Source organism: Actinocrispum sp. NPDC049592 (assembly GCF_040675465.1).
Taxonomy (GTDB): domain Bacteria; phylum Actinomycetota; class Actinomycetes; order Mycobacteriales; family Pseudonocardiaceae; genus Kibdelosporangium.
The window spans coordinates 1-57,478 of record NZ_JBFAPA010000016.1 but is presented as its reverse complement, the minus strand read 5'-3'; the positions used below and the strand labels follow the sequence as shown (position 1 = coordinate 57,478).

General features: G+C 68.4%; 53 protein-coding genes and 1 riboswitch (1 of these 54 cut by a window edge). Of the genes, 37 read left to right on the top strand and 16 right to left on the bottom strand.

Translation table 11 applies throughout. The annotated features are described in order from the left end of the window. The 13 genes from AB0J95_RS33780 to AB0J95_RS33720 all read left to right on the top strand — a co-directional run. Positions 1-126 carry the 3' portion of a sugar ABC transporter ATP-binding protein gene (locus AB0J95_RS33780; protein WP_364767792.1) on the top strand. It extends 1,359 nt beyond the left edge of the window, so 126 of the gene's 1,485 nt are visible here — the last part of the coding sequence; its start codon lies off the left edge, out of view; the stop codon is at positions 124-126. A 71-nt stretch (positions 127-197) separates the two neighbouring features. Further along, entirely contained in the window at positions 198-1,136 is a 939-nt protein-coding gene (locus AB0J95_RS33775; RefSeq protein WP_364767789.1) for an ABC transporter permease, read from the top strand. A 17-nt stretch (positions 1,137-1,153) separates the two neighbouring features. Beyond that, positions 1,154-2,218 carry a substrate-binding domain-containing protein gene (locus AB0J95_RS33770; RefSeq protein WP_364767133.1) on the top strand — a complete coding sequence of 355 codons (1,065 nt, stop codon included), beginning with the start codon at positions 1,154-1,156 and terminating at the stop codon, positions 2,216-2,218. A 46-nt stretch (positions 2,219-2,264) separates the two neighbouring features. Further along, positions 2,265-3,425, top strand: coding sequence for a Gfo/Idh/MocA family oxidoreductase (locus AB0J95_RS33765; protein WP_364767130.1), 1,161 nt, complete (start codon positions 2,265-2,267; stop codon positions 3,423-3,425). Between the two features lie 192 nt (positions 3,426-3,617). Then, positions 3,618-8,099 carry a ThuA domain-containing protein gene (locus AB0J95_RS33760; RefSeq protein ID WP_364767786.1) on the top strand — a complete coding sequence of 1,494 codons (4,482 nt, stop codon included), beginning with the start codon at positions 3,618-3,620 and terminating at the stop codon, positions 8,097-8,099. A gap of 63 nt (positions 8,100-8,162) precedes the next feature. Continuing rightward, entirely contained in the window at positions 8,163-9,326 is a 1,164-nt protein-coding gene (locus AB0J95_RS33755) for an inositol-3-phosphate synthase (RefSeq protein WP_364767127.1), read from the top strand. A gap of 161 nt (positions 9,327-9,487) precedes the next feature. Continuing rightward, a complete protein-coding gene (locus tag AB0J95_RS33750; RefSeq protein WP_364767783.1) occupies positions 9,488-10,327 on the top strand; it encodes an SCO3242 family prenyltransferase in 840 nt (279 codons plus the stop codon). Continuing rightward, positions 10,324-11,775, top strand: a complete 1,452-nt coding sequence (locus tag AB0J95_RS33745) for an EboA domain-containing protein (RefSeq protein ID WP_364767124.1) — start codon at positions 10,324-10,326, stop codon at positions 11,773-11,775. The genes AB0J95_RS33750 and AB0J95_RS33745 overlap by 4 nt, the downstream gene beginning before the upstream one ends. Next, the gene (locus tag AB0J95_RS33740) at positions 11,775-12,638 is read left to right on the top strand and encodes a TatD family hydrolase (protein WP_364767121.1); all 864 of its coding nucleotides are present in this window, start codon (positions 11,775-11,777) and stop codon (positions 12,636-12,638) included. Before AB0J95_RS33745 ends, AB0J95_RS33740 begins: the two co-directional genes overlap by 1 nt. Beyond that, positions 12,635-13,762, top strand: a complete 1,128-nt coding sequence (gene eboE, locus AB0J95_RS33735) for a metabolite traffic protein EboE (RefSeq protein ID WP_364767118.1) — start codon at positions 12,635-12,637, stop codon at positions 13,760-13,762. The genes AB0J95_RS33740 and eboE overlap by 4 nt, the downstream gene beginning before the upstream one ends. Then, complete coding sequence (locus tag AB0J95_RS33730; RefSeq protein WP_364767115.1) at positions 13,759-15,135, top strand: nucleotide pyrophosphatase/phosphodiesterase family protein; 1,377 nt, start codon at positions 13,759-13,761, stop codon at positions 15,133-15,135. The genes eboE and AB0J95_RS33730 overlap by 4 nt, the downstream gene beginning before the upstream one ends. 13 nt (positions 15,136-15,148) lie before the next feature. Then, positions 15,149-16,156, top strand: coding sequence for a sugar phosphate isomerase/epimerase family protein (locus tag AB0J95_RS33725; protein WP_364767112.1), 1,008 nt, complete (start codon positions 15,149-15,151; stop codon positions 16,154-16,156). Positions 16,157-16,175: 19 nt separating this feature from the next. Then, the gene (locus tag AB0J95_RS33720) at positions 16,176-17,003 is read left to right on the top strand and encodes a sugar phosphate isomerase/epimerase (RefSeq protein ID WP_364767109.1); all 828 of its coding nucleotides are present in this window, start codon (positions 16,176-16,178) and stop codon (positions 17,001-17,003) included. Between the two features lie 183 nt (positions 17,004-17,186). Here the strand turns inward: AB0J95_RS33720 and AB0J95_RS33715 are convergent, their stop codons facing one another. After that, positions 17,187-17,774, bottom strand: coding sequence for a response regulator transcription factor (locus AB0J95_RS33715; RefSeq protein WP_364767106.1), 588 nt, complete (start codon positions 17,772-17,774; stop codon positions 17,187-17,189). A 26-nt stretch (positions 17,775-17,800) separates the two neighbouring features. Here AB0J95_RS33715 and AB0J95_RS33710 point away from each other — a divergent pair, with 26 nt between their 5' ends. Beyond that, positions 17,801-18,835: a histidine kinase gene (locus tag AB0J95_RS33710; RefSeq protein ID WP_364767103.1), complete on the top strand. Its 1,035-nt coding sequence runs from the start codon at positions 17,801-17,803 to the stop codon at positions 18,833-18,835. On the opposite strand, the gene AB0J95_RS33705 is transcribed toward AB0J95_RS33710, so the two are convergent. The 5 genes from AB0J95_RS33705 to AB0J95_RS33685 form a co-directional block, all read right to left on the bottom strand. Beyond that, a complete protein-coding gene (locus tag AB0J95_RS33705) occupies positions 18,787-19,530 on the bottom strand; it encodes a polysaccharide deacetylase family protein (protein WP_364767100.1) in 744 nt (247 codons plus the stop codon). The genes AB0J95_RS33710 and AB0J95_RS33705 overlap by 49 nt on opposite strands. A 63-nt stretch (positions 19,531-19,593) precedes the next feature. Continuing rightward, complete coding sequence (locus AB0J95_RS33700; RefSeq protein ID WP_364767097.1) at positions 19,594-23,430, bottom strand: patatin-like protein; 3,837 nt, start codon at positions 23,428-23,430, stop codon at positions 19,594-19,596. A 48-nt stretch (positions 23,431-23,478) separates the two neighbouring features. Continuing rightward, positions 23,479-24,270 (bottom strand): ferric iron reductase, encoded by a 792-nt coding sequence (locus tag AB0J95_RS33695; RefSeq protein WP_364767094.1) that lies wholly within the window; start codon positions 24,268-24,270, stop codon positions 23,479-23,481. A gap of 98 nt (positions 24,271-24,368) precedes the next feature. Continuing rightward, positions 24,369-24,728 (bottom strand): hypothetical protein, encoded by a 360-nt coding sequence (locus AB0J95_RS33690; RefSeq protein WP_364767091.1) that lies wholly within the window; start codon positions 24,726-24,728, stop codon positions 24,369-24,371. A 57-nt stretch (positions 24,729-24,785) separates the two neighbouring features. Next, positions 24,786-24,959 (bottom strand): hypothetical protein, encoded by a 174-nt coding sequence (locus tag AB0J95_RS33685; protein ID WP_364767088.1) that lies wholly within the window; start codon positions 24,957-24,959, stop codon positions 24,786-24,788. 212 nt (positions 24,960-25,171) lie between these two features. On the opposite strand from AB0J95_RS33685, the gene AB0J95_RS33680 reads away from it, so the two are divergent. Together AB0J95_RS33680 and AB0J95_RS33675 are read left to right on the top strand one after the other, a co-directional pair. Next, entirely contained in the window at positions 25,172-25,996 is an 825-nt protein-coding gene (locus tag AB0J95_RS33680; RefSeq protein ID WP_364767086.1) for a crotonase/enoyl-CoA hydratase family protein, read from the top strand. Between the two features lie 36 nt (positions 25,997-26,032). Further along, positions 26,033-27,706 carry an AMP-binding protein gene (locus AB0J95_RS33675; protein WP_364767083.1) on the top strand — a complete coding sequence of 558 codons (1,674 nt, stop codon included), beginning with the start codon at positions 26,033-26,035 and terminating at the stop codon, positions 27,704-27,706. A 46-nt stretch (positions 27,707-27,752) separates the two neighbouring features. Here the strand turns inward: AB0J95_RS33675 and AB0J95_RS33670 are convergent, their stop codons facing one another. Then, positions 27,753-28,820, bottom strand: coding sequence for a CU044_5270 family protein (locus AB0J95_RS33670; RefSeq protein WP_364767080.1), 1,068 nt, complete (start codon positions 28,818-28,820; stop codon positions 27,753-27,755). Next, entirely contained in the window at positions 28,817-29,383 is a 567-nt protein-coding gene (locus AB0J95_RS33665) for an RNA polymerase sigma factor (protein WP_364767077.1), read from the bottom strand. The genes AB0J95_RS33670 and AB0J95_RS33665 overlap by 4 nt, the downstream gene beginning before the upstream one ends. Positions 29,384-29,609: 226 nt before the next feature. Between AB0J95_RS33665 and AB0J95_RS33660 the strand changes: the two genes are divergently transcribed. The 8 genes from AB0J95_RS33660 to gcvP all read left to right on the top strand — a co-directional run bounded on the left by AB0J95_RS33660 (position 29,610) and on the right by gcvP (position 38,366). Next, the gene (locus AB0J95_RS33660; RefSeq protein ID WP_364767074.1) at positions 29,610-31,445 is read left to right on the top strand and encodes an MFS transporter; all 1,836 of its coding nucleotides are present in this window, start codon (positions 29,610-29,612) and stop codon (positions 31,443-31,445) included. Positions 31,446-31,594: 149 nt separating this feature from the next. Beyond that, on the top strand, positions 31,595-31,831 hold the full coding sequence (locus AB0J95_RS33655; protein WP_364767072.1) for a hypothetical protein: 237 nt from the start codon (positions 31,595-31,597) through the stop codon (positions 31,829-31,831). Between the two features lie 65 nt (positions 31,832-31,896). Continuing rightward, positions 31,897-32,469, top strand: a complete 573-nt coding sequence (locus tag AB0J95_RS33650; protein WP_364767069.1) for a CDP-alcohol phosphatidyltransferase family protein — start codon at positions 31,897-31,899, stop codon at positions 32,467-32,469. A 49-nt stretch (positions 32,470-32,518) separates the two neighbouring features. Beyond that, positions 32,519-32,902, top strand: coding sequence for a glycine cleavage system protein GcvH (gene gcvH / locus AB0J95_RS33645; protein ID WP_364767066.1), 384 nt, complete (start codon positions 32,519-32,521; stop codon positions 32,900-32,902). A gap of 107 nt (positions 32,903-33,009) precedes the next feature. After that, positions 33,010-33,459 (top strand): glycogen accumulation regulator GarA, encoded by a 450-nt coding sequence (garA, locus tag AB0J95_RS33640; RefSeq protein ID WP_364767064.1) that lies wholly within the window; start codon positions 33,010-33,012, stop codon positions 33,457-33,459. Positions 33,460-33,918: 459 nt separating this feature from the next. Further along, the gene (locus tag AB0J95_RS33635; RefSeq protein WP_037260078.1) at positions 33,919-34,392 is read left to right on the top strand and encodes a bifunctional nuclease family protein; all 474 of its coding nucleotides are present in this window, start codon (positions 33,919-33,921) and stop codon (positions 34,390-34,392) included. Positions 34,393-34,621: 229 nt separating this feature from the next. Continuing rightward, complete coding sequence (locus tag AB0J95_RS33630) at positions 34,622-35,197, top strand: MerR family transcriptional regulator (protein ID WP_364767780.1); 576 nt, start codon at positions 34,622-34,624, stop codon at positions 35,195-35,197. Between the two features lie 54 nt (positions 35,198-35,251). Next, positions 35,252-35,340: riboswitch (glycine riboswitch) on the top strand. A gap of 152 nt (positions 35,341-35,492) precedes the next feature. Next, complete coding sequence (gene gcvP, locus AB0J95_RS33625; RefSeq protein ID WP_364767777.1) at positions 35,493-38,366, top strand: aminomethyl-transferring glycine dehydrogenase; 2,874 nt, start codon at positions 35,493-35,495, stop codon at positions 38,364-38,366. Between the two features lie 44 nt (positions 38,367-38,410). Here gcvP and AB0J95_RS33620 read toward each other — a convergent pair whose 3' ends face one another. From AB0J95_RS33620 to AB0J95_RS33605, 4 genes are read right to left on the bottom strand one after another with little or no spacing between them, the layout of a single operon-like run. Beyond that, complete coding sequence (locus AB0J95_RS33620; protein WP_364767060.1) at positions 38,411-38,827, bottom strand: GNAT family N-acetyltransferase; 417 nt, start codon at positions 38,825-38,827, stop codon at positions 38,411-38,413. Then, positions 38,824-39,642 (bottom strand): aldo/keto reductase, encoded by an 819-nt coding sequence (locus AB0J95_RS33615; protein WP_364767059.1) that lies wholly within the window; start codon positions 39,640-39,642, stop codon positions 38,824-38,826. Before AB0J95_RS33615 ends, AB0J95_RS33620 begins: the two co-directional genes overlap by 4 nt. A 44-nt stretch (positions 39,643-39,686) precedes the next feature. Further along, positions 39,687-39,821, bottom strand: a complete 135-nt coding sequence (locus tag AB0J95_RS33610) for a hypothetical protein (protein WP_364767057.1) — start codon at positions 39,819-39,821, stop codon at positions 39,687-39,689. A gap of 38 nt (positions 39,822-39,859) precedes the next feature. Next, complete coding sequence (locus tag AB0J95_RS33605) at positions 39,860-40,297, bottom strand: nitroreductase family deazaflavin-dependent oxidoreductase (RefSeq protein ID WP_364767055.1); 438 nt, start codon at positions 40,295-40,297, stop codon at positions 39,860-39,862. 174 nt (positions 40,298-40,471) lie between these two features. Between AB0J95_RS33605 and AB0J95_RS33600 the strand changes: the two genes are divergently transcribed. Beyond that, positions 40,472-41,248 carry a nuclear transport factor 2 family protein gene (locus AB0J95_RS33600; RefSeq protein WP_364767053.1) on the top strand — a complete coding sequence of 259 codons (777 nt, stop codon included), beginning with the start codon at positions 40,472-40,474 and terminating at the stop codon, positions 41,246-41,248. Positions 41,249-41,285: 37 nt separating this feature from the next. On the opposite strand, the gene AB0J95_RS33595 is transcribed toward AB0J95_RS33600, so the two are convergent. Further along, on the bottom strand, positions 41,286-41,813 hold the full coding sequence (locus AB0J95_RS33595; RefSeq protein ID WP_364767051.1) for a hypothetical protein: 528 nt from the start codon (positions 41,811-41,813) through the stop codon (positions 41,286-41,288). 144 nt (positions 41,814-41,957) lie between these two features. Here AB0J95_RS33595 and AB0J95_RS33590 point away from each other — a divergent pair, with 144 nt between their 5' ends. The 8 genes from AB0J95_RS33590 to AB0J95_RS33555 all read left to right on the top strand — a co-directional run bounded on the left by AB0J95_RS33590 (position 41,958) and on the right by AB0J95_RS33555 (position 51,178). Beyond that, positions 41,958-43,442, top strand: coding sequence for an amidase family protein (locus tag AB0J95_RS33590; RefSeq protein ID WP_364767050.1), 1,485 nt, complete (start codon positions 41,958-41,960; stop codon positions 43,440-43,442). A gap of 58 nt (positions 43,443-43,500) precedes the next feature. Further along, complete coding sequence (locus AB0J95_RS33585; protein ID WP_364767048.1) at positions 43,501-44,739, top strand: hypothetical protein; 1,239 nt, start codon at positions 43,501-43,503, stop codon at positions 44,737-44,739. A 32-nt stretch (positions 44,740-44,771) separates the two neighbouring features. Next, entirely contained in the window at positions 44,772-45,266 is a 495-nt protein-coding gene (locus AB0J95_RS33580; protein WP_364767046.1) for a helix-turn-helix domain-containing protein, read from the top strand. A gap of 69 nt (positions 45,267-45,335) precedes the next feature. Continuing rightward, entirely contained in the window at positions 45,336-45,875 is a 540-nt protein-coding gene (locus AB0J95_RS33575; protein WP_364767044.1) for an SRPBCC family protein, read from the top strand. Next, complete coding sequence (locus AB0J95_RS33570) at positions 45,875-46,918, top strand: LLM class flavin-dependent oxidoreductase (protein WP_364767042.1); 1,044 nt, start codon at positions 45,875-45,877, stop codon at positions 46,916-46,918. Before AB0J95_RS33575 ends, AB0J95_RS33570 begins: the two co-directional genes overlap by 1 nt. Beyond that, a complete protein-coding gene (locus AB0J95_RS33565; RefSeq protein ID WP_364767039.1) occupies positions 46,915-49,227 on the top strand; it encodes a molybdopterin-dependent oxidoreductase in 2,313 nt (770 codons plus the stop codon). The genes AB0J95_RS33570 and AB0J95_RS33565 overlap by 4 nt, the downstream gene beginning before the upstream one ends. A gap of 38 nt (positions 49,228-49,265) precedes the next feature. After that, a complete protein-coding gene (locus AB0J95_RS33560) occupies positions 49,266-50,714 on the top strand; it encodes an AMP-binding protein (protein ID WP_364767036.1) in 1,449 nt (482 codons plus the stop codon). 11 nt (positions 50,715-50,725) lie between these two features. Further along, on the top strand, positions 50,726-51,178 hold the full coding sequence (locus tag AB0J95_RS33555) for a DUF4231 domain-containing protein (protein ID WP_364767034.1): 453 nt from the start codon (positions 50,726-50,728) through the stop codon (positions 51,176-51,178). Here AB0J95_RS33555 and AB0J95_RS33550 read toward each other — a convergent pair. Together AB0J95_RS33550 and AB0J95_RS33545 are read right to left on the bottom strand one after the other, a co-directional pair. Further along, a complete protein-coding gene (locus AB0J95_RS33550; protein WP_364767031.1) occupies positions 51,163-51,909 on the bottom strand; it encodes a DUF4419 domain-containing protein in 747 nt (248 codons plus the stop codon). The genes AB0J95_RS33555 and AB0J95_RS33550 overlap by 16 nt on opposite strands. Next, positions 51,869-52,297 (bottom strand): DUF4419 domain-containing protein, encoded by a 429-nt coding sequence (locus AB0J95_RS33545; protein ID WP_364767029.1) that lies wholly within the window; start codon positions 52,295-52,297, stop codon positions 51,869-51,871. The genes AB0J95_RS33550 and AB0J95_RS33545 overlap by 41 nt, the downstream gene beginning before the upstream one ends. A gap of 69 nt (positions 52,298-52,366) precedes the next feature. Here AB0J95_RS33545 and AB0J95_RS33540 point away from each other — a divergent pair, with 69 nt between their 5' ends. The 4 genes from AB0J95_RS33540 (at position 52,367) to AB0J95_RS33525 (ending at position 56,222) form a co-directional block, all read left to right on the top strand. Further along, positions 52,367-53,305 (top strand): ankyrin repeat domain-containing protein, encoded by a 939-nt coding sequence (locus tag AB0J95_RS33540; protein WP_364767026.1) that lies wholly within the window; start codon positions 52,367-52,369, stop codon positions 53,303-53,305. 283 nt (positions 53,306-53,588) lie between these two features. Then, on the top strand, positions 53,589-54,566 hold the full coding sequence (locus AB0J95_RS33535) for a hypothetical protein (RefSeq protein WP_364767024.1): 978 nt from the start codon (positions 53,589-53,591) through the stop codon (positions 54,564-54,566). Positions 54,567-54,738: 172 nt separating this feature from the next. Further along, complete coding sequence (gene folP / locus AB0J95_RS33530) at positions 54,739-55,551, top strand: dihydropteroate synthase (protein ID WP_364767774.1); 813 nt, start codon at positions 54,739-54,741, stop codon at positions 55,549-55,551. A 284-nt stretch (positions 55,552-55,835) separates the two neighbouring features. Then, entirely contained in the window at positions 55,836-56,222 is a 387-nt protein-coding gene (locus AB0J95_RS33525; RefSeq protein WP_364767021.1) for a hypothetical protein, read from the top strand. 376 nt (positions 56,223-56,598) lie between these two features. Here the strand turns inward: AB0J95_RS33525 and AB0J95_RS33520 are convergent, their stop codons facing one another. Next, on the bottom strand, positions 56,599-57,180 hold the full coding sequence (locus AB0J95_RS33520; RefSeq protein WP_364767018.1) for an IS5 family transposase: 582 nt from the start codon (positions 57,178-57,180) through the stop codon (positions 56,599-56,601). Positions 57,181-57,478: the final 298 nt, after the last annotated feature.

The window sequence follows — 57,478 nt, the reverse complement described above, 5'->3', positions numbered from 1 at the left end:
GAGGTGCTCGGCCTGGCCGACCGGGTGCTGGTGGTCCGGGAGGGCCGGGTGATCCACGAGGCGCCCGCCGACCAGCTCACCGAGGCGGACGTGTTGGACATGGTGATGGAGGGAAGTGCGGCGTGACGCAGCTCGAACCCGCGACCGGGCGGGACACCGAAGTACCGAAGGCATCGGCGCCGAGGTCGAGCCGCAGCCTGCCGGTCGACCTGCGGCTGGCCCTGCTGTTCGGGGTGCTGGTCGTGATCATCGTGATCGGCTGGGCGACCGCCCCGCAGCAGTTCCTGACCGAGAGCAACCTCTCCACGGTGCTGCGGCTGGCCGCGCCGTCCGGGGTGGTCGCGGTCGGCATGACGTTCGTGATCATCTCCGGCGGCATCGACCTGTCCGTGGGATCGGTGATCGGTTTGGCCAGCGTCTGGCTGACCACCCTCGCGACACAGTCCTATGGGCCGTTCGTCATGGTCCTCTGTGGACTCGGGGTGGGCCTGGCCGCCGGGCTGGTCAACGGCGTGCTGATCGCCTATGGCCGGATGGTGCCGTTCATCGCCACGCTGGCGCTCTACATCGCCGCGAGCGGCCTGGCCGAGCGGATAAGCGGGCGGCAGACGCAGGTCGTGCGCGACGAGGACTTCCTCGACTTCTTCCGCGGTGACTTCCTGAGCATCCCGGTGCTGATCTGGATCTTCGCCGTCGTCGTCGCGATCGGCTGGGTCGTGCTCAACCGCACCACCTTCGGCCGCCGCACCTTCGCGGTCGGCGGCAACGCCGAGGCGACCCGGCTGGCGGGCATCAACGTCAAGCGGCACACCGCTTTGGTGTACGGCGTGGCCGGGCTGTGCGCCGGCCTCGCGGCGATCATGCTGGCCGCCCGGACGACCGCGGGCGCGTCCACCCATGGCCAGTTCTACGAACTGGACGCGATCGCGGCGGTGGTGATCGGCGGGACCCTGCTCACCGGCGGCCGCGGCACGATGATCGGCACCGTCATCGGTGTGCTGATCTTCACCCTGCTCAACAACATCTTCATCCTCAACAACCTGGAGACCGACGTCCAGAAGATCGCCAAGGGCGTCATCATCGTCATCGCCGTGCTGTTGCAGTTCCGCGCCAACCGGGCACGTTCCACCTCTTAGAAACCAGGAGATCAAAGATGACCGACCTGCCGAACCTCGCCCGTCGTGGGTTCCTGCTCGGCGGAGCCGCCGTGGGTGCCGGTGCGTTACTGACCGCCTGCACATCCAACCAGGCACCGGCGAGCAACGCGCCCGCCGGCAACGTGGCCTCGGGCCAGGGCGACAACGCCCAGACCGGCAAGATGGTGACCATCGGTTTCTCGGCGCCCGCCGCCGACCACGGCTGGATCGCGGCGATCACCAAGAACGCCAAGGCACAGGCGGACAAGTTCAAGTCGGACGTGACCTTCAAGGCCACCGAGGGCACCAACGACGTGAGCCAGCAGATCGCCCAGGTGGAGACGCTGATCAACAGCAAGGTGGACGTGCTGGTGATCCTCCCGTTCGACGGCAAGGCGCTCACCTCGGTCGGACAGTCCGCGATGGACAAGGGCATCCCGGTGGTCAACCTGGACCGCATCTTCGACACCGCGCTGGCCTACCGGACCTGGATCGGTGGCGACAACTACCGCATGGGCGTCAACGCGGGCACCTACATCGCCCAGGAGATGAAGAAGAAGAACATCTCCAACCCGGTGATCGGTGAGGTCGCGGGCATCGACTCGCTGCCGCTGACCCAGGAACGCAGCAAGGGCTTCAAGGACGCGCTGGCCAAGGCCGGTTTCCAGGTGGGTCCGCGGGTCGCGGCGGAGTTCACCGTGGAGAGTGGCGAGAAGCAGACCGCGAACCTGCTGCAGGCCGCCGGCAAGCTGGACGCGTTGTGGAACCACGACGACGACCAGGGCATCGGCGTGATGTCGGCGATCAAGACCGCCAACCGCAGCGAGTTCATCATGGTCGGCGGCGCGGGCTCGAAGAACATGATCGACCTGATCAAGGCCGACAGCAGCGTGATCAAGGCGACCGTGCTCTACAGCCCGTCGATGTCCTCCTCGGCCATCGCGCTGGCCAGGCTTCTCGGCCAGGCCAAGGGCATGGGCGACCTGGCCGAGCACGAGATCCCGGCCTCGATCACCACCTACTCCGCGGTGGTGACCAAGGAGAACGCGGCGAACTACGCCGACGTCGCCTTCGACTCGTAGCACTACCTACCGGGGATCTGTTGTCAGACAATAAGAAGGGCGATCGATGAGCAACGCAGGCGAGGGGACGATCGGCGTGGGCATGGTGGGCCATGCCTTCATGGGCAAGGTCCATACGCACGCGTGGCGCTCCGTGCACCACTTCTTCGACGTGCCGCTGGCCCCCCGGCTCGCCGTGCTCGGCGGGCGTGACCTGGACCGGACCAAGGCCGCCGCGGCCAAGCTCGGCTGGGACGCGGTGGAGACGGACTGGCGCGCGCTCATCGCCCGCGACGACGTGCAGATCGTGGACATCTGCACGCCCGGCGACTCGCACAAGGACATCGCGATCGCGGCCCTGGCGGCCGGCAAGCACGTCCTGTGCGAGAAGCCGCTCGCGAACTCGGTTGCCGAGGCGGAGGAAATGGCGGCAGCCGCGGCTGCCGCGGCGGCCAACGGCCAGCGCTCGATGGTGGCGTTCAACTACCGCCGGGTGCCTGCCCTGGCCGTCGCGCGGCAGATGATCGCCGACGGCCGGCTCGGCAAGATCCGGCACGTGCGGTCGCAGTACCTGCAGGACTGGCTGTCCGACCCGAACACGCCGATGGCGTGGCGGCTGCGCAAGGAGCAGGCCGGGTCGGGCGCGCTGGGCGACATCGGTGCGCACATCATCGACGCCACCCAGTTCCTGCTGGGCGAGCACCTGACCGGGGTGTCCGCGCTGATGGAGACGTTCGTCCACAAGCGACCGCTCGACGGTGACCCGAAGGGCAAGCTGGACGATGTCACGGTGGACGACGCCGCGCTGTTCATCGGCCGGTTCGCCTCCGGCGCGCTGGCCACCTACGAGGCGACCCGGTTCGCGCTGGGCCGCAAGAACTCCATGCGGCTGGAGATCAACGGCGAGCACGGCAGCCTCGCGTTCGACTTCGAGTCGATGAACGAGCTGTCGTTCTATGACGGGACCGGTGACGAGCAGAGCGCCGGGTTCCGGCGCATCCTGATCACCGAGCCGACTCACCCGTATGTGGGTGCCTGGTGGCCGCCCGGCCACATCATCGGTTACGAACACACCTTCACCCATGAGGTGTACGACTTCCTGACCGACATCCACAACGGGACCGATCCCGTTCCGGGCTTCGCCGACGGGCTTCAGGTCCAGCGGGTTCTGGCGGCCGTGGAGTCCAGCGCCACCACCGGTTCCGGCTGGGTGGCAGTGTCCTCTTAGTACGAAGACGCCACCGGGGGATGCAGCCCCCGGTGGCGTCGGCGCTCACGGAAAGAGAGGTGAGTCACCTACTCCTCCAGGACGGTCCTGCAACCGCCGCGAGCAAGGGAGAACTTACCAGTGGGACGGACCAGAAGCCCTCTAGTCCACAAACACGTAACTTGGCGCGCTTGCGCCGCGGCCCTCGCGTTCATCACCGGCACCGCCTTAGCCGGGGCTGTTCCCGCACACGCACATCCGGACGATCCGCACGTTCTGGTCTTCTCCAAGACCGCGGGCTTCCGGCACGACTCCATCCCCGACGGCATCGCGGCCATCCAGCAACTCGGCGCGGCCAACGGGTTCGAGGTCGAGGCGACCGAGGACGCCGCTGCCTTCACCGACGCCAACCTCGACCGGTTCGCAGCGGTGGTCTGGCTTTCCACCACCGGGGACGTGCTCAACGACGAACAGCAGGCCGCTTTCGAGCGGTTCGTCAACGACGGTGGCGGCTACGCGGGCGTGCACGCCGCGGCCGACACCGAGTACACCTGGCCCTGGTACGGGCAGCTCGTCGGGGCGTACTTCAAGTCGCACCCGAACATCCAGCAGGCCACCATCGACGTGGAGGACCGCTCGCACCCGGCGACCGCGGACCTGCCGACGCAGTGGACGCGCACCGATGAGTGGTACAACTTCCAGTCCAACCCCCGGCAGAACGTGCATGTGCTGGCGTCCCTGGACGAGCACAGCTACCAGCCAGGGCCGGACGCGATGGGTGATCACCCGTTCTCGTGGTGTCACCCGCAGAGCTCCGGGCGGTCCTGGTACACCGGCGCGGGGCACACCAAGGAGTCCTACGCCGATCCGGTGTTCCTGAAGCACCTGCTGGGCGGGATCGAGTACGCGGCCGGGATGGTCCAGGCCGACTGCACGCCCGGCACCGGAACCCAGCCGGTGGACGGCGACTTCGACCAGATCACCCTGGCCAAGGGCGAGGAGAAGACCGGCGAGCCGATGGCGTTGTCGGTCCTGCCCGACCGCCGCGTGCTGCACACTTCCCGTGACGGCACGGTCTGGCTGACCACCCCGGGCGCGACCACCACGCAGGCCGCCAAGATCCCCGTCTACACGCACGACGAGGACGGCGTGCAGGGCATCGCGATCGACCCGGACTTCGCGACCAACAAGTGGGTCTACATCTATTACGCCCCACCGTTGAACACGCCGATGACGGACGCCCCGGAGACCGGCACACCCGCGGACTTCGCCCCCTTCGACGGTCACAACCAGTTGTCCCGCTTCAAGTTCCTCGACAACGGGACACTGGACCTGGCGTCGGAGCAGAAGATCCTCGAGATCCCGGCCACGCGCGGGCTGTGCTGCCACGTCGGCGGGGAGATCGACTTCGACGCCGCGGGCAACCTGCTGATGAGCACCGGTGACGACTCGAACCCGTTCCAGTCCGACGGGTTCACGCCGATCGACGAGCGCGCGAACCGCAACCCCGGCTTCGACGCGCAGCGCACCTCGGCCAACAGCAACGACCTGCGCGGCAAGTTGTTGCGGTTCAAGGTGAACGCCGACGGCACGTACTCGGTCCCGGCCGGGAACCTGTTCACCCCGGGCACGCCGAAGACGCGTCCGGAGATCTACGCGATGGGTTTCCGCAATCCATACCGGTTCAGTGTGGACCGCAAGACCGGCTGGATCTTCCTGGGTGACTACGGTCCGGACGCCGGTGCGGCCAACCCGGCCCGCGGTCCGGGCGGGACGGTCGAGCAGAACCTGATCAAGGGACCGGGCAACTTCGGCTGGCCGTACTGCGTCGGCAACAACCAGCCCTTTGTGGACTACGACTTCGCCACCGGCCAAAGTGGACAGCCGTTCGACTGTTCGGCGCCGAAGAACGAGAGCCCGCACAACACCGGCATCGTGGACCTGCCGCCGGTGCAGCCCGCGTGGATCCCGTACGACGGCAACTCGGTGCCGGAGTTCGGCAACGGCGGCGAGTCGCCGATGGGTGGCCCGGTCTACCGTTACGACGCGGCCAACCCGTCGCCGACCAAGTTCCCGCGCTACTTCGACGGCAAGAACTTCGCCTACGAGTGGGACCGGGGCTGGATCAAGGAGATCGGCGTCGGCCCGAACGGGGAACGCGGTGACATCAAGCCGTTCTTCGACTCGATGGCGCTGACCCGGCCGATGAACATCGAGTTCGGCCCGGACGGCTCGCTCTACGTGCTGGACTACGGCAGCGGGTACTTCGGTGGCGCACCGGACTCGGCGCTCTACCGGATCGACTACACCAAGGGCAACCGGACGCCGGTCGCGAAACTGGCCGCCGACAAGACCTCCGGACCCGGGCCGCTCACGGTGAGGTTCGATCCCGCCGGCACGAACGATCCCGACGGTCAGCCGGTCACATACGCCTGGGACTTCCAGAGCGACGGCACGGTGGACTCGACCACGGCCGGCCCGGTCACGTTCACCTACACCCAGGAAGGTCAGTACACGGCCAAGTTGTCGGTGACCGACTCGGTAGGGCTGACCGGGGTGGCGAGCGTGATCGTGACCGTGGGCAACACCCAGCCGACGGTCGTGGTCCAGACCCCGGCCAACGGCGGGTTCTTCGGGTTCGGCGACAAGGTGCCCTTCAAGGTCAGCGTGACGGACCCGGAGGACGGCACCATCGACTGTACGAAGGTGACAGTCGAGTACATCCTCGGCCACGACAACCACGGCCACCCGCTGAGCCGGGCGACCGGGTGCGAGGGCGTGATCGAGACCCCGGCCGATGAGGGACACGGCGCGGACGCCAACATCTTCGGCGTCATCAACGCGTCCTACACCGACAACGGCAAGGGATCGGTGCCGCCGCTGAAGGGCGAGGGCCAGAACATCCTGCAGCCCAAGCTCAAGCAGGCCGAGTTCTTCTCGAAGATGAACGGGGTCCAGGTCGTCGACCACGCCGGCGCGAGCGGTGGCAAGCGGGTCGGCTATATCGACGGCGGTGACTGGATCGAGTTCGAGCCGGCGAACCTGGTGGGTCTCACCGGGCTGGGCCTGCGGGTCTCGTCCGGCGGGGCGGGCGGCACCGTCGAGGTCCGGTCCGGGGCTCCGGACGGGCCGGTGCTGCAGTCGTTCGCGGTCGCCAACACGGGCAGCTTCGACAACTACGTCGACCTACCGGCGAAGCCGGTCAACGACCAGGGCACCAAGCCGCTCTACCTGGTGTTCCAGGGCACCGGCAGCGGTGGTCTGTTCGATGTGGACGCTCTGCAGTTCATCGGCACCGGCGTATCGCAGCCGACCTGTCAGCCGAGCGTGCCGGAAGCGGGCTACACCAGCCTGTTCGACGGCACCGCGGCCAGTTTCGTCAAGTGGAAGCACTCCGGGCCGGGCTCGTTCAGCCTGGAGAACGACTGCACGATCCGCACCCACGACGGGCTGGGGCTGCTGACCTACCCGCAGGAGTTCCACGCCTACAGCCTCAAGGTGGACTGGAAGCTCGCCGGGGACGACAACTCGGGCGTCTTCGTCGGCTACCCCGACCCGGGTGACGACCCGTGGGTCGCGGTGAACCAGGGCTACGAGGTCCAGATCGACGCGACCGACGTGCCGGAGAAGACCACCGGGTCGATCTACTCGTTCCAGTCGGCCGACATCGCCAAGCGCGACGCCGCGCTCAAGCCGCCCGGCGAGTGGAACTCCTACGAGATCGTGGTCCGCGGGCAGACCATCCAGGTCCTGCTCAACGGGGTGCTGATCAACGACTTCGTGTCCACGGACCCGAACCGCGATCTCACCCAGGGCTTCGTCGGCCTGCAGAACCACGACCCGGGCGACGACGTCTGGTTCCGCAACGTCCGCATCAAGGAGCTGGAGACCGTGCCGCCGGTCACGGTGGCGAACTTCGCCGACCCGGCGGCCTGGCACCCCGGGCAGGTGCCGGTCGAGCTGTCGGCGACCGACGCGGGCTCGGGTGTGGCCCGGACCGAGTGGAAGCTGGACGGCAGCGCTTGGACCGCCTACACCGGGCCAATCGTTGTCAATGGTGACGGGACCCACACCCTGCTGTACCGGTCAGTGGACAAGGACGGAAACGTCGAACCGGACAAGGCGGCGACCATCCTGATCGATGGATCGAAGCCGACCTTGCTGGTGTCCGGGCTGGCGGACGGGCGAGTGTACGGGGACGCCACCGACGTGGTGGTGAACTGGCACGCCGAGGACGCCACCTCGGGCCTGGCCTCGGTCGTCGGCACCCTGGACGGCGCCCGGGTCGAGTCCGGCCGGGTCACCGCGCTCTACCAGCTGTCTTTGGGTGTGCACACGCTGTCCGTGCTGGCCAAGGACAACGCGGGCAACGCGACCGAGCAGCGGCTGACGTTCGCCACCACGACGTCGCTGCGGGACATCGACCAGCTGACCGACCGCTTCCGCGCGACGAACCGGCTGTCCCTGAGCGCCTATGTGAGCCTTTCGTCGAGTTTGGCGAAAGCACGAAAGGCGGAAGCGAACGGGGACGACGCCAAAGCCGTCAAGCAGTTGCAAAAGTTCGTCCAGGTCGCGAATGATCCGGGGCAGGTCGCCGATTCGGATGTCCGGTCCACGCTGGTCAGGGACGCTCGAGCGGTGATCGGTTCGATCGAGGGCGGCCTGCCACTGCCCCCGGCGAGCTCCGGAAGCTGACCAACGGGTGGGCGCTCTAGACGCGGGGGCGCCCACCCGTTCGCGGGATTGGGGATGAGAACGATGCGGCAACGATGCGGACTGTGGCTCATGGGAGCCCGCGGGTCGGTCGCCACCACGGCGATCACCGGCCTGCTCGCGCTGCGGGCCGGGCTGGTGCGGCCGGTCGGTTGCGTGACCGAGCACCTGGACATGGACCACGAGCTGCTCCCTGCCTGGGACGACCTGGTGGTGGGCGGCCACGACATCGTGTGCACGCCGCTGGACAAGCGGGCCGAGCACCTGGCCGCGACCGGCCTCATCTCGCACACGGTGCTCACCGCCGTGGCCGACGGGCTGCGTGCGGTGGACACCGAGCTGCGGGGCGGGTACCACCCGGTGTCGCACACCGGTTCGCTCGCCTCGGCGGCCGCCCAGCTGGCCGCCGACATCGAGGAGTTCCGCACTCGCAACGACCTCGCCAGGGTCGTGGTGGTCAACGTGACCTCCACCGAGCCCCCGGTGCCCGCCCTGCCCGAACACGAGGACCTCGACCTGCTGGTAGAGGCACTGAACGATCCACAGCGGACAGTCCTGCCGCCCAGCTCGGTCGGGGCTTACGCCGCACTGCGAGCCGGCGCGCCCTACGTGGACTTCACGCCATCGCCGGGGATCAGGCTGCCCGCGTTGCTCGAACTGGCCCGCCGCAAGGGGCTGCCCTACGCTGGCGCCGATGGCAAGACAGGGGAGACGCTGCTGCGCACGGTGCTCGCGCCGATGTTCACCGCCCGCGCACTGGACGTCCGCTCCTGGGCCGGCACCAACCTGCTCGGCGGCGGCGACGGCGCCAACCTCGCCGATCCCGCGCAGGCCAAGGGCAAGCTCGAGTCCAAGGCCCGCGGCCTCGCGCAACTGCTCGGCGAGCACGTGACGGCGCCGCTGCACATCGACAACGTTGCCAACCTCGGTGAGCGCAAGGTCGCCTGGGATCACGTGGCGTTCGAAGGGTTTCTCGGCGCGCAGATGAGCCTCCAGTTCACCTGGGACGGTTACGACTCCGCACTGGCGGCGCCGCTCGTGCTGGACCTCGCCCGGCTGGTGAGCGCCGCGCACGCCGACGGTCAGACCGGTGCACTGTCCGAACTGGCCTTCTTTTTCAAGGACCCGCTGGGCACCGACGAGCACAGGTTCGCCGAACAGACCAGGATGCTGGCCGACTGGGCCGCACGGTTGGGACAGCGCGGATGAAAGCACGAGGGCGTGTATCGAGGTCCCTGTCCGCGATAGCCGGGCCGGATGTGGTCCCTGGCGCCGCCGCCGGGACGGCCAAAGGCAACCAGTATTCGCGCCGCCCCGGCGGCGGCGCCAGAAACCACCCCGATCCCGGCTCTCATCGAACAGGGACCTCGATACACGCCCTGGTCGAGCTGGTCCGGGCGCCCGCGGCGCTGACCGTCCTGGGCGACACCGTCGCCGGTGCGGCGGCCGCCGGGGAACCGTTGCGCGGCAGGCGACTCGCGCTGCCGCTGTCCTCGGTGGCGCTCTACTGGGCCGGTATGGCGCTCAACGACTGGTCGGACCGCCACATCGACGCGACCGAACGGCCCGAGCGCCCGATTCCGTCCGGTCGCGTGAAACCCGGGCAAGCGCTTGCCGTGGCCGGTACATTGACGGTCGCGGGGCTCGGCTTCGCCGCGTATGGTGGTGCCCTGCGTGTAGCTCTTCCTTTGGCTGGTGCGGTGTGGGCGTACGACTTGGTCTTCAAGTCCACTGTGGCCGGCCCAGCGGCGATGGCGGCGTGTCGTGGGCTCGATGTCATGCTGGGTGCGGCCGGTGCGCGCTCGGCGCTGCCCTCAGCTTTGGTGATGGCGGGACACACGTTCGGTCTCACCGTTCTCTCCCGTGGCGAGGTGCATGGCGCGTCGAGCACGACGGCCCGGGCGGCGCTCGTGGGAACCGGCGTTGCGACGGCCGCTGCCGTGCTGGGCGGGGCCAGGTCGTGGCGTCATCGTCTTGGTGCGCTGGCTTTTGGCGGTATGTACGCCGGGAATGTCGGTGCGGCGCAACTCGCCGCGACGCGTGACCCGTCCGCTTCCGTTGTGCGGAAAGCGACTATGGCCGGGATCCACGGCATGGTCCCGCTGCAGGCGGCCCTGGCGGCCCGGCGTGGTTCGCTGATCGGGGCCGGCGCGGTCGCCGGTGCTGGCCCTGTGGTGAAACGCCTGGCCAGGCTGGTGAGCCCGACATGACCTTCCACCTGGGTTATGGCACCAACGGGTTCGCCAACCACCGGCTCGACGACGCCCTGCGGGTGATCGCGGATCTCGGCTACACCTCGGTCGCGCTGACGCTGGACCACAACCACCTCGACCCGTTCGCCGACGACGTTTCCGCTCGGGTCGACCACGTCGGCAACCTGTTGTCATCACTGGGTTTACGGAGTGTGGTCGAGACTGGGGCGCGGTATCTGCTTGACCCGTACCGCAAGCACTACCCGACCCTGGTGTCCGACGACACGGACCTGCGGATCGACTTCCTGTGCCGGGCGATCCGCATCGCGGAAGGCCTCGGCTCGGACTGCGTGTCGTTCTGGTCGGGCATCAAACCATCCGATGTGGACTCGGTCGGCGCCCACGAGCGGATGCTGTCCGGGGTGTCGCGGGTGCTCGTCGAGGCCGACCGGCGGCAGGTCCGGATCGGCATCGAGCCAGAGCCCGGGATGTACGTCCAGCACCTCGCCCAAGCGCTTGCGCTGCGGTGCGACCTGGGCAACCCGGAGCTGCTGGGGATCACTTTGGACGTCGGCCACTGCGTCGCGGTCGAACCCGTGGACGCCGCCGAGTGCGTGCGCCGTGCGGCCGGACTGCTGGTGAACGTCCAGCTGGACGACATGCGGCTCGGTGTGCACGAACACCTCGAGTTCGGCGAGGGGGAACTGGACCTGGCGGCCACACTGGCCGCGCTGGCCGAGGTCGGCTACACCGGGGTCGCCGCAGTGGAGCTGCCCCGGCACAGCCATGCCGCGCCGGACGTCGCCAAGCGCGCGTTCGCCGCTCTGCGGGCCGCGATGCCCAAACCCTCTTCTGGTTCGGACGAGTGGGTGGTAGAGGTGGATCATCCCTGGCTGGTCGACGCCGAACGGAAGGTGCGCGCCGACGCGACGGCCATCCGGTCGATCTTCCCGGCGGTCGGCCGGAAGGTCGGCCGCGACCCGTTGCGGCCGGAGGCCGACCCGCAGGGCCTGATCCATGGCACCGTGGACGACCTGGCGCGCACACGTTTGCTCGCCGTGCTCGCCGAGGTCATGCCGGCCGGGGAGCTGGCGTCCGAAGTGGCCGAGCTGTACCGGTACGGCGACGACGCCGAACGCCGGGGTGTCCTGCGTGGACTGTCCACTTTGCCTGAGACGGTGGTCCCGACCGGTCTGGACCTGGTGAACGACGCCCTGCGGGCCAACGACATCCGGCTGGTCGCGGCGGCGCTGGGCCCGTTCGCCGCCAAGCACCTCGACGCGCACGCCTGGCGGCACGGGGTGCTCAAGTGCATCTTCGTCGGGGTCCCGCTGGCCGCGGTGGCCGACCTGGACCGCCGCACCGACGCCGAACTGCTGCGGATGGTCAGCGACTTCGCCGACGAGCGCCGGGCCGCCGGGCGCGAAGTCCCCGCCGACGCCCAACGACTGCTGGAGGTCAGCTGATGCGTATCTTCGACCCGCACATCCACATGACCTCCCGGACCACCGACGACTACGAGACCATGTTCGAGGTCGGCGTCCGGGCGCTGGTGGAACCGGCGTTCTGGCTCGGCCAGCCGCGCACGAACGTGGGCTCGTTCACCGACTACTTCGACGCGCTGATCGGCTGGGAGAGGTTCCGGGCGGCCCAGTTCGGCATCCGGCACCACTGCACGATCGCGCTGAACCCCAAGGAGGCCAACGATCCACGCTGCACGGCGGTGCTCGACGTGCTGCCGCGCTACCTGGCCAAGGATGGGGTAGTCGCGGTCGGCGAGGTCGGCTACGACTCGATGACGCCCGCTGAGGACGAGGTGTTCGCCCGGCAGATGCAGCTGGCCATCGAGCACGAGCTGCCCGCACTTGTGCACACGCCGCACCGGGACAAGCTCGCCGGTACACATCGGACACTCGCGGTGGTCAACGAATCCGGCATCGCGCCGGAGATGGTGGCGGTCGACCACCTCAACGAGATGACCGTCAAGGTGGTCAAGGACTCCGGGTGCTGGATGGGGTTCTCCATCTACCCGGACACCAAGATGGACGAGATCCGGATGGTGGCCATCCTGCGGGAGTACGGCACCGACAAGGTGCTGGTGAACTCGGCCGCCGACTGGGGCCGCTCGGACCCGTTGAAGACCTACCGCACCGGCCAGCAGATGCTCGCGGCCGGGTTCTCCGAGGCCGATGTGGACAAGGTGCTCTGGCAGAACCCGGTCGACTTCTACGGCCAGAGCGGGCGCCTGGTGCTCGAGGAGCTGCCGGGGTTCGCGGCGTCCACGGAGACGTTCCAGGGCAACTCGGTCCTGCGAGGCGGACGCCAGTGACCCGGCTCTGCTACTGCACGAACGTCCACCCGGCGGAGGACCTGCCCGGGATCCTCGCCCAGCTGGACCGCTACGCCGTGCCGGTCCGCGAGAAGCTGGGCGTGGACCGGCTCGGGCTCGGGTTGTGGCTGGCCGCGTCGGTGGCCGGTCCGCTCGCCGCCGATGCCGAAGCGCGCAAACGCTTACGGGCCGAGCTGGATGCGCGCGGGCTCGACGTGATCACGCTGAACGCGTTCCCGTACGGTGGTTTTCACGATGAGGTCGTGAAGCTCAAGGTGTACGAGCCGAGGTGGACCGATCCCCGGCGCCTGCAGTACACCAAAGACTGCGCCACTGTGCTGGCGGACCTGTTGCCCGATTCTTCCGCCTACGGCAGCATTTCGACGCTTCCGCTGGGCTGGCGGACGCCGTGGACGCCGGCCGACGACGACGCTTCCCTGACCGCCTTGGAGTCGCTGACGTCGTTCTTGAAGTCCTCGCCCCGGGTGATCAAGCTGGCCGTGGAGCCGGAACCTGGCTGCATCCTGGACACCGTGGCCGATACGGTCGCGTGGCTCGCGCCCCGGGTTGATCCGTCGGTGATCGGCCTGTGTCTGGATACGTGCCATTTGGCGGTGTCGTTCGCAGACCCGGTCGCGACCGTCAACTCCATCCGGCGGACTGGGCTGGAAGTCGTCAAAGTGCAGGCCTCGGCCGCGTTGCACGTGGACGCCCCGCTTGACGCCCGGGAGGATTTACGCGAGTTCGCCGAACCGCGCTATCTGCACCAGGTCCGGGAGCTCGCCCCGGACGGGACCGTGCGCAAGGCGGACGACCTGCCCGAGGCGCTGGACAGGCTGCCGGGGGAGGGGCCGTGGCGCGTGCACTTCCACGTACCGCTGCACGCCCAGCCCGCCGCGCCGCTGGCGTCCACAACGGACGTGATCACCGACGTCCTGCGGGTGCTGCCCGCGGACCGGACGATCGAAGTCGAGACATACACCTGGAACGTACTGCCCGCCCGGCACAGTTACCTACCGACCCCGCAAGCGGGCTCCCACCCCCGCCCGGAGCAGGACCTGGTGGACGGGATCGCGGCAGAGCTGGCCTGGGCCGAGGGCCAGTTGTCTTTGGAGGTTTCATGAAGCCGTTGGTCGTGCTCGACATCGTCGGGCTGACACCACGACTGCTCGCGCACATGCCGAATGTGGCGGGGATCGGGAAGACCGGGTGGCAGGCCGATCTCGGGACGGTGCTGCCCGCGGTCACCTGCAGTGCCCAGTCGACCTTCCTGACCGGGAAGATGCCCGCCGAACACGGGATCGTGGGCAATGGCTGGTACTTCCGCGAGCTGGGCGAGGTTTTCCTGTGGCGCCAGCACAACAAGCTCGTCGGGGCGGACAAGGTCTGGGAGACCGCACGGCTTTCGCAGCCCGGGTACAAGGCCGCGAACGTGTGCTGGTGGTACGCGATGGGCGCGTCCACCGACGTGACGGTGACCCCGCGCCCGATCTACTACGCCGACGGCCGCAAGGGACCCGACGCCTACGTGCGCCCGGTCCGGTTGCACGACGAGCTGACCGAGGCTCTCGGCGATTTCCCGTTGTTCCAGTTCTGGGGGCCGACCGCGTCGATCACCTCGTCGAAGTGGATCATCAACGCGGCGCGCAGGATCCTTTCCGGACACAAGCCGGACATGCTTCTGGTCTATGTCCCGCATCTGGACTACGACCTGCAGCGGTTCGGGTCTTCGGGCCCGGAGGCGGCTGCGGCCGCGCGCGAGATCGACGCGGAGCTGGCACCGTTGCTCCGGGATGCCGAGGCCGCGGGCGCCACTGTTGTCGCGCTGAGCGAGTACGGGATCACCGACGCGACCAAACCCGTTGACATCAACCGGGCTTTGCGTGCCGAGGGCCTGCTTGAGGTGTACACCCAGGATGGCATGGAGTACCTTGATCCTTGGGTCTCCCGTGCGTTCGCGGTCGCCGATCACCAGGTCGCGCATGTGTATGTGAACGACAGCGACGACTTGCCGCGGGTCAAGAAGCTCGTCTCAGAACTGTCCGGTGTGGACATGGTGCTGGACCGGGCCGAGCAGGCGCGCTACCAGCTGGACCACCCACGCGCGGGCGAGCTGGTGGCAGTGTCCGAACCGGACGCCTGGTTCACGTACTACTACTGGCTGAACAACGACCGGGCGCCGGACTTCGCCCGGGGCGTGGAGATCCACCGCAAGCCGGGCTACGACCCGGCGGAGCTGTTCTTCGACCCGGCGGACCCGTTGGTGAAGGCCAAGGCGGGCCTCAACCTGGTGAAGAAGATGGTCGGCCTGCGGTACGCGATGAACGTCGTCCCGCTCAACCCCGCGCCGGTCCGCGGCTCGCACGGGCGGCTGCCCGACTCCCGTGAGGACGGTCCGGTGCTGCTCTGCTCGGACCCGGCCGACCCGGGCCGCGACAGGCTCGCGGCCACCGACGTTCACGATCTTTTGCTTGGCTTGCAGGGAATTCGTCGCTAAGGGAGAAGAGAAGATGAGCCGACCGATCACGCTGTTCACCGGGCAGTGGGCCGATCTGCCCTTCGAGGAGGTGTGCCGGCTGGCGGCCGGGTGGGGCTATGACGGGCTGGAGATCGCCTGCGGCGGTGACCACTTCGAGGTGGACCGGGCACTGTCCGAACCGGACTACGTGGCCGGCCGGCACAAGATCCTGGAGCAGTACGGCCTGAAGACCTGGGCGATCTCGAACCACCTTGTCGGACAGGCTGTTTGTGACGACCCGATCGACGAGCGGCACCGCAACATCATCCCCGCGAGGATCTGGGGCGATGGTGACGCCGAGGGTGTGCGGCAGCGCGCGGCCAAGGAGCTGGCCGACACCGCTCGGGCGGCGGCGAAACTCGGGGTGAACACGGTGATCGGGTTCACCGGCTCGAAGATCTGGAAGTACGTGGCCATGTTCCCGCCGGTCTCGCAGGAGGTGATCGAGGACGGCTACCAGGACTTCGCCGACCGGTGGAACCCGATCCTGGACGTCTTCGACGCCGAGGGCGTGCGCTTCGCCCACGAGGTGCACCCCTCCGAGATCGCCTACGACTACTGGACCACGAAGAAAACGCTTGCGGCGGTGGACAACCGGCCGGCGTTCGGGCTGAACTGGGACCCGTCCCACTTCATCTGGCAGGACCTGGACCCGGTCGGGTTCATCCTGGACTTCGCCGACCGGATCTACCACGTCGACTGCAAGGACACCAAGAAGCGTTTCGACGGGCGCAACGGCCGCCTGGGGTCCCACCTCGCGTGGGCCGACCCGCGGCGCGGCTGGGACTTCGTGTCCACCGGGCACGGGGACGTGCCGTGGGAGGAGTCGTTCCGCGCGTTGAACGCCATCAAGTACACCGGGCCGATCTCGGTGGAGTGGGAAGACGCCGGCATGGACCGGCTTCGCGGAGCCGAGGAGGCAGTGAAGTTCGTCAGGGGGCTCGCGTTTGATCCGCCCGCCGCGGCGTTCGACGCGGCGTTCAGCACGAAGAAGTCCTGAAGGGATCCGCCACATGGGAATGTCCAGAAGAGCCATGCTCAGGGGAACGGCCGCCGCTGGTCTGGCGGTCACGGCGTTGCCTGGCACCGCGAACGCCGACCGGGGCCGGCTGCGCATCCCACGAGAGTCCATCAGTGTCCAGCTCTACTCGCTGCGCAACCTCCTGCAGGCCGACGCCCCGGGCACCCTGTCGAAGCTCGCGGACATCGGTTTCCGCAAGGTGGAGCTGGCCGGCACCTACGGCTACAGCGCCACCGAGTTCAAGTCCATTTTGGACCGCAACCACCTCACCGCGTCCTCGAGCCACGTCGGCATCGACGGCGTGGACATCAACAAGGTGATCGACGACGCCAAGATCCTGGGCAACACCCGCATCGTGCACCCCTATTCGAACTTCGGCACGATCGCGGAGTGGAAGTCCTTCGCCGGCCGCCTGGAAACCGCGGGCGCGGCGGTCCGCAAAGCAGGCCTGCACCTCGGCTACCACAACCACGACCAGGAATTCCACACCCTCCAGAACCAGCGCCCCTACGACGTGTTGACCACCAACACAACGGGCCTGAACGTCCACCTCGAAGACGACCTGTTCTGGGTCGTGAACGGCGGGGCGGACCCGGTGCGCGAGGTCTACCGGACCTACGGCCGAGTCCAGCAGTACCACGTCAAGGACCGCAAACTCGACGGCACCATGGTCAACCCCGGCCAGGGCGACATCGACTTCCCCGAGATCTTCCGCCGCACCTGGCACGAAGGCGTCCAGGAATACATCATCGAACACGACCAACCCACGGATGCCCTCGAGTTCGCCCGCGTCGGCTACAACTACCTGGCCAACCTCCAGTTCTAGTTCCGGTTGTCCGGCCGCCCGGCCTCAAGATGCGCTCGCCGCGCCGCAGCGCCACCCAGAGGGGCGAGGGACCGTGCCCTCGCCCTCCGGTGGCACCCAACCCCAGAAAACCCGGCGCAGCCGGGTGAAACCCGGCTCCCTCTTGGCGGCCTGCCCCGCGGCGAGCGACTCTTTAGGGCCCCATCAACTCCGGCCTTGAGCCAGCAAAGCAGCCTGAGTCCGGCTGCGGACACCGAGCTTGGCGAGGACGTGACCGACGTGGACCTTCACGGTCCGCTCAGCCAACCCCAAAGCCAGAGCGATATCCCGGTTGGACAACCCGGCCCCCAGCAACCCGAGAACCTCACCCTCCCGGGGAGTCAACCCCGGTCGCGCCGGAACCTGCAAAGCCGACGAAACAGCGGGTGACACGACAGTCAGTCCTGAGTGGACGCCATGAACGGCGGCGGCCAGCTCCTCGCCAGTGGCGTCCTTCAGAACGAACCCGGCCGCCCCGGCGGCGAGCGCTTGCCGGATCTCGTGGGGGCGGCCGATTGTGCTGACCATCAGGACTCTGGGTGGTGGGGTGAGTTGCTGGAGCACTTCGAGGCCGCTCGGTCCCGGTAGGTAGAGGTCCAGGAGCACGATGTCGACGGTGGTGAGGTCCGCGGCCAGCAGTTCGGCGCCGGATGAGTACTGCGCGGTCACGGTGATGGCTGGGTGAGCTTCCAGGATCAGGGACATGCCTTCGCGGACCAGTGCCTGATCGTCGACCACTGCCACACGCACCACGGGGTCAGCCTAATAGGGTCGTGGGGGTGCGTGACCTGCGATGGGTGGATGTTGTGTTGGCCGGCGTCCTGTTCTGGGCGAGTGGGGTGCTGGATGGGTGGGCGGCGATCGCGTTCAGTGCCGCGCAGATCCTGCCGCTGGCGGCGCGTAGGTGGGCGCCGGGCACGGTGCTGGCGGTCGTGACGGCGGCGACGGTGGTGCACATCGTGCTCGGCGCGACGCGGAACATCGGGTACGTGCCGATGCTGATCGCGCTGTTCACGGCACCCAGCTCGCCGCACCCGGAGGTGCGGACATGGTTGTGCGCGGGCTCGGCGGTGGCGGTGGGCGTGGCGATGTCCACGACCAAAGGCCCGGTCGAGGGAGCACTCCTGGCGCTGGTCATCGCGGCGGTCGCGTGGACGCTCGGGGTGGAACGCCAGAAGTACCTGACCGAACGCCTCGAACTGAGGGCCGCGCTCCGCCGCGAGCGCACCGCGAGGCGCCTGCACGACACGCTCGGCCAGACCACGACGGTGATGCTCGTCCAAGCCGAAGCCCTCCGCGCCGGAACCCTCGGCGACACGGAACGCCAGCGGGTCGACGCGATCCTCGCCGCGGGCCGCCAAGCCATGACGGAAGTCCGCCGCACCCTCAGCGAACTACGCGACGACACCCCGCCCAACGAGACCACGGACCTGAAAGCCCTCCTCGATACGGTAAAAGCGGCCGGCCTCACGATCACCGGAAACCCCGGCCCCACACTGAGGAAACTGCCGAGACAAGCCAGGACCCTGGCCGAGCGGGTGATCGCCGAAGCCACGACGAACGTTCTGCGCCACGCCGGACCACAAGCCCACGCCCACATCGAAGTCCGTGTCACCGCCGAACATGTACGCGTCCGAATCAGCAGCACCCCAAGCGGCCCCCATGCACCCCACGGATTCGGCCTGACGAGCCTGAACCGACAAGTCGAAGCACACGGCGGCACCTTCACTGCGGGCGTTGCCGGAAGGCACTGGCGGGTCCAAGCTCACTTCCCCTGGAACGACAACAACGAAGACACCGTGACAAACCGATAGCCCTGCTCCCGCAACCGGATGATCAACGGTTCGATGGCCAGACGGGTCTGCGAGCGCGACGCGTACATGGCGTGCAACAGGATGATCGACCCGGGCCGGACATGCGCGAGCGCGTCGTCGACGAGCTCCGAAGCGGTACCCGACGGCAGGGTGGAGTCCGGCTCGACGTCCCAGGTGATCGTCTTCCGATTGTGCTCGCTGAGGTAGTAGGGCAGCGCGAACAGCTTCTTCCCGTTCGGCGGGCGGAACGTGATCTCACCCTGGTAGCCGGTCGCGCGGATCAGCGCGTCGGTGCGCTCCACTTCGGACGCCACCCAGCTCGGTGTCACCAGCACCATCCGCTCGTGCGAGAACGAGTGGTTGCCCAGTTCGTGCCCCGCGTCCGCGATCGCCTTGCCCAGTTCGGGATGCGCCGCCAGCTCCCGCCCGATCAGGTAGAACGTGGCGTGCACACCGTTGCGCGCGAGCGTGTCCAGCACCGGCTGCGTCCCGGCGGGATCCGGGCCGTCGTCGAACGTCAGCGCCACGACCTTCTCCGAGGTGTCCACCCGGTCGGTCAGCCCGCCGAAGAACTGGAAGCTGCGGGACCGGCTCACCTCGAGCAGGCCGTAAGCCCCGCCAACGAGCACAACGACGACGACCAGGGCGATGATGGTCCATTTCCGGGCGCGCCGGGACGACGGGAGAACACGCATGCCGCAGAACCCTGGCAGGAGCCGGGGCCCGCGGCAAGCGGCAGGAGACCTAGTACCTTCGGCCTAGCCGTTCCACTGTGGACGGCTGACGGCCTTGGCCGGTAACGGCCGGGCCGGGGCGCCGTTGGTCAGCTTCACGTGGATCAGCACCGCGACCTTGTTGCCCGCCTTGGTCAGCTTGATGACGTGCGCCTCGCTGGGCCGGTCGGCCAGCCAGCGGCAGACCAGGCCGTGGGTCTCCAGGCGGTCGCACAGCCTCGTCTGGATCGCGGTGAGGTCGTGGTCCTTGTAGACCGCCGGACCGGCCTCGGCGAGCAGGCGGCGGCGCAGGGCCGAGCGCGCCCGCCAAGGCACATACCACGGAACAACCAGCAACAACACCGTGGCAAACGTCAAAGCGGTAGCCATAGCCGCCCGCGCCCACCAAGGCGCCGCGGACCACCACACGCCCGAGAACGGTGTTTCCGGCGCCGCGAACGACAACGCGATGGCGATCAGCACGTAGCAGGCGCCGTACACCACAGCCCAAGTCGCAGCAGCCGCCGCGGGATCCTGCGTCGCGGGATCGTGCCACTTCTTGCTATCCGGCATGACCTGCCACAACCGCAACGTCCGCCCCGCGAAGTAGCTGACCACACCCGACCCGAAAACGATCGCGCCGGCCAGGATCAGCAGCAGCACCTGGTTGTCGTTGAAGAAACTCAACACCCCAGTCAACGCAACCGCCGCGGCGCCGCCAACGATGAGCGCCCCGATCAGCGGCCCGACCCAGTGCAGGGTCCGCAACCAGACCGGGAAAGCCCGGCTCCACTTGCCCACACTGCCCATCGGAGTCAACGTCGTCCCCGGAAGACTCCCCAGGAACAACAAAGCTGCCACGAACAAGGCAATACCCACGAGCCCAGCCAACCCGCGCCCAGTCGTCCCGGAATCGGCCGTCTTCGCCTGCACCTCAGAAATCCCGTAAGTCACCATGGTGACCCCAGGCGAGAGCAGCACTAAACCATGCAGCATGCTGCCGGTTCGCAAGGCGCTGTAACCGAAAGCCGCCAGCACCGCGCCGCCGCCGATGGCCGCGCCCGCGGTCTCCGCCCAGTCCGGCAACGCCCCGAGCACCGCCAGCACGAGCAGCAACCCACCGGCGGCAAGCCCGAACTGTCCCAGGAACCGAGCCAGCTGACCCCCACGAGTCAGCCCCAGAATCGTCCAGTAGGGCAACAGAACCAAGCCACGCAACGAACGGGTCACCGGTCGCGCCGCCTTGACCCCAAGCCGATCGCTGTCCGCAACTGTGATCGCGGTGGCAGCGGCACTCGCCACAGTCCGGATCATCTGATCGCTGGCGGCTTCCTCGCCCATCGGCTCGCGCCCCACTCCAGCCCGGTCGAAGGCTTCCAGCGCGCGCAACCCAAGATCGACGGTCTCCTTGTCGAGCGGCTGGCCCGCAGGCAAACGCTCGATCTCGTCGATCAAAGTGTCGTACTGCCGCACAAACCGCTCACTGTTCGACCGCGTACTCGCACCGTCCACACTGTCCGCGAGGATCGCCCGCCGCAGTTCCGGCAGCTCCTCCAGGATGATCTGGATGTGCAGCGACCACGCCACCAACTCGGCCAGATGCGGGCAAGTCGCAGGCAACGCCGTCCCAGGCTCGGTGACGTAGGCATGAATCAGCTCACCCACGGCCAAAGCACGCGCAGTCTGAATAGCGTCATCCGCCGGATCGCATCCAAAGAGGACGGTCACCAGCGAGTCGACGACGTTGCGAGCCAAGGCGGTCGCGGCTTCCTCGTCCCCGGCGGCAGGCAGCTCCCCAGCGAGATCGGCCGCACGCCGGATCCGCGCCGGGTCGAGCAGAACCCGGCAGAGCATGCTCGCCGCGTCCATCCGCCCCCAGATCCAGTCGTTCGCCCGCCAGGACCGCTTCAAGAACCCGGAGAACCGCGAAAGCGAATACCCACCGGCCTTGTCGTCCGGGTTGACGCTGTAACGAGCAAACGCATTCTCAGTCTGCAGACTGATCTGCGCCAGCTCAACCAGCTGCTCCTCCGGCGACTCCGAGTCGTCGGCGAGACACGTCGTCGCCAGTTCCAACGCCAGCAACCGCGAGAGCGACCGATACGGCGCCGGAAGCCGCGCATCGTCATCCGAGGAACTCAGCTCGACGAGCTTCCGCCACGCCCGCAGAGTCGGGTCACGGTCCATCATGGACTCATCAGCGTCCCGAAGCACCGCGGCACCAACGTCAAAGGCCTTCGCGATCTCCAGCACGTGACCGCGGACGATATCGCCCTTCTCGCCGGTCATCTCCTTGTTGTACGCGATCAGCCGCTGCCGCCAGCACTCGTTGTCCGGCGAGTCGACCGGCTCGGACTCCCACTGGTTGTGCATGGCCTCGCGCAGCTCGCGCAACGCCGTCCTGGCCTGGTGCACCGACTTCCGGGCCGCGTAGATCTCCGCGAGGCGGTCGTTCTTCGGCATCGCCCAGACAACGCGCTTGAGCATGTCCAAAGCGGACGCGGCCAGCCGTTCACCGTTGGAGATGTCCCACGGCCAGCCCCGGCTGCCCGGCTCGGCCAGCGTGTCCATCCCTTGCGGCGGCGACTGTTTCGGCACGTACGGCAGGCAACCGTTGGCGTCCAGCCAAGCCTGGTGGGCCAGTTCGACCGCTTCCCGGATCCGCTCGAACGACCAGGCCTCGGACGAGGTGTCCTCGTCCTGGTGACGTCGTGCGCGCGCGATCACCTGGCGCTCGGCCAGTTTGCGTGCGGCCCGGCGCAGCCGGATGTCGACGTAGTGCCGGTGCAGCACGCCGGAGAGCCGGTAGAGCTGGTCGACCGCCGGATCCTTGCCGGACATCAGGCTCTTCAGCAGCGCCGCCCGCCCGCCCCGGCGGGCCGCCGCGCCCTGGTTGTACTTCTGGATCTCGTCGACGAACGTGCGGTTGCTCTGGCTGGACTGCGCCCGCATGATCGCCCGCACGGTGTCCAGCACGCTCGGCTGGTCGGACCGCTTCTGCGCGGGCGGTTCCGGGCCCGCCGCGGTGGCGTGCGGGAACACCAGCAGCATCACCCGTCGCGTCGGCCCCTCGGCGGGCATCTGGTCGATCGCCGCCAGCGCCTCGCGGGTCGGCGTGTTCACCAGAACGCCGCCGTCGACGGCGAACTGCGACCGGTCGAACCCGTCTTCCGACCACGACGGCACGTTGCCCATCCGGGAGTCGTGCCCCACCGGCACATACGACGGTTCGAACGCCACCGGGAACGACGCGGACGAGCGCGCGGCCAACGCGAGCTGGTGCGTCAGGTCCTTGGGCAGACCGCCTTCGGGCGACTGGAAGTGGTCGTCCTCGGCGCTGAGCCGGTGGAACCGGAACGTGCCCTGGTGGATGTTCTGCGTCAGCCGCTGGCCCAATGCGTCCATCGTCGTGCGAGTCATGCCGCGCAACAAGGTGGTGGTGATCCGCAGGTCGATCGGCCGCTCGTCGATCGGTCTGGGCTCGTACCGCGTCGTCAGCCGGCGCATCGCGTCCTCCAGCCGCGGCAGGAAGAACTCGTCGCCCTTCAGCAGCGACACCGGCGAACCCTTGAACGGCGTGCGCAGCAACAGGTCCATCCGGCCCTGCTCGGCCCACAGCTCGCGCAGCGCGGACAGGTTCGCGCGCGGATTCACCTGTGACAGAGCCAAAGCGGCGCCGTTGATGCCGCCGGCGGAGGTCCCGCTGATCACGTCCGCCCGCGCGCTCGCGCCGACCAGGCTGAGCAGATGCCGGTACCCGTCCGTCGAACGGGTGAGCCGGTCCAGCTCCAGGACGACGCCGCCCATCCAGACCGCGAGACTCACCCCGCCGTTGAGAACTACCGCGAACCGCACCTCTTCGAGAGGAAGCTCTTCGGCCATGGTCTCCTCCCCACTCCCGACCACATTTCGGCCGAAAGCATCATACGGTTACTCCTCGTGACCGATTCGTGATGGATGGGGGAGGGACGGTAGATCGGTGTGGTCGCGGGGTTCGGGCAGCCACGGAATGCCCTGCGCGGGTAGCTCTTCGGGCAAAGCCGCGCGCCCCAACGGGTTGTCGTCCCAGCCGGGCAGGCTTGCGGCCGACAGCAACGCCTGGCACTCGGTGATGACCGCGCTCGCCCGGGCGCGGGGCAGGTAGGTGATGGCCGCGTCGATCAGCACGCGGACCCGGTCGGCCGCGTGTGTCCACAGTAGATCCTCGGAGATCCCGGTCAACCCGGTCACCTGGGCGAACAACGGGGCGAGGTGGTGTGCGTAGAGACCGGTCCAGACGTGCTCACGAAGCTGTTCGACGGTGGCGACCGCCGGGCCGGGCACCGGCCAGTTCGTCGGCCGGTCCGAACAGCGCAGCACATACCGCGCCCGGTAGCGGGGGACGAGCGCGATCCGGCCGGGCACGGCGCCCCGGAACGTCACGACGCACCAGACCGGGGACAGGTCGATGCCCACGCCGTTGGCCAGCCCGGTGACCGCGACACAGGTCAGCGCGGCGCAGTAGTGCCGCACGACGCGGGAGACGGCGACCAGCGGGTCGTCGTCGCGCCGCTTGACCGCGCGGTCGAGGGTGACGCGGAGGGTGTCCCGGTCCAGAAACCGTTCGCACTTCACCCAGTCGGAGGACATGTCGGGGTCCGGCACGAACCGGCCGTGGGTCTTCGGGCCCATGGCCGCCAGGTGCCGGGCGAGATGCCATCGCCAGCTCGACGCCGTGACCATGGGTACGAAGGTATCGACCGTCCGTTACGGTCAACAACAGTTCCGCGTATTTTCGGTGAACTCTCCCGGCATGTGGGAGCGCTCACAAGGTGCTCCGCTCAGAGGCAGATCTTGCGCACCTTTTCCTGGTTGCGGAACAGGTCCCCGGCCCAGCCGGCGAAGTTGCGCAGGTCCTCGGCGCGCCGCTTGCTGACGTCGACGTACTCGTCGGCCAGCGTGCCCAGCGCGCCCTTGACGTCCTGTTCCTGCGCGTCGGCGGCCAGGCTGCGGAGCTTCTCGGCCTTCTCGACGGCCGCCTGCCGGGTCTTCTCCGGGTCGGTGTCCGGCACCAGGGTGGCGAGGCCGAGCGCGTCGGCGCAGATGGACGCCTTGTCCCCCAAGGCCCTCGCCTGGTCGCACGCGGTCAGCAGGCACAGCGACGGCGCGATCACGGCGAGCGCCAGCAGACGTCGGGTCATGTCATCCAGTCTATTCAGGCGGCCGGATCCGCGGCCTCAGTCGGCCTCAGTCGGGCCTCAGTCGGCACGGTGGCGGTGGGCCGCGGCCGGGGCCGGCTGGGGCGTGGCGGGCGGGGCCTGGGAGGGCTGCGGGACGGTCGGCGGCTCCTCGCGCTGTTCGTCCATCCGGCCGGCGAACTCGCGCAGCAGCTCGTCGAAGATCGGCGTTGACATCGGGCGCTGCTGAACCATGGGATCCCTCCTCCTCTCGCGCTGGGCATGCTCGGCCAGCCAACGGTCTCACGCTGTGACCGGACACGACTGGGCGATCCGGGCGAACGGGAAATGCGCACTCAAAGTGGTGATCTTCGCTGGTATCGGCGGTGAAATCGGGCCTGAACGGGGGATCAAGCCGCCCGAGGACGGGTTACCACTCAGTAACTTCGATGGGTCATGATGGGGGCATGACAGACACCCTCGTCTCACTGCGGGTCAAGACGTCCGGTCAGGTCGCCGAGGTGACCCTGCTCGGCCCCGGCAAGGGCAACGCCATGGGCCCGGACTTCTGGCGCGAGCTGCCGGTCGTGTTCCGCGAGCTGGACGCCGACCCGGCGGTGCGGGCGATCGTGCTGACCGGCAGCGGCAAGCACTTCTCCTACGGCCTGGACCTGCCCGCGATGATGGGCAGCTGGGCCGGGCTGATCGGCGGCGACGCGCTCGCCGGGCCGCGCACCAAGTTCCTCGACGAGGTCCGCCGGCTGCAGGACTCGGTCACCGCCGTGGCCGAGTGCCGCAAGCCGGTGATCGCGGCGATCTCCGGCTGGTGCATCGGCGGCGGCGTCGACCTGATCGCGGCCGCGGACATCCGGCTCGCCTCGGCCGACGCGAAGTTCAGCGTGCGCGAGGTGAAGGTCGCCATCGTGGCCGACATCGGCAGCCTGCAGCGGCTGAGCGGGATCATCGGCGAGGGCCACCTGCGCGAGCTCGCCTACACCGGCAAGGACATCGACGCCGCCCGCGCGGAGAAGATCGGTCTGGTCAACGACGTCTGCCCGGACCAGGACGCGGTGCTCGAAGCGGCCCGCGCGATGGCCGCCGACATCGCCAAGAACCCGCCGCTGGTCGTGCAGGGCACCAAGAACGTCCTGGACCACGACCGCGCGCCCCGGGTGGCCGCGGGCCTGCGGTATGTGTCCACCTGGAACTCCGCGTTCCTGCCGAGCAAGGACCTCGGCGAGGCCGTCCAGGCGTTTATCGACCGTCGCGATCCGGAGTTCACCGGAGAATAATCTTGGTATCCGCCGCGACTCAGTGAGGAGAACGCCGTGTCAACCTTCCAGTCCGCACGTGAGTTCCTGTTGGCACACCGGGAGGACTACGAGGCGGCGCGCTCCGGGTTCGACTGGCCGCGGCCGGCGGAGTTCAACTGGGCGCTGGACTGGTTCGACACGCTGCCCGCCGACCGGCTCGCGTTGTGGATCGTTGAGGAGGACGGCTCCGAGCGGAAGTGGACATTCGGGGAGCTTTCGGAGCGGTCCTTCTCGGTGGCGAACTGGTTGCAGGCGCTGGGAGTCCAGCGCGGCGAGAAGATCCTGCTGATGCTCGGCAACCAGGGTGAGCTGTGGGAGGTGATCCTCGCCGCGATCAAGGTCGGGGCGGTGATCATCCCCGCGTCCACGTTGCTGGGACCGGAGGATCTGCGCGACCGGGTCACCCGTGGCGAGGTGAAACACGTGATCACCCGATCAGTGGACACCTCGAAGTTCGACACGGTGCCCGGCGAGTACAACCGGATCGCGGTGGGCGAAGAGGTCGAGGGGTGGATGTCCTACGACACCGCCGTGTGCCCGATCGAGTTCAGCCCGGACGGTCCGACCCCGGCGGACTCGACCCTGTTGCTGTACTTCACTTCCGGCACGACGGCGCAGCCGAAGCCGGTGCGGCACACGCACATCTCGTACCCGGTCGGGCATCTGTCCACAATGTACTGGCTCGGGCTCGAGCCGGGCGACGTGCACATGAACATCTCCTCGCCCGGCTGGGCGAAACACGCGTGGAGCAACGTTTTCGCGCCATGGAACGCGGGCGCGTGTGTGTTCGTCCACAACTACACGCGGTTCGACCCGGTCGCGCTGATGTCCCAGATGGACCGTTGCGGGGTGACGTCGTTCTGTGCCCCGCCGACGGTCTGGCGGATGCTCATCCAGGCGGACCTGACCCTGCTGCAGCGGCCGCCCGCGAAGGTCGCCGGTGCCGGTGAACCGCTCAACCCCGAGGTGATCGAACAGGTCCGGAAGGCTTGGGGCGTCACGATTCGCGACGGTTTCGGGCAGACCGAGACGAGCGTCCTGGTCGCCAACACCCCTGGGCAGCCGGTGAAACCGGGCTCGATGGGCCGGGCGCTGCCGGGGTTCGACGTGGTACTGGTCGACCCGATCACCGGCGAACCCGCCGACGAGGGCGAGATCTGCCTGTCGCTGGACCCGCGTCCAGTGGGGCTGATGACCGACTACATGGGCGCATCGGAGCGCACCGGCGAGGCCATGCGCGGCGGGTACTACCACACGGGTGACGTCGGTTCACGCGACGCGGACGGCTACATCACCTATGTGGGGCGCGCGGATGACGTGTTCAAGGCGTCGGACTACCGGATCTCGCCGTTCGAGCTGGAGAGCGTGCTGATCGAGCACGAGGCCGTCGCCGAGGCGGCTGTCGTTCCCTCGCCGGACCCGGTTCGCCTTGCCGTGCCCAAGGCCTACGTCGTGCTGGCGGCCGGGGTCGAGGCGAGCGCCGACACCGCGCGGGACATCCTGAAGTACGCGCGCGAGCATTTGGCGCCGTACAAGCGGATCCGCCGGCTGGAGTTCATGGACCTGCCCAAGACGATCTCCGGCAAGATCCGCCGGGTCGAGCTGCGCGGCCGGGAGAACGAGGTGAACGCGGACACCCGCGCGCCCGGCGAGTTCCGCGACGACGACTTCCCCGAGCTGAAGAACTGAGCAGGCGCCGCCGCGCCGAGACGGCGGCGCGGCGGCGGTCCGGGGGTTACTTGGCGGGAGCCTCGCCCAGCTTCGTGGCGACACCGACGGTGAACGAGCTGAACTGCGTGACGGTGCCCGGCTTGATCCAGGAGTCGTACGGCTTGTCCCCGGCGACCGTGCGCTGGCCGATGTAGTCGCCGCTGGCCGGGTCGATGATCAGCTCACGCTGCTCGGCCTCGTTCTTGAAGCCCAGCGCGGTGCCGGTGCGGCCGTCCAGGTTCACCGCGCGGTCCAGCACGGTCACGCCCGGGATCCTGGCCATCGCCTTGTACCACAGCGGCTGCAGGTCCGCGGGCAGCAAACCCTCCTGCAGCACCAGCAACGCGGCGTGGAACGTCGTGTCCGGCTTGCCGCCCTTGGCCTTGCTCAGCCCCTGCATCGTGGCGTACAGGCCGTCGACGTCCCGCGGCAGCTTCTCGTAGAACGCCGGGCTCGCCCAGTCGTCCGGGTCGCCGCAGACCTTCTTCGGCTTGGCCTTCGGGAAGAAGTCGCCGCACGCGCCGGACCGGTCGCCGTTGTCGTAGTCCGCCGGCTTGGGCACGGTCGTCTGGTCCTGCGGCATCGTGCCGCCGACCCACTTGGGCTCGCCCAGCCACATCCGGCGGTCCAGCCAGACCTGCCGGTAGTCCGACGGGATCCACTTCTGCTCGCGCTGCTCGATCAGGTAGCTGTAGCCCGTCGGGGCGGCGTTGGACCCCACCGGCACCGCCGAGACGGTCGAGAGGACCACCGAGGTGTGCACGTCGATGAACTTGAACTGACCGGCGGCCACCGCGGGCGCGGCGGTACCCGCGGCGGCCTTCTCCAGCAGCTGAGGCGCCGATAGCAGCTCCACATGTGGCGCCGCTTGGGGCGATGACGGGGGCTGGTCGCTGGTGGTCCACACGACCACACCAGCGGCGGCGACACCGGCTGCGGCGGCCGCGACCGCCAGCCGTGGCCACACACGTGGGCGGCGCGTGGGTGCTTCGGTCATCTCCGCCATCAGCTTCTCGCGCGCCCTGTCCAGCGATGCGGGCTCGTTGCGGGCGTCGGAATGCAGCATGTTCAGGGCCTCGTCCAGTTCCTTCATCGGTTTCCCTCGCTAAGCAGGGCTTGCAGTTTCTGGCGCACGCGGTGCAGCCGGGAGCGGACCGTGCTGGCCGGGACGTCCAGCGCCACCGCGACCTCAGCGGGCTCCAGGCCCGCCCACGAGGTCAGCAGCAGCACGTCCCGTTCCTGCTCGCTCAGCGAGGCCAGGTGGCCGGCCAGCAGCCGCATCCGCGCGGCGGCGTCCACCCGCTCGGCGACAGCGGTGTCCAGCCCGTCGGTCACCGGCCGGTCGGCACCTGCCCGCGCGGTCAGCTGGTAGCCGCGGATCTCCTGGCGGACGTGGTTGCGCAGCAGGTTGCTCGCGATCCCGTACAGCCAGCCGCGGATCTCGGCCTGGTGCCGGTCGTAGCTCGCCCGCCTGCGGTAGGCGACCACGAACGTCTCCGCGACCAGGTCATCAGCGGTGTCCGCGCCCACCCGCCCGGCGAGATATCCCCGCATCGGGCCGGCGTGCAGCTCGAACAGCCGCGCGAAGACCGCGCGCGGATCCCCAGTGACCAGATCGGGCCGGTCCAGCGAAGCGCCATCGATGGCTCGAATCACACCCCTACTTGTCCCCACCGCCCCCAGCGTCCCCGCCCCCACCCACACACCCGCGAAACACCCCCCGGGAGCAACGGGGGACACACCCGGGACGAACGGGGGACACACCCCGGGGGAACGGGGATCGCCAGTCCGGTTGAGCGCTTGATCACACACTTGATAGTTGTCGTAAGCAACTAATTGGGCTACCTTCTTCGGGGTACGCGGCGTTTTCTAGGAGGTTGTGGTGGCACGGAGGGGTGCGGGGCAGAAGTCACTCGCGGAGCTGGGGCCGCACTACAAGTGGATCGCGTTGTCGAACACCACGCTGGGGCTGCTCATCGCCACGATCAACTCGTCCATCGTGCTGATCGCGCTGCCGGACATCTTCAAGGGGATCGGGGTCAACCCACTGGAGCCCAGCAACACCAGCTACCTGCTGTGGCTGATGATGGGCTTCCTGGTGGTCACCGCCGTCCTCGTGGTGACCTTCGGGCGGCTGGGCGACATGTACGGCCGCGCGCGGATGTACAACCTGGGGTTCCTGATCTTCACCATCTCGTCGATCGCGCTGGCGGCGACGTGGATGAGCGGTGACGCGGCGGCGTGGTGGCTGATCGGCTGGCGGGTCGTCCAGGGCATCGGCGGCGCGTTCCTGATGGCCAACTCCAGCGCGATCCTGACCGACGCGTTCCCGGCCAACCAGCGCGGCCTGGCGCTGGGTGTCAACGGTGTCGCCGCGATCGCGGGCAGCTTCCTCGGCCTGGTCGTCGGCGGCGTGCTCGCCCCGGTGAACTGGCACTGGGTGTTCCTGGTGTCCGTCCCGTTCGGCGTGATCGGCACCATCTGGGCGTACCTCAAGCTGCACGACACCGGCATCCGGCAGCGCTCCAAGATGGACTGGGGCGGCAACATCACCTTCGCCGTCGGCCTGATCGCGATCCTGGTCGCCATCACGTACGGCATCCAGCCCTACGAGGGGCACTCGATGGGCTGGATGAACCCGTGGGTGCTGGCCGCGCTCATCGGCGGTGTGCTGGTGCTGGGCTGGTTCGTCGCGATCGAGCGCCGCCAGCCCAACCCGCTGTTCAACCTGGCGCTGTTCAAGATCAAGGCGTTCACCTGGGGCAACATCGCCAGCCTGATGGCCTCGCTGGGCCGCGGTGGCCTGCAGTTCATCCTGATCATGTGGCTGCAGGGCATCTGGCTGCCGCAGCACGGCTACTCCTTCGAGGAGACGCCGCTCTGGGCCGGTATCTACATGGTCCCGATGACCGTGGGCTTCCTGCTGGCCGCGCCGCTGTCCGGGGTGCTGTCCGACCGGATCGGCGCCCGTGGCCTGGCCACCGGCGGCATGGTCATCACCGGCCTGACGTTCTTCGCGCTGACCATCCTGCCGGTGAACTTCAACTACCTGGTGTTCGCCATCCTGCTGGTCGTCAACGGCATCGGCATGGGCATGTTCTCCTCGCCCAACCGGGCCGCGGTGATGAGCAGCCTGCCGGGCAACGCCAGGGGCGCGGGCGCGGGCATGAGCGCGACCTTCCAGAACGCGGCCATGGTGCTGTCCATCGGCATCTTCTTCAGCCTGATCATCACGGGCCTGTCGGCCACCCTGCCCAGCGCGATGACCACCGGGCTGACCGCGCACGGGGTGTCGGCCGCCGACGCCGCCCAGGTCGCCCAGCTGCCCGCGGTGGCCGTGCTGTTCGCCGCGTTCCTCGGCTACAACCCGATCCAGCAGCTGCTCGGCCCGGTGCTGCACCAGCTGCCGCCCGACCAGGTGAGCTACCTCACCGGCCGCAGCTTCTTCCCGAGCCTGATCACCGGGCCGTTCGCCGACGGCCTGCACGTGGCGTTCTGGTTCGCCATCGCGGCCTGTGTGATCGCCGCCATCGCCTCCTGGCTCGGCGGCAACGCCAAGCCCGCCGCTGAACCGGTCGGCGCAGAGCTGGCGGCGACCGCCGGGGAGAGCGGCACTGTGCCCGCTGACCTGGTAACTGTCAGCCGGACCGATATCGAGGTGACCGCTGGGCGACCAGCTGACGACGGACGGCGACCCATCTCCGATCGTTCCGGGTAAATGATCTTCGACAGCTCGGCGCTCGGGGGACGCCGATAGGCGCCATACACCGCATAAGTGGGAATGGCAATGGGAACCCTCAAGCATGATCTATCCCACGGCTAACGGAGCGGCTCCGGTAGGCGACACCCCTTACGGAGGTGGGGGATATGAACCACGAGGCAGAACCCGATACGTCCAGTCAGACCCAGCAGCGCCCGCTGTCCACGACGCACCTGCCGACCACACCGTGCAGTGTCGTGTGGAGCAAGGGACACGCCTACGTCCTCGAGTCAGGCCTCGGCCGGGCCCGCTGGGTGGGTTGTGACGACCGCGGCCGCCCCATCGCCTTCACCGCCGCCGAGCTGGAGACCCGCGGCTGGAGCCTCACCCGCCGGGCCAGCTAGCATTCCCCGAGGTCACCCCTCGTGAGTCCGGTGGACGCACGAGGGGTTTTTCAGGGGAGGGTCACGTGGGTGAGGGCGACCGGATCTGGACCGTCCCGAACGCGCTGAGCGTGCTGCGGCTGGCCGGGGTCCCGCTGTTCCTGTGGCTGCTGCTGGGCCCGCAGGAGGACGGCTGGGCCATCGTGGTGTTCGTCGTCAGCGGCATCACCGACTGGCTGGACGGCAAGATCGCCCGCTGGCTCAACCAGACGAGCCGGTTCGGGGCCATGCTCGACCCGCTCGCCGACCGCCTCTACACCCTGGCCGCCATGGTCGCGCTGGTGCTGCGCGACATCATCCCGCTGTGGGTCGTGGTCATCGTCATCGCGCGGGACCTGGCCGTGCTGGTGTGCCTGCCGCTGTTGCGCCGCAAGGGGTTCGGCCCGCCGGAGGTGCTCTACCTCGGCAAGGGCGCGACCTTCGTGCTGCTGTACGCCTTCCCGTTCCTGCTGCTCGCCCAGCTCGACTCGCCGGTGGCCGACGTGGCCCGGCCGATCGCCTACGCGTTCACCGTCTGGGGCGTCGTGCTGTACGTCTGGTCCGGCCTGATCTACGTCTTGCAGGCGGTCACCGCGATCAGGCGAGTCAGGCCACTCTAAGCTCACTCACCGACATGGCTGTCGGTGAGCGGGAGAAGGAGACGGGGACGTGACGCCGGAGGACCTCAAGTACACGCCTGAGCACGAGTGGATCGCGAGCAAGGCTGGCGGCACGGTACGCGTGGGCATCACCGATTTCGCCCAGGACCAGCTGGGTGACGTGGTGTTCGTGCAGCTGCCGGAGGTGGGCGCCAAGGTGTCCGCGAAGGACCCGGTCGGCGAGGTGGAGTCCACCAAGAGCGTGTCGGAGATCTACGCGCCGGTGGCCGGGGAGATCACCGCGGTGAACGAGGCGCTGGACGCCTCGCCGGAGCTGATCAACTCCGACCCGTTCGGCGAGGGCTGGATGTTCGAGCTCAGGATCGACGACGAGGGCGAGCTGGCCGGACTGCTCGACGCGGCCGGGTATGCCGGGCTCACCGGTCAGGCATGAGAAAGATCTTCAGCTGGTTTCGGCGTAAGCGGGGACCAGCCGCTTCGCCGCACGGGGAGCACGGTACGTTTGCTGGAACAAGCGAGCACAGCAGGAGGAGAGCTCAGGTGAGCACGAACGACGGACCCGGCGTTCCGCCGGAGCAGTCTCCGGAGCGGACCTCCGTCTTCCGGGCCGACTTCCTCGCCGATGTCGAACGCGGCGAGGCGCCTGCCCAGCCGGAGCCGCCCGTCGCCGGGATCGACGCGCTGCCGGCCGGATCGGCCCTACTCGTGGTGAAGCGTGGGCCCAACGCGGGCTCCCGGTTCCTGCTGGACCGGGACACCACCAGCGCGGGCCGCCACCCGGACAGCGACATCTTCCTCGACGACGTCACGGTCTCCCGCCGGCACGCGGAGTTCCGCCGCGAGGGCGGCGACTTCGTGGTGATCGACGTGGGCAGCCTGAACGGCACCTACGTCAACCGCGAGCCGGTCGACCAGGCCGTGCTGGCCGGCGGCGACGAGGTTCAGATCGGCAAGTTCCGGCTGGTGTTCCTGACCGGCAGCCAGGCGTAACAGAGGGCGGATATGCACTGGGTGACCTGCGGGGGTCGCCCGGTGTGGATCGGCCCGCAGTTGGCCACCGCGGACCGGGGTGCACACTCCGGTCCGCGGTCTTGCTTTGCCCGCCGGACCGCAAAACCCTTAGGGGAGAACGAAATCGCGAACACGGCAGGTTCGTGCCGGGCGATTTCGTGCCCGCGTGGTGACTCGGCGTCGCACCAGGCCGCTGACGAGCCATTACGCGTTTCGCCCGCCCGGCCCATACTTTCGCGCCGGTTTCGTTCCGGGCACGTACCGCTTGCGTGAAATAGGGTGTGACGTGCACATGGTGGGCCGATCGTGATCGATCTGGTTGCATGGGATGTCAAGCGTGAGGCCCGGATGGCGGGTAGCGTCAAAGATGACGATGCGCGATCCTCAAGGCAGCGGGGGTCGTCGCGGTTCGAGCGTGCTCCAGGGAGGCGATGGCCGATGAGCGAGATGCGCGTCGTTGGCGTGCGGGTCGAGCTGCCCGCAAACCAGCCGATCTTGTTGCTGCGCGAGACCGAGGGCGAACGTTACCTGCCGATCTGGATCGGCTCGGTCGAGGCGACCGCCATAGCGTTGGAACAGCAGGGAGTCCGGCCCGCGCGGCCGCTGACCCACGACCTGCTCAAGGACGTCATCGCGGCGCTGGGCCGTGAGCTGGAACAGGTCCGCATCACCGACCTGCGCGAGGGCACGTTCTTCGCCGAGCTGGTGTTCGACGGGGACATCCGGGTGTCGGCCAGGCCGAGCGACTCGGTGGCGCTGGCGCTGCGGATCGGGGTGCCGATCCACGCGGAGGACTCCGTGCTGGCCGAGGCGGGCCTGATCATCCCCGACGAGCAGGAGGACGAGGTGGAGAAGTTCCGCGAGTTCCTCGACTCGGTGTCGCCGGAGGATTTTAGGGGAGCGGACACCTGACCGCACGCCGCAGGTCGTCCGCTGAACAGGTTTCAAACCTTCGAGTGGTGTGTACCACGTCACCCGCTCTCCGCGCGTCGCGTTGACCGGGGTGCCCTCCCGTCCTACCGTCAATGAAGAGCCAACGACGACGATCCACCTGAGTAAGGGCGGATCGGCGTCGGATGCTCATGACCCCGGCTGGGCCCGCTCTGGGGGCGGGCGCCGGGAACGATGGGAGGCAGGCGTGATGGTGGAGCATCGGCCCGAGAGTCCGCTCGGCGGCGTGGACGCCGGAGAACAGGGCGAGCTGTTCCCGGATGCCTCACTGCCGGACGAACTGGTCGGCTACCGTGGTCCCGCCGCGTGCCAGATCGCGGGCATAACCTACCGGCAGCTGGACTACTGGGCGCGCACCGGGTTGGTCGCCCCGTCCATCCGCACGGCCCAGGGATCGGGCAGCCAGCGGCTGTACTCGTTCAAGGACATCCTGGTGTTGAAGGTGGTCAAGCGCCTGTTGGACACCGGGGTGTCGCTGCAGAACATAAGGGTCGCCGTGGATCACCTGCGCCGCCGGGGCGTGCGTGACCTCGCGAAGATCACCCTGTTCAGCGATGGGACGACCGTCTACGAGTGCTCCTCGCCCGAGGAGGTCGTGGACCTGCTGCAAGGCGGCCAGGGCGTGTTCGGGATCGCGGTCAGCGGCGCCATGCGCGAGATCAGCGGCACCATCCACGAGTTCCCCGCCGAGCGGGCCGACGGTGCCGAGCTGATCCCGCATGACGACGAGCTGTCCGCCAGGCGACGCGCGCGCAGCGTGAGTTGAACCCCAGATGATCTGCGGTTGACCGGTCGCGCGGTATCCTCTGCGGGTAGTCGCTGATCTCACGCGGGAGAGACCGGTTCTCCGGCGCCGAAGGAGCAATTCCTCCCCGGAACCTCTCAGGCACAAGGGACCGCATGAGGGAGACGCCTCTGGAAAGCGGGCCGCGAGGCCCCGCCGACGGTGAAAGCCCGCATTGGCGCGGGTGAAACTCTCAGGCGCCCGCGTGGCATGGACAGAGGGGGAGGGCTGACGCACCTTGCCCGCACCCCGCCCGGAGGCCGAGATGACTGCCGAGATGTCACTGGACCGGATGTCCCTCGCCGCGCTTGAGCACGGCACGCCGTTCACCGACCGGCACATCGGGCCGCGCCCCGAGCAGCTGACCCGGATCCTCGAGGCGATCGGCGCCGCCGAGCTGGACGACCTGGCCGAGCGCGCGGTGCCCGCGTCGATCCGCGAGACGAACCTGGCGATGCACCTGCCGCCGGCCGCCACCGAGACCGAGGCGCTGGCCGAGCTGCGGGCGCTCGCGGCGCGTAACCGGCCGATGACGCAGATGATCGGCCTCGGCTACTACGGCACCCAGACCCCGCCGGTGATCCTGCGCAACGTGCTGGAGAGCCCGGCCTGGTACACGGCGTACACGCCCTACCAGCCGGAGATCTCGCAGGGCAGGCTCGAGGCGCTGCTGAACTTCCAGACCATGGTGGCCGACCTCACGGGCGTGCCGGTCGCCAACGCGTCCATGCTCGACGAGGCCACCGCGGCCGCCGAGGCGATGACCCTGGTGCGGCGCGGTGGGAAGTCGCGCTCGGCCCGGTTCGTGATCGACGCCGACACGTTCCCGCAGACCATCGCGGTCATCGAGACCCGCGCGGAGCCGCTGGGCATCGAGGTCGTCGTCGCCGACCTGACCCACGGCCTGCCCGAGGGTGACTTCTTCGGGGTGCTGCTGTCCTACCCGGGTGGTTCGGGTGTCGTGCGGGACCACTCGCAGCTGATCGCCGAGGCGCACTCGCGGGGTGCCCAGGTCGTCGTGGCGGCGGACCTGCTGTCGCTGACGCTGCTGCGGTCGCCGGGTGAGATCGGCGCGGACGTCGTGGTCGGTACGACCCAGCGGTTCGGTGTGCCGATGGGCTTCGGCGGCCCGCACGCCGGGTACATGGCCGTGCGCAAGGGTTTGGAGCGCCAGCTGCCCGGCCGGCTGGTGGGGGTGAGCACCGACGCGGACGGCTCGATGGCCTACCGGCTCGCGCTGCAGACCCGTGAGCAGCACATCCGCCGCGAGAAGGCGACCAGCAACATCTGCACCGCGCAGGTCCTGCTCGCGGTCGTCGCGTCGATGTACGCGGTCTACCACGGTCCCGCGGGCCTCAAGCAGATCGCCGCGCGGGCCCACCGGATGGCCGTCGTGCTGGCCGCCGGTCTGCGGGCCGGCGGCGTCGAGGTCGTGCACGACCAGTTCTTCGACACGCTGCGGGTGCGCGTTCCGGGCCGGGCCTCGGACATCGTGCGGGCGGCGCGGGACCTGGACGTCAACCTCTGGCAGGTGGACGGCGACCACATCTCGATCTCCTGCGACGAGACCACCACCCGCGCACACCTTTCCCTGGTGTGGGAGGCGTTCGGGCTCACGGCGGACGCGGACGCGCTCGATCTGTCCACTTCGGACGTCATCCCGGCGCAGCTGCACCGCACGTCGGAGTACCTGACGCACCCGGTGTTCCACACGCACCGCTCGGAGACCGCGCTGCTGCGCTACCTGCGGGCGTTGTCGGACAAGGACGTCGCGCTGGACCGGAGCATGATCCCGTTGGGGTCGTGCACGATGAAGCTCAACGCCACCGCGGAGATGGAGCCGATCACCTGGCCGGAGTTCTCCTCGCTGCACCCGTTCGCGCCGGCCGAGGACGCCGCCGGGCTGCTGAAGATCGTCACCGACCTGGAGGACTGGCTCGCCCAGATCACCGGCTACCACGCGGTTTCCCTGCAGCCCAACGCGGGCAGCCAGGGCGAGTTCGCCGGTCTGCTGGCGATTCGCGCGTACCACCGGGACCGCGGCGACAACGCCCGCGACGTCGTGCTGATCCCGTCGAGCGCGCACGGCACGAACGCGGCGAGCGCGGTCATGGCCGGGATGCGCGTCGCCGTGGTTCGCTGTGACGACAACGGGAACATCGACATGGACCACCTGCGCGAGTCGGTCCGTGAGCACCGCGACGACCTCGCCGCGATCATGATCACCTACCCGTCCACCCACGGCGTGTACGAGGACACCGTGCGCGAGGTCTGCGCGTTGGTGCACGACGCGGGCGGACAGGTCTATGTGGACGGTGCGAACCTCAACGCCCTCATTGGGTTGGCGCAGTACGGGAAGTTCGGGTCGGACGTCTCACACCTGAACCTGCACAAGACGTTCTGCATCCCGCACGGTGGCGGTGGCCCGGGTGTCGGCCCGATCGGCGTGCGCGAGCACCTGGCGCCGTTCCTGCCGAACCACCCGCTGCAGCCGAACGCGGGCCCGAAGAGCGGCATCGGCCCGATCAGCGCGGCGCCGTGGGGCAGCGCGTCGATCCTGCCGATCTCGTGGGCGTACGTCCGGATGATGGGCGGTCCCGGTCTGCGCCAGGCGACTCTGACCGCTGTCGCCAACGCGAACTACATCGTGCGGCGGCTGAACGAGTACTACCCGGTGCTGTACACCGGCGAGGGCGGGTTCGTCGCCCACGAGTGCATCCTGGACCTGCGGGAGATCACCAAGACCTCGGGCGTCACGGTCGATGACGTCGCGAAGCGCTTGGCGGACTACGGTTTGCACGCGCCGACGATGTCGTTCCCGGTCGCGGGCACGCTCATGGTGGAGCCCACCGAGAGCGAGGACCTGGCCGAGCTGGATCGCTTCTGCGACGCCATGATCGCCATCCGCGCGGAGATCGACCAGGTCGCGGCCGGCGACTGGCCCGCCGACGACAACCCCCTCCACAACGCCCCGCACACCGCCGCATCGATCGCGGGCGACTGGGACCACCCCTACACCCGTCTCGAGGCCGCCTACCCGGCGGGCACTGCGGCGCCGAAGGTCTGGCCGCCGGTGCGCCGGATCGACGGTGCCAAGGGCGACCGCAACCTGGTCTGCTCCTGCCCGCCGCTGGAGGCGTACGCGAACTGATCGCGGACAAGCGCCCAGCCGGACCCGGCTGGGCGTTTTGCTTGTCAGGCGAGGGGTTTGACCCAGCGGGACCAGTTGTCCTGACGCTGGTACCCGCTGCGGGTCCACAGGTTCTGGCCGAGGTCGTTGTCGTCGAGGACCATCGCGTCGACGCGGCCCGCGCCGAACTCGCGGAACCGCTGTTCGGCGGCGGCCAGCAGCGTACCCGCGATGCCCTGCCGCCGCCGGCCGGGCCGGACCGCGAGCCGGTAGAGGTGACAGCGCCACCCATCCCATCCCGCGATCAGCGTGCCCACGATCCCGTCCTCGTCCACGGCCAGGCACAGCGCGGCCGGGTCGCGTTCGATGAGTGTCCGCACGGCCTCGGCGGTGTCCGCCGGGCGGTCGTCGTTCTCCGCCGCGTCGAGCCAGAACTTCAGGACCGCCTCGACATCGTCGAGGATGGCCGGCCGCAGGATCACGAGAAGTTGTCGGGGTGGGGGCCCACCCGGGTGTCGTCGTGCAGGTCGGACAGGGCGTGGACGTCGTCCTCGTCGAGTTCGAAGTCGAAGATGTCCAGGTTCTCGCGCATCCGGCCGACCGACTTCGGGATGACCACGTGCCGCAGTTCGAGGTGCCAGCGCAGGATGATCTGCGCCGGGGTCTTGCCGTACTTCTGGGCCATGAACCGGATCTCGTCGTTGGCGATGGCCTGGCCGCGGGCGAGCGGGCTCCACGCCTCGGTGATGATCCCGTGCTCGCTGTGGTACGCGCGGAGGTTCGACTGGACCAGCATCGGGTGCAGCTCGATCTGGTTCACCGCCGGGACCGTGCTGGTCTCCTCGGACAACCGGCGCAGATGCGGGATCTGGAAGTTCGACACCCCCACCGCGCGGGCCCGGCCGTCCGCGGCGATCTTCTCCAGCGCCTTCCAGGTGTGCACGTACTCACCGCGCGCCGGGGCCGGCCAGTGGACCAGGTACAGGTCGATGTACTCCAGGCCCAGCCGCCGGAGGCTCTCGTCGAACGCCTTGAGGGCGGGTTCGTAACCATGCGCGGTGTTCCAGAGCTTCGTGGTGACGAACAGCTCGTGCCGCGGGATCCCGGACCGCTTCAGCGCCTCGCCGACACCCTTCTCGTTGCCGAAGATGGCCGCCGTGTCGATGCTCCGGTAGCCCACCTCCAGCGCCTGCCCCACCACCTCGGCGGCGTCGTGGTCGCGTATCTGTGACGTGCCGAAACCGACCTGCGGCATATGCACACCGTTGTTGAGCAGAACGGTAGGGACATCGGCCATCAAGAACTGCCTCCGGGGTCGCAACGGCACACCGAGCAGCGATGCTACTGGGCGAGGAAGTCCCGGACTGCCGCCAGGTGCGTGTCCGTGATGCCGGTGTGCGGGGTCGACCCGGACCAGCGCCGTCCGCAGGTAAGGGTGGGCCAGGTCAGCTCGGCGGTGCCGGTGGCGGCCGGCAACGCCGGGTCGTGATCGGGTTCGGTGCCTTACCCCGCCCTCACTCGATCCGTTCTATCACCACGACGGGGATGATTCTCGTCGTTCCGCTTTGGTGTTTTCGATAACCGGGGATTTTCTCCGAGACGTACGCGAAAAGGCGGTCGCGTTCGGCGCCTTCGGTTATCGTGGCGCGGCCGCGGAACTGTTCCGTGCCGATCTCCAGGGTGACCACCGGGTCCTGCAGGATGTTGTGGAACCAGGCCGGGTGGTGGTCGCGGCCGAAGTTGGAGGCGACCAGGAGGTAGCGGCCCGCCTCGGTGAAATACGTGATGGGTGTCGTGGTTCTCCGTCCGGTCTTGGCGCCGGTGGTGGTCAGCAGCGCCAGGTTCATGTTCTCGAAGAGGCCGCCCACCTTGCCCTGGTTGGCCCGGAACTCGGCCAGGATGCCCTCATTCAAGTCCTCACCCCTGGGGGCGTGCTCGTCCGCATCGCTCATTCCCATTTCCCCTCTGATGGACCATAAACCACCGGCGTTGTTGATACCCCAGCAAAAACGGCGGTTTCCACCCTCTGGCGGACACGTGCCTGAAGACGGATTCGATGTATCCGGCGCGAGTGTGACGACGGTCACATCGCGATGACTCCCGGGACCGCGGCGGGTTCTACGGGTATGACCAATGAACAGGAGATCCGTGACCTGGTGCAACGCTGGATCACGGCCGTGCGGGGCAACGATCTGGCTACCACCACGGCGAACCACACACCCGATGTGGTGATGTTCGACGTGCCGGCGAACGTCCGCGGCCTGGACGCCTACACCCGGACGTGGCCGCCGTTCTTCGAGTGGCTGCGGCAAGGCGCGATCTTCGAACTCCAGAACCTCGACATCACCGCGGGAGACGACGTTGCCTTCGCGGAAGCGCTGCTCCGTTGCGGCGAACCGGCCACCCCAGGAGATCTCCGGCTGACTTTGGGGCTGCGCAAGGAGAACGGCGGCTGGCTGATCGCCCACGAACACCACTCGTTCCCGCAGCAGATCCCGGACGATGAGGAAATCCGTGCCCTGCATGAGGATTGGTACGAAGGCACGGCCCGCAAGGATCTCGACGGGATGATGGCGCACATCGCCGAGGACGTCGTGTCCTACGAACACGAAGCACCGCTCCAGGTCGAGAGCGTCGCCGAGGTCCGCGAACACTGCGGCCGCGGCCTTGACCAGGCCGAAGGCACGGTGACCTGGACCGTCCCCGACTTGAAGGTCCTGGTCCGGGAGGACATCGCGGTCGCGTGGGGACTCAACCGGATGACCCACGACGGAGCCGAGAGCTGGTCCCGCGGAACTCGTGTGTTCCAACGGAGAAACGGCGAGTGGCTGATGGTCCACCAGCACGTGTCGTTCCCCTTCGATCCGGGCACCGGACAGGCCCGCACAGACCTCGAGCCGTGACGAGCGTGGCGCGGAAACCCGCGCCACGCCTCGGTCATCACCAGAAGTGGGCCACGTCCACGACGATCCGCCCGGGCAGCGTGAACACCCGGAACGGCAGCCGTGCACGGACGCCGAGCCCGACGGAGGTGTACCCCTCGAACGACCCCGCCCAGGCGACCTGCCGGAAGGTCTGGAAACCGGTGACGTTCACCAGTTCCGCGCGGTTGGTGAAGGTGTAGGTGGGGTTCCCGGCCGAGTCGTTCGCGGGAGCCCGCACGGTGACGGCGAGCCGGGCACCGCCGCGCAGCGGGACCGGGTTGCCGGTGGGGTCCTCGGTCACCTGGTCGACGTAGCCGACGCGGTAGCCGTTGACGTTCCCACGGAAATCGAAGACGAGCCGGTCGTAGCAGTCGTGCTGGCCGGCGCGGATGTCGGTGAGTTCGGCTGTCTGGGTGCTGGCGGCGGACTTCTCCAGCGAGCCCCACGTGATCCCGCAGTACGGGGATGCTGCCGACGCGCTGATCGGCACGATGAAGACCATGGCCACGAGGGCGGCCAGGGCGAGAGTTGCTTTGCGGAACATCCTTTCTTCCCCTCGCTCATTCCCCTGTCCCTCTCAAGGACGTGCGGATCATGGCCAGGTCTGGGATCGCAACGATTTCGTTATCCGGAAACTCGGTGCGCCCGACGGGTACGCCTCGGCGGACCCATGGCCTACTGTCCGGTAATGGACTACCGCGAGTACCGGCGGTTCGACGCCGTGGGCCTGGCCGAGCTGGTGACGAAGGGCGAGGTCAGCCCGTCCGAGCTGGTGGAGACCGCCATCGCGCGGGCCGAGCAGGTCAACGGCCGGCTCAACGCCATCGTGCGGCCGATGTACGACATCGCCCGCGAGCGGGCCGCCCAGGAGCTGTCCGGTCCGTTCGCCGGGGTGCCGTTCCTGATCAAGGACCTGGGCCAGCACTACCAGGGCCTGCCGACCGGCAGCGGCTCGCGGTCGTTGAGCCGTCACCCGGCCGAGCAGCACGCCGTGGTGGTCGAGCGTTGGCTGGACGCCGGCCTCGTCATCTTCGGCAAGACGGCCACGCCCGAGTTCGGCACCAAGGCGGTCACCGAGTCGGACGCGACCGGGCCGACCCGTAACCCGTGGAACACCGACCACACCCCAGGAGGGTCGTCCGGTGGGACCGGCGCGGCGGTTGCGGCGGGCATCGTCCCGGTGGCGGGTGCGAGCGACGGCGGTGGCTCGATCCGCATCCCGGCCGCGTGCTGCGGTCTGGTCGGCCTCAAACCCGGCCGTGGCCTGGTCCCCGCGGGTCCCGACCGTGCGGAGGGCATCCACGGCGCCGCGACCGACGGCGTGATCTCGCGGACCGTCCGGGACACCGCGACGATGATGGACGTCCTGACCTGGCGGCCCGACCTCGGCGGCCCATACCTGGCCGCCCGCCCGGACGCCTCATACGCCGAACTGGCCCGGCAGGAACCGGGCAGGCTGCGGATCGGGTTCCTGACCGACTCGCCGCTCGGCAAACCCGTGCATGCCGAGGCGGTCAAAGCAGTCGACGCGACCACGGCGTTGCTCACCAAGCTCGGCCACGACGTGACGCCGGTCGACATGCCGGTGGACGGGCGCGCGCTGGCGGCCGACTTCCTCGCGCTGTGGGCGGTCCAGGCCGCGGCGACCATGGCCGAGATCCGCCGGAATGTCGGTGCCGGGCCGAAGGAGTTCGAACTGGACACCCGCCTGCTGGCCGCGTCGGCACGGGCCATGCGCGCCACCGAGTACATCGACCTGCACAACAGGTGGAACATCTACGCCCGCGACCTGGCCGCGTTCCACCAGACCTACGACCTGCTGCTGACCCCGACGCTGGCCGGGCCGCCGGTGAAGATCGGCGAGCTGGACCCGCCCGCGCTCGTGCGTCAGGTGGGCACCGTGCTGCTCGGCGCGGGCCTGGTCGGCCAGTTCGCGAAGTCCAAGGCGTGGAAGGAAACCGTCATCGCCAACCTGGCGCCGGTGCCGTACACCCAGCTCGCGAACATCACCGGCCGCCCGGCGATCTCCCTGCCCCTGCACCGCACTGTCACGGGCCTGCCGCTCGGTGTCCAGTTCGTCGGCGGCCTCGGCAGCGAACCGATGCTGCTGCGGCTGGCGACTCAGCTGGAGGCCGAACACCCATGGGCGGACGACGAACCGCCACTGGACTGAACGAGGGGATGACAGCGTCTACACAGGTTCCTGACATTTCGTCCCTACGTTGTCCGGCATGATCCTTGCCAAACTCGTCGTCGCGGCCGCGCTGGCCGGTCAGGGACTGTCCGCACCGGACAGCGCGAGCGTGGTGTCCGCCGGGTACAGCTTGGGGGACACCGCGTTCCAGGTGCCTGGGTTTCACAACTCCGACGGCACCGCCCTCGCGGACATCGAGCTCACCGCGTCCGTTCAGTATCCAAGCAACATCCGGCAAGGCGTCCACCCACTGGTGGTGTTCCTCCACGGCCAGTGGGAGACCTGCGCCGACCGGCAGGCCGGGAACGAGTACATGGCCGCGTTGCCGGTGCTCAGCGGCCCCGGCGCCAGCAAGGACCCGGCGGTGCGTGCCCAGGCTGAGGCCACGATCCAGCGTACCGCCGCGCTGCTCACCCAGTGGCCCTGCGCGCCCGGCACCCCGCCGATGCCCAGCTACCGCGGGTTCGACTACGTCGGCAAGGAGCTGGCTCGGCATGGCTACGTCGTGGTTTCGGTCAGTGCTAACGGTGTCAACGCCGGTGAGGGCGGGCAGGCCGCGGATATGGCTCGTGCGGCACTGATCAACAAGCACCTGGCGATGTGGCAGGAACTGTCCGCAAAGGGCACCGGACCGCTGGCGGGCAAGCTCAGCAAGGACTTCCGTGGACACGTCGACCTGAACAACGTCGGCACGGTCGGTCACTCCCGTGGCGGACGGGCGGTCGTGTACCAGGCCGCGGATGTCCACAGGGGACAGTGGCCCGCCGGGGTGACGGTGAAAGCCGTTGTCCCGCTGGCGGCCGCGGGCTACTACGCGCCCGACCCCGAGGCGCCCGAGAACGACGACTACCGGATCACCAAGATCCCGTTCGAGCTGCTCATGGGCGGCTGCGACCCGGTGACCAACCCGGCTGCGCACGACTACTTCACCAACGCCGCCGGGCGCAACGAAAAGCGCATCTCGCAGGTGCTCATGCACGGCGCCAACCACAACTTCCTCAACGTCCAGTGGTCGCCGTCCAGCGGCCAGGTCGTCGCCCATGACGATGTCGAACGCGCCGCGCAACTGGGCCAGCGGGCCAGGCCGCAACCGGGGCACTGCGCGAACACCGACACCAATGCCGACGAGAAGCAACTCACCGAGCCGCAGGAACGCGCGACCGCCACGACCTACCTGGCCGCGTTCCTCCGCAGGTACCTCGGCGGCGAGACGGCGTTCGACCCGTTGTTGACCGGGCAGCTGCACCTGCCCGGAGTGGACGTGCTCACCAGGTAGGTCTCAATGGGAGACTCGCCTATCCTCGGGTCATGAAGAGAACGTCGTTCGCCCGGTGGCCGTGCTCGATCGCGCGCACGATGGACCTGCTCGGCGACTGGTGGACCCCATTGGTGCTGCGTGAGGCGTTCTACGGCGTCCGGCGGTTCGACGAGTTCCAGCACACTCTCGGCATCGCCCGCAACACGCTGACCGACCGGCTGAACCGGCTGGTCGAGGAGGGGTTGCTGGAGAAGAAGGCCTACCAGGACCAGCCGCCGCGCTACGACTACCTGCTCACCGAGAAGGGCCGGGACTTCTTCGGCGTGCTCGGCGCGATGACGCGGTGGGGGGACAAGTGGCTGGCCGGTCCGGAAGGGCCGCCGATCACGTTCCACCACGACACGTGTGATCACGACGTGCACGCCGAAGTGGTCTGTTCGCACTGCGGCGAACCGCTGAAGGCCGAGGACACGGCCATGCGGATGGGCCCGGGCTATCCCGAGCGGCTCAAGACCCACCCGGAGGTGGTCCGCCGGTTCGGCTGAGCCGCTTGACAGGGTGAGTCTATCTACGCAACTCTAGAGGTCAGCCGGGCGAAGGAGGCTGATCTCGCGATGGAGTGGACGGGTGCGCGGTACGCGGACGTCCCCACGGTCGAGGTGGAGACCTGGATCGACGCGTCACCCCAGCGCGTGTGGGCGCTGGTCGCCGATGTCGGGCTGATGCCGTCGATGAGCAGCGAACTCCAGGCCGTCGAGTGGCTCGACGGGGTCACCGGGCCGGCCGTCGGCGCGCGGTTCGTCGGGCACAGCGAGCACAAGGACCTCGGCAAGTGGTCGACCACCTCGCACGTCGTCGAACTGGAGCCCGAGCGGGTGTTCGCGTGGGCGGTGGAGAACCCAAACAACCCGACCGCGGTCTGGCGGTTCCGCCTGGAGGCCAAGGACGGCGGCACGAAGCTGTCCGAGTGGATGCAGATGGGACCCGGCCGGTCCGGCCTGTCGCTGGCCATCGACCGGATGCCGGACAAGGAAGAGAAGATCGTCTTCGTCCGGATGCGGGAGTTCGAACGCAACATCACCGCGACCCTCGAGCACATCAAGAAGATTGCCGAGGATCCGCCGGCGGGGCCGGACATCGGCACGGAGTCCTGATGCGCACCGCGACGACGGTCGAAGCGTCCAGCGGCTGGGCCGAGCAGACCACTTTCGTTGTGGAGGCCGAGAAACTCGGGCTCGACATCTGCTTCGTGGCCGAGGCCTGGGGTTCCGACGGCCCGTCCGCGCTGGGCTACTACGCGGCGCGCACCGAACGGATGCTGCTGGGGTCGGGGATCATGCAGGTCGGCACCCGCACACCGGTCGCCGTGGCGCAGACCGCGATCACGTTGTCGAACCTGTCCGGCGGCCGGTTCCTGCTGGGCCTGGGCGCTTCCGGCCCGCAGGTGATGGAAGGCCTGCACGGCGTGCCGTTCGCACGTCCGCTGAGCCGCACGCGCGAGACCGTGGAGATCATCCGGCGGGTGTTCGACGGCGGCAAGATCTCGTTCAGCGGCAAGGAGTTCGAGATCCCGCTGCCGGGCGGGGACGCCAGGCCGATGCGGCTGTCCACCCGGCCGCTGCACGACATCCCGGTCTACCTCGCGACTCTGTCGCCCGCGATGCTCCGGCTGACCGGCGAGATCGCGAACGGCTGGCTGGGCACCAGTTTCGTGCCCGAGGGCGCCGCCGAGGCCTACTTCGCGCACCTCGACGAAGGCCTGGCACGGTCCGGCCGGACCCGCGCGGACCTGGACATCTGCCAGGGCGCGGAAGTGGCGTTCGCGCCGGACGAGGACGCGCTGCGGGCCATGGTCGCCGGGCGCAAGAAGGAACTCGCCTTCAGCCTCGGCGGGATGGGTTCCGCCACAACGAACTTCTACAACCAGGCGTACAGCAGGCAGGGCTGGGCCGAGGTCGCCGCCGAGGTCCGGGAACGCTGGCAGGGCGGCGACCGGGACGGCGCGGCCGGTCTGGTGACCGACGAGATGGTGCTCGGCACGACCTTGATCGGCACCGAACCCATGGTGCGCGAACGGTTGCGCGTGTGGAAAGAGTCCGGTGTGGACACCGTCCGGCTCTACCCGGCCGGGGACACCCTGGACGCCAAGCTCACCACTTTGGCCAAGGCCATCGACATGGTCCGGGAGATCGCGTGAACGACTGGCACAAGACCGCGTGCAGCCTCTGTTACGTCAACTGCGGGCTGGAAGTGCGGACCGACGGCCGCTCGATCACCCGGATCCGCGGCGACAAGGACAACCCGCGCACCGCCGGGTACCTCTGCCAGAAGGCGCAACGGCTGACCTGGTACGGAAACCACAACGACCGCCTGACCACACCGCTGCGGCGCCGTCCCGATGGGACACACGAGCCGATCGGCTGGGACGTCGCCCTGACCGAGATCGCCGCGCGGCTGCTGGAGATCCGCAACGCCGATTCCGCGGCCGGGCGGCCGGGGTCGATGGCGTACGTCGGCGCGGGTGGGCAGGGCAACCACTCCGGCGGCGCGTACGGCCACGCCTTGTTGAAGTGGATGAACTCCACGCGGTTCTTCGGCGCGTTGTCACAGGAGAAGACCGGTGACTTCTGGGTCAACGGCAAGATGTTCGGCAGCCAGCTGTGCCACACCTCCGAGGGCGTCGAGGAATGCGACCTGCTGGTCGTGCTCGGCTGCAACCCCTGGCTGGCACACGGGTTCAACCGTGCACGCAATGTGGTCAACGAGATCAAGAACAACCCGGACCGCAAGATGATCGTGGTCGACCCGCGCCGGACCGAGACCGCTGCCGTCGCCGACGTCCATCTGGCCCTGCGGCCGGGCACGGATGCCTATCTGCTGGGCGCGATCCTGGCGCTCGTGGCCGACCGCGGCGGACAGGACACGGAGTTCCTGGCCGCACGCACCGAAGGCTTCGCCGAGGTCGCCCAGGCGCTGCGGCAGGTCCCGGTCGACGAGTGGATCGCGCACGCCGAAGTGTCCCGTGTGGACGTTGACCGGGCGGTGGACCTGATCCTCGAGGCCGAGGCGATGACCGTGCGGGTCGAGCTGGGCATCCAGCAGGGCCGGAACTCCACTCTGAACAGCTACCTGGAGAAGCTGCTGTTCCTGCTGACCGGTCACTTCGGCCGGCCGGGCACGAACGCGCTGCACTCGTGGCTGATGCCGCTGTGGAGCGACTCCAAGGGGGAGCGCTCGGAGATCACCGGCTTCGAGTACATCGGCGGCCTGCTGCCGTTGAACACCCTCGCCGAGGAGTTCCTCGCCGAGGACCCGAACCGCGCCCGCGTGCTGTGGGTGGAGTCGTCCAACCCGGCGAACACCGCCGCGAACTCGTCCACAGTGGAGCAGGCGTTCCAGCGGGCCGAGCTGTCGGTGGTGATCGACGTGGCCTACACCGAGTCGGCCGCGCTGGCCGAGTACGTGCTGCCCGCGGCCTCCCAGCACGAGAAGTGGGAGTTCACCTTCTTCGACTTCGAGTGGCCGACCAACTACTTCCAGCTGCGCAGGCCGTTGTTCGCGCCGTTGCCGGGAACGCTTGTCGAGGCGGAGATCTACGCGCAGCTGTTCGAACGGCTCGGCGCGCTGCCCGACCGATCCACTGTGGACGAGCTGACCGAGGTCGCCCGGACCGACCGGTCGGCGTTGCTGAAGCGCGCCCGCCCGGTGATCACCCATCCCGCGATCGTGCCGATCCTGTTGTACCGCACGCTCGGCCAGACTCTGCCCGATGGGGCCGCGTCGGCGGCCGTGTTGTGGGCGGGGTGTCACGCCGCCGCGCGGCGGATGCCCGTTGCCGTGCAACGGGCTTTGGGGACATCGCTGGAAGGCCCCGCGCTGGGCGACGAGCTGTTCGACCGGGTGATCGCCAGCGAGAGCGGGCTCGCGTTCAGCACGCACGAGTACGACGAGGTCTGGGACCTGGTCCGAGCCGAACGGATCCAGCTGGCCGTCCCGGAACTGCTGGCCTGGCTGGGCCGGCTCGATCCGGCGAAGGACAAGCCGGACCCGGAGTACCCGTTCTCGCTGATCAACGGGCAACGCCGCAGCCACAACGCCAACCAGATCCTGCGGCCGCCGGCCTGGCGCAAGACCGACCTGGACGGCGCCCTGCGCGTGCGGACCGACGACCTGGCCGCGATCGGCGCGGCGGCCGGGGACTGGGTCGCGGTGGTCACGCGGGTCGGCCGGATCGTCGTGCACGCCGAGATCGACGACAGCCTGCGCAAGGGCCAACTGGCTCTGCCGCACGGGTTCGGCATGTCCGTGCCGGACGGCAAGGGCGGCCGGGTCACCAACGGCCCGCGGATCAACATGATCACCGACGCCGCCGACCGCGACCCGATCGCGGGCACCCCGCACCACAAGGACATCCCGGTCCGGCTCGAACTCGCCACCGCCGAAGAGCGGATCGCTGCCCAGCATGACGCCGACCTCGTGCGTAGCCTTGCCCTGGCGCCCGCATAGGTGCTGCAATCCTCGGATGCCGCGTCCCGGAGGTCAGCATGGTCATCCGCAGTTCCTACCCTGACGTCGAAATCCCCGATGTCAGCCTGCCCGGACTGTTGTTCGGCGAGCTGTCCGAGCAGGACGCCCAGCGGCCCGCCGTGATCGACGGCGCCTCCGGCGTCCAGTACACCTACGCCGAACTCGTTGCCGCGATTGACGAACTGGCCGCCGAGCTGACGTCGCGGGGGATCGGCGAGGGCGATGTCGTCGCGATGGTCATGCCGAACACCGCCGACTATCCGGTGGTATTTCACGGGGTGCTCAAGGCGGGCGCCGCTGTCTCACCGATGAACCCGTTGTCGACTGACCGGGAGATCGCCTACCAGGTCAAGGATTCCGGTGCGCGGCTGCTGTTGCGGGCACGGGACCGGATCGAGGAGACCGGAGCGAGTCCACAAGGGACCGTCGAGGACCTGGCCGCGCTGCCGTACTCCTCAGGCACGACCGGACTGCCGAAAGGCGTGCTGCTCACCCATCGCAACCTGGTGGCGAACACGTTGCAGGTGTGGCCGATCATCGACATGCGTCCGGGGACCCGGTCGCTCGCCGTGCTGCCGCTGTACCACATCTACGGCATCACCGGGATCATGAACGCCACCCTGTACCACCGGGGCACGCTGATCACGTTGCCGCGCTTCGACTTCCATCAGTTCCTCAGCACCATCGCCGAGCACCGCATCGACAACGTGTTCGTCGCCCCGCCGATCGCCGTGGCCATGGCCAAAAGCCCGTTGGCGGACCAGTTCGACCTCAGCTGCGTCAAGGTCGTGCTGTCCGCGGCGGCCCCGCTCGACGCCGACATCGCCGGCACCCTGGCCCGGCGCCTGAACACGACCGTTCTGCAGGGCTACGGTCTGACCGAGTCGAGCCCGTGCACTCACGGCATCCCAGTGGACCGGCCGGACATCTCCCGAGGGTCGATCGGTGTGCTCATGCCGAGCGTCGAGGCCCGCGTTGTGGACCCGGTGACCGGCGAGGACGCCGACCGCGGCGAGCTCTGGTGCCGCGGCCCGAACATCATGCAGGGCTACCTGAACAACCCCGACGCCACCGCCGCGACCGTTGACACGGATGGGTTCCTGCACACCGGTGACATCGTTACGGTCACCGAGGACGGTGTTTTCACCGTGGTGGACCGGTTGAAGGAGCTGATCAAGTACAAGGGGTTCCAGGTCGCACCGGCCGAGCTGGAGGCCGTGCTGCTGACCCACCCCGGGATCGCGGACGCGGCGGTGATCGGCGTGGCCGACCCGGAGGCCGGCGAGGTGCCCAAGGCCTTCGTCACGGCCGCGGACCCGGCACTGACCGCCGAGGACATCCAGGCGTTCGTGGCCGAACGGGTGGCGCCGTACAAGAAGGTCCGGCAGGTCGAGTTCATCGACCAGATCCCCAAGTCACCCGCGGGCAAGATCCTGCGCAAGATCCTGCGAGCCCGGGAGATCTAGACTGCGCCACCATGCGGCCGCAGAACGACGACGACGACCCCTGGGACACCCCGGACCCCGCGCTGACCCTGGCGACCCGCCAGCAGGACTGGTACGCCCAGCACCGCAACCGGTCCCGGATCGCGCACATGGCCACGGAGATCCTGCTCCTGCTGTCCGCCGCGGCCACCACCCTGGCGGCCGCGTTGCAGGCCAGCGCCTGGGGCACCGCGACCCTGGCCGCCATCTCCCTGGTGCTCACGGGATCACGCCGGATCTTCGACTGGCACGAGAACTGGATCGCCTTCGGCAGCGCCTGGGCCGAGCTGCGCACGGCGATCCACGAGCACATGTTGCGCGACGACCGCCTGTCCCAAGCGGCCCAGCGCAAGCTCGTCAACGCCGTGAACGACATCGTGACGGCCGAGACAAGCCGCTGGGCCACCCGCCGCCGGACCGTGAGCGGCGATCAGAAGAACAGCTGAGGCCGCTGCCTGGTCCGCAGGTGCTCGAACTCGCCGTCCGAGTCCAGCGCGGTGTTGAGCAGCATCGCCAGTGATGTCCCGTACACCGGCAGCATCGGCTCGTCCTCGCCCTCGCGGAGGGCGACCCACTCGACGTCCTCGTCGCTGCCCATGTAGCCGATACTCCGGCCGTCGGCCAGGTCGAAGATCACAGTGACCCAGCCGGCCTGGCGATGCTGGTCGAAGGACAGCAGCCGCCAGGCGCCGCCGAACAGGCTCGCCGAGCCGAACCGGCGGTACAGCGCGATCAGGTCCGCCGGACCGTCGGGAACCAGGCCTTGCCGCGGTGGGGTCGTCTCGTGGTCCCGCGCGATCCGGTCGAGCAGTTCGTCGAGCTGGATCTCGGCGTTCGTCAAACACCAGCCCGCGACCGGCCGCAGCGCGCCGTCGTCGTCCTGCGCGACGCCGATCAGACCTGCTTGCAGGGCCACCACGCGGTTGTCGCCCGCGGTCTGGTCGTTGACGTTCACGACGACCTTCGACAGCGTGGCGGGCACCTGGCGGCTGCTGATTCCCGCGCCCGTGTGGTCGCCGTCGGTCCGCATGTTGCGCGGTTCGCCGACCCTGAGTTCCAGCAACGGGTTCGGAACGTCGGCCATGCCGTCGACCTGTAGATATGGGTAGAACCGGGTGACCCAGCCGGTGATCACCTCACCGCCGTACGCATCGAGCAGGATGATCCGACCGGCCATCCGCTCGACCTCGGTACTGGTCGAGAAACGTCTCCGTGATGTCCAGCCAGGACGCCTCATCGCCCGGCATCGGCCCGGTGAGCGACACCTCGAGCCGTTTCTTGCCGGAGTGGTTGACCAGCAACGGGCGCAGCTCCTCGGCCTTCAGCTTCACGTGCTGCGCCACGCCTTGCAGGATGGTCAGCCACACCGCGTCCGGTGACAGCACCAACGGCCGATGATCCGCGAACGCCCGCCCCACCGCGCTGAGCAACGGGTGCACTCCGTCCGGTGCAACGACTTCCGGTCCCGGGCCGACCGCGAGCGCGTCCGGGAACAGGCTCGCCAGCGGCCGCGTCCCGAGCTTCTCCGCCGCCGGCGTCACGTCGTCCACCTGGAAGGTCACCATGGGCCGGACCATATCCGGATTTCTCCGAATTGGACACGGAGACAATCGCGCCAGGCCATGCTGTGCGCCATGGTTTCTGACGCATGGCATGGGATGGGCCACAACAGCTGGCGCGACCTGGATCTGGTCCGGTCGCGGTTGGCCGAGGGCGCGGACCCGGACCAGGAGATCCGGTGGTCGGGGTCGCCGCTGCAGCTGGCGGCGGAGAGCGGATCAGCGTATGTCGTGGCGGAGCTGGCGGCCCGGGTCCGGGATGTCGACGTGGTGTACGAGGGCCGGACGGCGTTGTGGCGGGCGGTCTATGCCAACCAGCCGGACAACGCGCGCGCTTTGGTTGCCGCTGGGGCGGATCCGGCGCGGGAGATGATGGCCGGCTGGTCACCGCAGCGGCTCGCGTTGGCCGGTCCGCACCGGGATCTGTTCGGTGGCGCCGGGTCACTGTCCGAAGTGGAGAGTTCTGCCGTTGTGGAGGCGGAGCGGCTCAACGCGTTGCTGGCGGACGCCTGGAATGACGGTCTGGGGCTGGCATGCGTGGCCGGAATCGACGCAGCGGAGGCGGTCCGGCGGCTGGAGGCCGTCCTCGTCCCGCCTTACGAGCAGGACGAGGACGGTTACGAGTGGGCCGACTACGGCCTGCTGGTGATGTGGGCGACGGACGTGCCCGGAGGTTGCGTTGTGGCCCAGCCGTGGGGATATCAGGTGTCCGCGCCTGGTGTGGTGAACCCGTTGTCGGTGGGGACGAAAGTCTATGGCCTCTACGCCAACCCGAAGAGCGGCAACCAGGGCAGCGTCTCGTGGGACGGCGAGACCACCGGCTGGGACCTGCACCCGGGCGGTCCCGCGGCGGAGAACGACTCCGCCGAGGAGGTCCTGTTGTCCTACCTCTACCAGCACGAGGCGGTCGGATACTGCTGCGCCTACACGGGTCTGCGGCTGCCGGACACCCGCGCGATCAGCGGGCCACCGGATGTGTGGCTGCGCTTACCGGACCGCGATTACTGGCACTGAAATGATCCGCCCAGCGGGATGGAGATCAAAACACGGATATCATTCTCCCGGGCCAGGTGGCCTGGAAGTGCGCTTTTTTCGTATATGGGCGTAACGCGCACGCATCCTTGGTCCTCTCGGCGCTGCGGCGGGCGCCGATTGGCAGCCTTGCGGGGCTTCACTCGATTTGCCTAGTTTTGAGATGTATCTCCGCAAGATTCTCTGGCTCTTCATCCTTGCGCGACCATCCGGCCCGGGGCGAGCCGGTAGTTCGCGCCTATTCGAATCAGTTCGAGGAGGATATGTGAACCAGCGTTCCCTGCTATTCCGGACCGTCTTGACGGTGGCTGGGGCGGCCGCCGCGGTCCTGGTGTCGCCGTCTGTCTCGTCGGCGGCACCCGCGGCGACCGGAGCGACCCAGTCACCGCAGATCAACCAGCTCAGCCAGGCGCAGGCCGAGCGGTACTGGACCCCGGAGCGGATGCGTGCGGCCCGGCCGGTCGCGCAGGACGTGCCCAAGACGTTCCAGCCGGACAACGCCAGCCCGGTGCTCACGCCGGGTGGTGACGTGTTCGGCAACGCGCAGGTCGCGCGGCCCTACACCACGGCCGACTTCAAGTCCCGGGTGACCGGCAAGATCTTCTTCACCAACCCGCGCGACGGGCTCAACTACGTCTGCTCCGGCTCGGTCATCAACTCGTCCGGCAAGAGCGTCGTGGCCAGCGCCGCGCACTGCGTGTTCCAGGGCGGTCCCGGTCAGCAGCTGTGGAGCCAGAACCTGGTCTTCGTGCCGGCGTACGACAACAACGCGCGCCCGCTGGGCACGTGGAACGCGGCGACCTTCTGGATCCCCACGACGTACTTCAACCACGGCAACGACGGCGTCGTGCACGAGGACGACGTGTCGGCGATCGCCATCGCCGCGCAGGGCGCGAACCGGATCACCAACGTGGTCGGCGGCCTGGGCTGGGTGCCGAACAACACCGGGACGATCAACGGGTTCGTCACGCACGGTTACCCGCAGGAGCTCTACGGCGGCCAGAACCAGCTGCGCTGCATCGGCAACGGCCGCGACGCGGGTGGCTTCAACGGTGACACCTACCTGTTCACCAACAACTGCGTGGCCTTCGGCGGCTGGAGCGGCGGCCCGGTGATCAACGCGAGCAACCAGCTGCTCGCCGTGGTCTCCGGCAGCGACCGCAGCACCAACACGTTCTACGCGCGGGCCGCGTCGAACACCTGGATCCCGGTGCTCAACGCCGCACAGGCGGCGGGCTTCTGACCGGGCTCCGCTGAGCCATCCCGGGCCGGACGCGACCACAGCACGCGTCCGGCCCGGGATCTCCCGTGCCAACCGGTACGCTCGTAGTGAGGGACCGACCGGTGCGGGAAGGGTGTGGCGAATCGTGCTGCGGCTGGGCCGGCGGGAGTTCGGCGACGACGACCTGCTGACCATGGCCATCGTCAACAGAACACCCGATTCCTTTTACGACAAAGGCGCCACCTGGGACGAGCGGGCCGCCTACGAACGGGTTCGCCAGGTGGTCGCCGAAGGCGCGGAGATCGTCGATATCGGCGGCGTGAAAGCGGCACCGGGCGAAGAGGTCGACACCAGTGAGGAAATTCGCCGGGTGGTCGATTTCGTGGCGAACGTCCGGGCGGAGTTTCCGGATCTGATCCTTAGTGTGGACACCTGGCGGTCCGAAGTGGCCCGCGAGGTGTGCCAGGCCGGGGCGGACCTGATCAACGATTCCTGGGGTGGGTTCGACCCGAAGCTGGCCGAGGTCGCCGCGGAATTCGACGCGGGCCTGGTGTGCTCGCACGCGGGTGGCCTGAACCCCCGGACGCGCCCGCACCGGGTGTATTACGCCGACGTGGTGCAGGATGTCCTGGACAAGACCACCTCGCTGGCTTCGCGGGCGTTGGCGGCGGGGGTGGACCGGTCGCGGATCCTCATCGACCCAACACACGACTTCGGCAAGAACACCTGGCACTCCCTGGAGTTGACCCGGCGGCTGCCGGAGCTGGTCGCTACTGGGTGGCCGGTGCTGGTGTCGTTGTCCAACAAGGACTTTGTTGGGGAGACTTTGGACCTTCCGGTGGGGGAGCGGGTGACTGGCACGCTCGCTACCACTGCGGTGTCCGCCTGGTTGGGTGCGCGGGTATTCCGGGTGCACCAGGTGGTTGAGACTCGTCAGGTGCTGGATATGGTTGCCACAATTCAGGGTCGGCGGGCTCCCTCCCGGACCGTTCGGGGGCTTGCATGATCGTGGGTGCTGCGGTGTGTCCGCATCCTCCCGTTTTGGTTCGGGCGCTGAGTGGGCAGCAGGATGTGGTCGCGGATCTTCGGGCGGCTTGTGTTGGGACTGTTGAGTCTCTGGTGGCTTTGCGACCTTCTCGGATTGTTGTCGTTGGGGGTGCTGAGTCGGCTTCTGTCTCGGGTGTGTTGGATGTTCGTGGGTATGGGACTTTTGGCGCTCGGTCTGTCGTTGAGGCGCTGCCGTTGAGTCTCGGGGTTGGGCAGACCCTGTTGGCGGGGTGGGAGGGGGCGGTGTCCTATGTGGCCGTTCCTTTTGGTGCTTCTGTTGCTGAGTGTGCTGCGCTTGCTGGGTCGCTTGACTCTGGGGAGCGGACTGCGTTGCTGGTGATGGCTGATGGGAGTGCTAGCCGCTCGCTCAAGGCTCCGGGATATTTGGATGCGCGGGCGCATGAGTTTGATGCTGGGGTGGTTCGGGCCTTGGCGTGTGGAGATTCGGATGCTTTGCTGGGGTTGGACTCTGGGCTGGCGGATGAGTTGCTGATGCAGGGGCGGGCTGCGCTGCAGGTGCTTGGGGCGGCTGTGCCTTCGGTGCGGGTGGCGGAGGTTCGCCATCAGGAGGATCCTTTTGGCGTGCTTTACTTTGTGGCGTTCTGGTTGGCTGGTGAGGAGTCTTCATGAGCGCTGCGCGTCGGGTTGCTTTGGTGGCGGGGGTTGTGCGGTTGGCTTCTGGGGTGTCGTTCTTGGTGGTGCCTCTTCGGGCTCGGCGGGTTTGGGGTGGGGAGGGGGAGGTTGGGGCTGGTGAGAGTCTTCTGTTGCGGTCTATGGGGTATCGGGATGCTTTGATCGGTGGGCTCTTGGTGCACTCCGCTGTGCGGGGGCGGCCGGTTGAGGGGTGGTTGCTGGCTTCGGCGGGGGCTGATGCCGCGGATCTTGTTGGGGGGATCGCCAATCGTTCGCGGATGAGTTCTGGGGAGCGGGTTCGGGGTGTTGGTGGGGCTGCTGTTGGTATTGCCGTTGGGGTTGTTGGGGCTTTTGCTGGTTGGCGGTCTCGGTCTTAGAGCCTGTTGGCAAAGGGATCAGGTGGGTGCTGGTTCTGGTCCGGATGCGACAGTGCGTGGCTGACCAGCAGCAACCCCTCCACATCGACCGCGATATGCCGTTTGCGGCCATTGATCTTCTTCCCGTTGTCGAAGCCACGCGTACCGGCGCCGACGGTATCGGCGGCCTTGACCGACTGTGAGTCCACGACCGCCGGGCTGGGCTGAGCATCCCGACGCGCCCACACCCGCAGCCGGTGACGCAGCCGATCGACCAACTGCTGGGGCAGGCCCCGCTGGCTCCACCGCTGAAAGAACGCATACACCGCATCCCACGGCGGGAAATCGACGGGCATAGCCCGCCACTCGATCCCGTTGCGCACCACATAAAACACCGCATCGAGCACGGCACGCAGATCATGCACCATCGGCCGACCGGCCGCTCGACGTAACTCGGCCATCACCCGCTCCGCTTCCGGCCGCAGCAGCTCCCACTGCGCGTCGGTCAGATCCGACGGGTAAGGAGCGACACGATCACGACACCTACAACCCGGCGTGTGACAGTTGGTGTTCGACGCGACGACAGGGTAAACAGGCATCCACGGGCTCTTGGCGTGACAGGACGGCTAGGCACCTTCCTGCTACCAAGAGCCCGTCCACACATCACGGCGACACGCCGATCCATGATCCACCGCTCCGCACCGCCGGGACCGTCACCAGCCAGCTACACCCTTTGCCAACAGGCTCTTAGGTGGGTTTGTCCTTGCCGGGCGGCTGACATCTTGAGCTTCGGCTGGGTGGAAAGAGCGCTCGCCGCGCGGCAGCGCCACCCAGAGGGGGTTCAGGGCCGTGCCCTGTCCCTCCGGTATGGCCTGCCCGGAGGGAATCACATCTGTC

What these genes read in the sequence shown, in the direction of transcription:
- AB0J95_RS33770 (WP_364767133.1), top strand. Translation starts at nt 1,154, where the DNA reads ATGACCGACCTGCCGAACCTCGCCCGTCGTGGGTTCCTGCTCGGCGGA.
- AB0J95_RS33765 (WP_364767130.1), top strand. Translation starts at nt 2,265, where the DNA reads ATGAGCAACGCAGGCGAGGGGACGATCGGCGTGGGCATGGTGGGCCAT.
- AB0J95_RS33755 (WP_364767127.1), top strand. Translation starts at nt 8,163, where the DNA reads ATGCGGCAACGATGCGGACTGTGGCTCATGGGAGCCCGCGGGTCGGTC.
- AB0J95_RS33745 (WP_364767124.1), top strand. Translation starts at nt 10,324, where the DNA reads ATGACCTTCCACCTGGGTTATGGCACCAACGGGTTCGCCAACCACCGG.
- AB0J95_RS33740 (WP_364767121.1), top strand. Translation starts at nt 11,775, where the DNA reads ATGCGTATCTTCGACCCGCACATCCACATGACCTCCCGGACCACCGAC.
- AB0J95_RS33730 (WP_364767115.1), top strand. Translation starts at nt 13,759, where the DNA reads ATGAAGCCGTTGGTCGTGCTCGACATCGTCGGGCTGACACCACGACTG.
- AB0J95_RS33725 (WP_364767112.1), top strand. Translation starts at nt 15,149, where the DNA reads ATGAGCCGACCGATCACGCTGTTCACCGGGCAGTGGGCCGATCTGCCC.
- AB0J95_RS33720 (WP_364767109.1), top strand. Translation starts at nt 16,176, where the DNA reads ATGTCCAGAAGAGCCATGCTCAGGGGAACGGCCGCCGCTGGTCTGGCG.
- AB0J95_RS33705 (WP_364767100.1), bottom strand. Translation starts at nt 19,530, where the DNA reads ATGCGTGTTCTCCCGTCGTCCCGGCGCGCCCGGAAATGGACCATCATC.
- AB0J95_RS33700 (WP_364767097.1), bottom strand. Translation starts at nt 23,430, where the DNA reads ATGGCCGAAGAGCTTCCTCTCGAAGAGGTGCGGTTCGCGGTAGTTCTC.
- AB0J95_RS33695 (WP_364767094.1), bottom strand. Translation starts at nt 24,270, where the DNA reads ATGGTCACGGCGTCGAGCTGGCGATGGCATCTCGCCCGGCACCTGGCG.
- AB0J95_RS33690 (WP_364767091.1), bottom strand. Translation starts at nt 24,728, where the DNA reads ATGACCCGACGTCTGCTGGCGCTCGCCGTGATCGCGCCGTCGCTGTGC.
- AB0J95_RS33685 (WP_364767088.1), bottom strand. Translation starts at nt 24,959, where the DNA reads ATGGTTCAGCAGCGCCCGATGTCAACGCCGATCTTCGACGAGCTGCTG.
- AB0J95_RS33680 (WP_364767086.1), top strand. Translation starts at nt 25,172, where the DNA reads ATGACAGACACCCTCGTCTCACTGCGGGTCAAGACGTCCGGTCAGGTC.
- AB0J95_RS33670 (WP_364767080.1), bottom strand. Translation starts at nt 28,820, where the DNA reads ATGAAGGAACTGGACGAGGCCCTGAACATGCTGCATTCCGACGCCCGC.
- AB0J95_RS33655 (WP_364767072.1), top strand. Translation starts at nt 31,595, where the DNA reads ATGAACCACGAGGCAGAACCCGATACGTCCAGTCAGACCCAGCAGCGC.
- AB0J95_RS33635 (WP_037260078.1), top strand. Translation starts at nt 33,919, where the DNA reads ATGAGCGAGATGCGCGTCGTTGGCGTGCGGGTCGAGCTGCCCGCAAAC.
- AB0J95_RS33630 (WP_364767780.1), top strand. Translation starts at nt 34,622, where the DNA reads ATGGTGGAGCATCGGCCCGAGAGTCCGCTCGGCGGCGTGGACGCCGGA.
- gcvP (WP_364767777.1), top strand. Translation starts at nt 35,493, where the DNA reads ATGTCACTGGACCGGATGTCCCTCGCCGCGCTTGAGCACGGCACGCCG.
- AB0J95_RS33615 (WP_364767059.1), bottom strand. Translation starts at nt 39,642, where the DNA reads ATGGCCGATGTCCCTACCGTTCTGCTCAACAACGGTGTGCATATGCCG.
- AB0J95_RS33605 (WP_364767055.1), bottom strand. Translation starts at nt 40,297, where the DNA reads ATGAGCGATGCGGACGAGCACGCCCCCAGGGGTGAGGACTTGAATGAG.
- AB0J95_RS33600 (WP_364767053.1), top strand. Translation starts at nt 40,472, where the DNA reads ATGACCAATGAACAGGAGATCCGTGACCTGGTGCAACGCTGGATCACG.
- AB0J95_RS33595 (WP_364767051.1), bottom strand. Translation starts at nt 41,813, where the DNA reads ATGTTCCGCAAAGCAACTCTCGCCCTGGCCGCCCTCGTGGCCATGGTC.
- AB0J95_RS33590 (WP_364767050.1), top strand. Translation starts at nt 41,958, where the DNA reads ATGGACTACCGCGAGTACCGGCGGTTCGACGCCGTGGGCCTGGCCGAG.
- AB0J95_RS33585 (WP_364767048.1), top strand. Translation starts at nt 43,501, where the DNA reads ATGATCCTTGCCAAACTCGTCGTCGCGGCCGCGCTGGCCGGTCAGGGA.
- AB0J95_RS33580 (WP_364767046.1), top strand. Translation starts at nt 44,772, where the DNA reads ATGAAGAGAACGTCGTTCGCCCGGTGGCCGTGCTCGATCGCGCGCACG.
- AB0J95_RS33575 (WP_364767044.1), top strand. Translation starts at nt 45,336, where the DNA reads ATGGAGTGGACGGGTGCGCGGTACGCGGACGTCCCCACGGTCGAGGTG.
- AB0J95_RS33570 (WP_364767042.1), top strand. Translation starts at nt 45,875, where the DNA reads ATGCGCACCGCGACGACGGTCGAAGCGTCCAGCGGCTGGGCCGAGCAG.
- AB0J95_RS33560 (WP_364767036.1), top strand. Translation starts at nt 49,266, where the DNA reads ATGGTCATCCGCAGTTCCTACCCTGACGTCGAAATCCCCGATGTCAGC.
- AB0J95_RS33555 (WP_364767034.1), top strand. Translation starts at nt 50,726, where the DNA reads ATGCGGCCGCAGAACGACGACGACGACCCCTGGGACACCCCGGACCCC.
- AB0J95_RS33550 (WP_364767031.1), bottom strand. Translation starts at nt 51,909, where the DNA reads ATGGCCGGTCGGATCATCCTGCTCGATGCGTACGGCGGTGAGGTGATC.
- AB0J95_RS33545 (WP_364767029.1), bottom strand. Translation starts at nt 52,297, where the DNA reads ATGGTGACCTTCCAGGTGGACGACGTGACGCCGGCGGCGGAGAAGCTC.
- AB0J95_RS33540 (WP_364767026.1), top strand. Translation starts at nt 52,367, where the DNA reads ATGGTTTCTGACGCATGGCATGGGATGGGCCACAACAGCTGGCGCGAC.
- folP (WP_364767774.1), top strand. Translation starts at nt 54,739, where the DNA reads ATGGCCATCGTCAACAGAACACCCGATTCCTTTTACGACAAAGGCGCC.
- AB0J95_RS33520 (WP_364767018.1), bottom strand. Translation starts at nt 57,180, where the DNA reads ATGCCTGTTTACCCTGTCGTCGCGTCGAACACCAACTGTCACACGCCG.